Genomic DNA, 57,671 nt, shown 5'->3' on the forward strand with positions numbered 1-57,671 from the left:
TGAGCGTTGATCCGAGCTACCGCGCCGATGAGTCTAATGATGGGGAGCTGCGCTACGTCTTTAGTTATACCGTCACGGTGCATAACCAAAGCCCTCACAGCGTTCAGCTTATGGCGCGCTACTGGAAGATTACTCAGGGCGGCGGAGACTGCCAAGAAGTGCGCGGCAAAGGCGTGGTTGGCCAGCAGCCGTTAATAGGTCCTGGGCAGAGTTTTCGCTATACCAGTCGCGCTATTCTGCAAACCCCGGTAGGGGTGATGGAAGGTGCTTACACATTGTTAGACACCTCCACACAGCGAGTCTTTGAAGTGCCTATTACACCTTTTAGGCTGGCAGCTCCCCTTCAGCTGCATTAATCGTGGCTCGCTGCTGCGAGCGCTTTAGGCGCTCGTCAATCGGCTGTCTAGATGATCGCAAAGGCGGAGTGCCAGTTGAACCAGCGTCAGCGTAGGGTTGGCGTGCCCGACACTGGCAAACACGCTGGACCCCGCGACATAGACGTTATCCTGAGCAAACAGGCGGCAATCAGGGTTGACGATGCCTTGCTCTGCATCCAGGCTCATGCGCGTGCCGCCCATGTGGTGGCGCCCGGCGAGCTCTCCGTCTGAGGGGAGTTGTACTGGCGTCTCTGCTAGCCAATCTGCCAATTGCAGCCGGCCGAGATCATTCTCTCGCAGATATTCCCCCAGCATCAGCATACTTTCGCGAATCGTGTGGCGATCAAGGTCAGACTGCTGCCATACCAACCGGCTGCGCGGTACGCCCAGGCTATCAACATCATCACTCAGCTCAATATGATTGTCATAGCGAGGCTCTTGTTCCCAGGCGGCTCTTAACACTGCGCCGTGCATCACGCGCCCTTGGGCTTGCCAGGTATGTAGTCGCCCCGCTAGCGTCGGTGCTTGCTCAGCAAGCTCATCCACTAATGTTTGGGTGGCCTCAGTGTTCATGCGGTGCAAGCGCAGCCCGCAGTTTAGTATCTGGCGTGAGGCGATGGCCTGTGCATCCGGAGAAAGAAACACATTGTACTCGTCTTCCAAGCCCAGAGCCGCAGGCTCGAACATGAGTGCCTTGCCCACCGTGGCATGCGGGTGCTCCATCCAGTAGCGGCCTAGCGTAGCATCTTGAGGGATTAGCTGACCGTTTGCCTGTTGATTGCACCACAGCAGTAGGCGAGAATTTTCTATGCCACCGCAGGCCATTACAAAGTAGCGCGCCCGCACTTGGCGAGAGTCGCCGGCGTAGTTTTTAAACGTTGCGCTAGTGACTGCGCCGTCAAGCGTTTCCAGCGCTACCAAGTTGGCCGTTAGGTGGCTGATTCGCTAAGCGTGGCGGCATATTTTTCTTTTAGGCGCGTTGGATTGCCGAGCGAAAAGTAGATGCGTTTAAATCCTGACCCAGCGATGGGCTGGTCGGCAGGCAGCGGTGCTAAATCCAGTATGCTGGCAGCGGTGCTGTAATAAGGCGAGATTGCGTCGCGCGCAATTGGCCAAGCTGTCTCGCTGGAAGCCGACTTAGCGGTAAAGTCGTAGCGATCAAGCGGGCGACAAACGCCGCCCCAGTGGTTGGTTGACCCGCCTAAATAGCGTAAGCGCGCGCCATAAAGAGGAATATAAGCGTCGCAGACCGTTTCGCCTCGATAGCTGTCCTGGGAGCGCTCGCTGTAGTCGGCATCGCCACCCTCGCAGAGCAGAACGCGGTGCCCGCGTTCTGCCAGCGTGACTGCCATTGCAATGCCCGCTGCGCCAGCGCCAATAATGCACACGTCGATTGCGTCACCGTGCTCGCTAATGTCCTCAAAATCAATATACATTAGCGATCACTGTCATTAAGAAGCCAGCCTTTCACCATCATCGGCGTGGGGCGCGCAGACGTTTTAGCGGCAGCGTTGGCGGCAGGCAGTAGTGTGGTGCCGGGTAGCAGTGCCGCACCAATGCCAGCCAAAGTGGCAGCGCGTAGTAGTCCGCGGCGAGTATAGTCCAGGGTCATTTGAGTATCGTTTTCCTTAACGGTCGCTGCGTGTAATGACGATAAGTTTACTATGACTATATAGTGGCGCAGGTGCCGCTTTTTCACCAGTTCATTTGATCAATGCTTAGCCAAAAGAGTGAGCGAGCGTCGCATGCAAGCAGCAGGTGAGATGGTAGTATTTAGGGTAGTATTTAGCCCACTTATTTCATAAAAGGCCTCCCGCATGAGCACCTATGCGATCGGCGATTTACACGGCTGCCACGTTGAATTCGTGACGCTACTAGAACGCATCAGCTTTAATCCCGCGCGCGATACACTTTGGTTAGTGGGTGATTTGATTAATCGTGGCCCCGGATCACTAGAATGCCTGCGCGAAGTACGGGCGCTGGGCAATGCCGCGCGAAGCGTATTGGGTAATCATGACTTTCATTTGCTCGTGCTAGCTCGCGGTGGCGGTAAGCTTAAAAAAAACGACACCTTTAGCCAATTACTGGACGCCCCTGATCGCGAGGCGCTGTTGGACTGGCTACAAAGCCTGCCGCTTAGCGTTTGTGAAAACAATACGCTGATGACGCACGCCGGCGTGCTGCCCCAGTGGAGCGTGGCACAAACCGAGTTGCGAGGGCTAGAGATCCAGGCCGCGCTGGCGAGTGAAACATCTGGCCAGTTCTTGGCGGCGCTATTTGGCAATCAGCCGGATACGTGGCAAGACGACATCGATGGCATCGATCGACTTCGTTTGATTGTTAATGTGTTAACAAGAATGCGCTTTATCGATGCTCAGGGGCGCTTGGACTTCGCCGCTAAAGAAGGGCTAGACAGCGCTCCGCCAGGGTTTTTGCCCTGGTTTCAGTACCCGAGAGACGATGATGCGCAGCTACTTTTTGGCCACTGGGCAGCGCTAGAAGGTAAAACGCCACAGGCGAAAATTTCCGTTGAGGCGCTTGATACCGGTTGCGTATGGGGAGGACGCTTGACCGCGCTTAATCTAGACAGCGGCGAGCGAACTAGCGTGGCGTGCGCTGAAGCCCTCGCATGCTCAGACCGTGCACAGAGCAAGCCGAGGTGGTGATGAAAGAGCAGCATGCCGACCCGCGCTTGGCGGGCCTAAACGTATATCGCGTCGGTGGCGCGGTGCGTGATGCACTGCTGGGTTGGCCGGTGGTTGATAATGACTGGGTGGTTGTCGGTGCAACGCCCGATGACATGCGCAAACGCGGTTTTAAGCCGGTGGGGCGAGACTTTCCAGTGTTCTTACACCCGGAGAGCGCTGAGGAGTACGCCCTGGCGCGCACCGAGCGTAAGTCTGGTCATGGCTATGCTGGCTTTGAAGTGCATGCAAGCCCCGATGTTACGCTGGAAGAAGATCTATTGCGGCGCGATTTAACCATTAATGCCATCGCGCAAAGTCGCCAAGGTGAATTGACCGATCCGTTTAATGGTCAGGGCGATATTGAGCAACGGCTACTGCGGCATGTTTCGCCAGCGTTTAGCGAAGACCCGCTGAGAGTGCTGCGCACGGCGCGCTTTTTGGCCCGCTATTGCTTGCTTGGCTTCACTATTGCTCGCGATACGCTGGCTCTGATGCGTCAAGTGAGCCTAAGTGGCGAGCTTGAGCACCTTGCCGCTGAGCGTGTATGGGTGGAAACCGAAAAAGCGCTGGGTGAGCCAAGCCCTGATATTTATTTCACAGCGCTTGAGCGCTGTGCAGCGCTAGCTGTTTGGTGGCCCGAGCTATCCGGCCAAGCGTTAGAGAAGGGCCTTGCGGCACTGGCTCATACTCCCGCAGGGAGTGCATTAGCCGTGGCCCACTGGCGCTATGCCCAGCTGGTGTCGCCCCTTAGCGTTAATGATCGTGAGGCTCTGGCCGTACGGCTAAAGCTGCCTAACGCGGTGGCCCAGCTGGCCCGCCATACGGCGCTTACCCATGGAATGCTTGGCGATAGATTGGATGGCCCGGGCGTGCTGCACTGGCTGGAGCGCTTGGACGCCTGGCGCAAGCCTTCTCAGGTTGAAGAACAGCTGGCGCTGGTTGCTTTGCTAGCGCCAGAGCACCAGGCGCAGCTTGAGCGCGCTTGGCAAGCCGCTTGCAAGGTAAGCCCGCAGTCGCTCATCGCCCAAGGCTATCAGGGGGCGGCGCTTGGTGGCGCCTTGCGAGAGCACCGCGGCCAGGCTGTGTCGCTAGCCATCACTGCGTGATATGACCCGGCCTCGCCAGGTGAAGTTGATCGGCCACAGGCGCTGCTCACCTAGCTCAAAGGCTTTCCATAGCGCTGCATAAGGGGTGCCGCAGAGAGGGTGGCATTCATTCGGAAGTAGCTCAGCAAGCGGCTGCAAAACAAAGGCGCTATTGGTGATCTCGCTTCGTGGGAGCGATACGCTATCGACAATGCCGCAGGCGTCACCAACGGTTAGCAGATCAATATCGAGCGTTCGAGGGCTCAGTTTAACGGTGCTAGGCAGACGGCCATGCTCAGTTTCAAGCTGTTTGCCCCACGCCTGTAATTTGCCTGGTGCCCAGTCGCTGTAAAAGGCCACTACCGCGTTATAGAAATGGCGGCTGTCGGCAAAGCCGATCGGCTCACTCTCAAATACACGTGAGATGGTAAGTGGGCCGAAGGTGTCAGTCAGTGCATCAAGGCAGCAGCGAATATGCCGAGTTGGGCTAATGTTGCTGCCTAAGCTGACGGTCACCAAGTTCATGCGCGTGGCTCCTGCGTTACCTCTGGCAGGCTGCCACGAGTAATTTCCAAGCCGACGCTGGCAGCGTTGGGAACGGCGCCGGGTTTACGTACCCTTAAACGTAGCCAGGTGATCGAAAACTCCGTTCGCAGGCACTCTGACAAGCGTTCGGCGAACGTTTCGACCAGGGCGAACTGATGCGCATCGGCAAACTGCTGAATACGCTGACAGATAGCCGCGTAATCTAGCGTGAGCTGCAGATCATCGGTGGCGGCTGCCGCGCGAATATCGGTCGCCAGCGTAAGATCTAGGCTCAGCGTTTGCTGAATAGAGCGCTCCCAGTCGTAGGCGCCAATGACGGTATCGACTGTTAACGCTTCAATTAAAATGCGGTCCATCTCACGATCCCCTGCTGCAACAAGCGAGCGATTGTACGTTAGGATGGGGTTTAACGACAGCGAGCCAGGCCACAAAGCGAGCACAGAGCGATGGGGTGGATTGTGGTGGGCTACTTAAGCGGTAGTTGGTTGGCAGCGCTAAGCGTTTGCCGCTGGGCGGGCGTGGGCGATCCCCGCCGACACGGCTCGTTTAACCCTGGATTCTCCAACGTACTGCGTCTGTACGGCCCCCGCTTAGCAACCGCTACATTGTTGCTGGATGCCCTGAAAAGCATGCCGGCGGTGCTGGGCGCGAAGCTGATGAGCTGCCCGGTGTGGCTGCAAGGATTAGTCGGGCTGGCGGTGCTGCTGGGCCACAGCTTTCCATTATGGCATGGTTTTCGCGGCGGAAAGGCCGTGGCGAGTGCGTTTGGCGTGCTGCTGGTATTGGTGCCCAGCGTTGCGTTATTGAGCGCCGTGCTGTGGTCATTATTAGCATGGCGGCTAAGAGCAGCCGCGCTGGCGTCACTCATGAGCGCGCTCATCGCGCCGCTCGCCTGCGGCTGGCTGGCGCCTGACTATGTGATGGTAGTGGGCGGTTTTAGCCTACTGGTGCTGGCCCGTCATGGCCTTAATATTCGACGCCTGAGGCGGGGCGAAGAGCCGCCTTTACGCGGCTCCTAACGCTATGGCTGACTAGCGGATGTCGTCGGTGGTGTCAGCTTATCCAGTGGCCAGCGGGGGGTTGCTTGCATCATTCCTTGGATATCATGCTCGCCTGCCGCCAGCCGCTGAGCACCGACGTAGGCAATCATGGCGCCATTGTCAGTACAGAATCGTCCACGTGGATAGTAGGCGCGCGCCTGGCGTTTTTCACACTCGGCTTGAAGCCGTTCACGCAGCCGCTGATTAGCACTCACACCGCCCGCCACTACTAGGCGCTTAAGGCCCGTTTGATCCAGCGCGCGGCGGCATTTAATGACCAGCGTATCAACAACGGCTTCTTCAAAGGCCCGGGCTACGTCGGCGCGCGCTTGATCATCGAGCTCGCTGGCGTCGTTTAACTGGCGAATGGCCGTCATGGTATGCGTTTTTAAGCCTGAAAAACTGAAGTCTAGCCCTGGGCGATCCGTCATTGGGCGCGGAAAGCGAAAGCGTTTGGGATTGCCCTTTTCCGCTAACTTGGCTACCTCGGGACCGCCAGGGTAGGTGAGGCCAAGCATTTTGGCCGCTTTGTCAAAGGCTTCACCGGCCGCATCATCTACTGACTCGCCAAGCAGTTGATAGCAACCTAGCCCCTGCACTTCGACCAGCTGGGTATGGCCGCCAGATACCAAGAGAGCGACGAATGGAAACTTGGGCGGGTGCTCCTCCAGCATCGGTGCCAGCAGGTGCCCCTCCATATGATGCACGCCAAGCACCGGAATATTTAAGGCGCGCGCCATGCCGTGAGCCGTGCTGGCACCGACCATCAGTGCGCCGACAAGGCCCGGGCCTGCGGTATAGGTGATACCGTCCAAATCATTGCGCGTCAGTTTGGCATCGCTCAGCACTTGCTCAATCAGCGGCAGCAGTTTGCGCGTGTGGTCTCTCGACGCGAGTTCGGGCACGACGCCACCAAACTCAGCGTGCATGGCGATCTGGCTATACAGCGCATCGGCGAGCAGCCCCTGGCCACCTGTTTTCGACGTGTCATATAGTGCGACGCCAGTTTCGTCGCAGGACGTTTCAATGCCCAGTACGCGCATAAAAAGGGACTCTTTGTCGGTATGAAGGTAAAAAATGATGAGAGCGCTAGTTTAGCATTGTCGCTGCGGACGGGCGTAAGCATTTGCAAAGATAGCCAGCGGCGACTAGACTACTGTGCGCTGTAAAACTGGGTCGTGCACTGTGTTCTTGATTGCGATGTAAATCGCTATTTTCGCTGTGTACGTACTATCCGAACTCAAAATTTTAAGGTAGGTGAGTGCTTAATGCCTTCTGTAAAAGTACGTGATAACGAGCCGTTTGACGTCGCCCTGCGTCGCTTCAAGCGTTCTTGCGAAAAAGCTGGCGTTCTTTCTGAAGTACGTCGTCGCGAGCAATATGAGAAGCCGACTGCTGAGCGTAAACGTAAAGCGGCAGCTGCCGTGAAGCGTCACGCTAAGAAAGTCCAGCGTGAAACTAAGCGTTTCGAACGGCTCTATTGATCCGTACCCGAGGGGGCCGGAGCAGTTAGCTGGTCGTCTCAAGAGGGATGCCAAGCGGCCGCCACTAGGTGGCCGTTTGTTTTTCGGCATATTTAATGCCGTTCAAGTCCAACGCTGTTTAAGGTGATCTGGCAGTGGGTCTGATGACCCTAAGCAGTGTCTTAAAAGCTCTGTCTGAAATGCTCTGTCTCTAATGTCAGCGAATCAGCGCGATGCGCGAGGATGCCCGTAGTTCATGGCAGGCCAAATTCCACAGCGTTTTATTGATGACCTGTTAGGCCGCGTCGATGTGGTCGAGGTGGTCGGTGAGCGTGTGCAGCTTAAAAAGGCCGGCCGTAACTATTCTGGGCTCTGTCCCTTCCATCAAGAGAAAACGCCATCATTTACGGTCAGTGCGGATAAGCAGTTTTATCACTGCTTTGGCTGCGGAGCCAATGGTAATGCACTACGCTTCTTGATGGAGTACGACAAGTTACCGTTTCCCGAGGCCATAGAGCAGCTAGCGGGGCGTTTGGGTATTGAGGTGCCCCGCGAGGGGGCTGATGATCCGCATGCTCAGCAGCGTGAAAAAAAGCGTAAAGAGGGCGTTAACCTGCTTGAACTCGCCGCGAGTTTTTATCGCGAGCGATTGAAAATGCAGGAAGGTAAGTCGGCCCAGCGTTACTTGTTGGATCGTGGGCTCTCGGACGATGTAATCAAGACTTATGGTATTGGCTATGCCCCGGCGGGATGGGAGGCGCTCAAGCAGCACCTCAGCGAGCGTGGAATTGGTGAGCCTGTTCAGGTGGAATACGGCCTGCTGATTCATCGTGAAGATACTGGGCGTACCTACGATCGTTTCCGCGACCGGGTGATGTTCCCGATTAGGGATTTGCGCGGGCGAACCATTGCTTTCGGCGGCAGGGTCATGGGCGATGATCAGCCCAAGTACCTCAACTCGCCTGAAACGCCGGTGTTCCATAAAGGCCGCGAGCTGTACGGTTTGTTTGAGGCGCGTCAGGCATCGAACAAGCTCGAGCAGCTGGTGATCGTCGAGGGCTACATGGACGTGGTGGCGCTGGCGCAGTACGACATCCATAACGCCGTGGCAACGTTGGGCACTGCTACCACCGAAGATCATTTGACTCGCCTGTTTCGGCTGGTGAGCCGCGTGGTGTTTTGTTTCGATGGTGATCGCGCCGGCCGCCAGGCAGCTAGCCGGGCGTTGGAAACGGCGCTGCCGCAAATGCTCGATGGCCGTGAAGCGCGCTTTTTGTTTTTGCCAGAAGGTGATGACCCGGACTCGTTAGTACGTCGCGAAGGCACGCAGGCATTCCAAGATCGCGTGACCTGTGCCATGCCGCTGTCGGAGTTTTTGTTCGAACAGGCGGCTCAGGGGCGTGACTTAAATACGGTCGAAGGGCGCGAGCGATTTGCCAGTCAAGTGCTGGAAGCATTGAACAAAGTGCCCGAAGGGATGCTCAAATCGTTACTGCTTGAGTCGTTGGCCCAGCGCAGCGGGTTGGCCCAAGAGCAGCTGAAAGTGTTGCTCGAAAAGCGCGCTCAAGCGGCCCAGCAGCATGCGTTGCAGAAAGCACCGCCTGTTGATCCGTCGGAAGCCGAATCAGTGTCATCAGCTGTGCCGAATGTTTCACATGCTGCGCCTGATCGATCATCGCGCTCACGCTCTCAGGCGCTTTCGCCCGTGGGGCGTGTGGTGCAGCTGTTGCTGCACGAGCCTAGTTTGGTAGGCGCGTTACCGGATCATTTGGATTGGCTGCCTGACGACGATGATGATGCGCCGCTATGCCAAGAGCTGATTACGCTGCTCAAGGCGGGGCGCTATCGCAGTCCGCAGGTGGTATTGGCACATTTTCAGGGTAGTCAGCAGGGGCAGGCGTTGGCTGCCTTCGCTAAGCGAGATTTGTTAATCGCAAAAGCGGATCGAGAGGCCGAGCTGAATGGCTTGGTAGAGCACTTGCAGTACGTTCATCGCCAGCGTTCTCCGCAGGAGGAGTACGAGGCGTTGCTGGCGCAGGAGCGCGCCGGGCAAAAGCTAGATAAGGAGCAGCGCCAGCGTTTGGCAAGCTTGATAATGGAGCTTGCGCAGCGCCAATAAGGCGGTGTTTTAAGCGATAGGGGTTGAATTCTTACCGTTTCAGCACCAGATATGAGGTCAGCCACTTAGCGCTGGCCTAACCAAACAACCTAACACACCTGAATGGTTGCGCAAATACGTTTTGCTGGAAAAAAACCGGCTATTTACGCTATACTACGTCGCTTGTTGAGTTTAATCGATTCAGCGCTCCAGGTGTTTCATTCTTCTTCGTCGAGATAGGGTTTCTATGGCTGGAAATGCGCAGCAGCAGACACGTCTGAAGGAGTTGATCGCACGCGGCAAGGAACAGGGTTACCTGACCTATGCCGAGGTCAACGACCATCTACCCGAGGATATTGCCGACCCGGATCAAGTGGAAGAAATCATTGGCATGATCAACGACATGGGTATAAGTGTCGCTGAAGAAGCGCCTGATGAAGACACCTTGATGATGTCGGATCATTCCGCGGACGAGTCCGCTGCGGAAGAAGCCGTAGCCGCGCTCGCCGCGGTGGATAGCGACGTGGGCCGCACCACTGACCCAGTGCGCATGTATATGCGCGAGATGGGTACGGTTGAGCTTTTGACCCGCGAGGGCGAAATTGCAATCGCCAAGCGGATCGAAGAGGGTACCCGTGAAGTGATGTCGTCCCTGGCATATTTGCCGGGTGCCGTCGCCTCTATTCTGAATGCCTACGATGCTACCCAGGATGAAGAAGCGCCTGGGCGACTTTCGGACCTGTTTTCTGGCTTCATCGACCCTGATGAAGGTATTCCTGGCGTTGCCGAAGCCGAAGTGCCTGAGCCTGAGCCCGAGCCCGAAATTGAAGAGGGTGCCGAAGGCGAGGATGAGGACGACGATTCTACGGCCAGCGAAGGCGGTCCGGACCCTGAAGAAGCGCGTGCGCGTTTTGAGCAGATCCGTGAGCAGAATGCCCTCGTTGAAGCCGCTTTTACTAAGCATGGCCGCGGTAGCGCCGAGCTGAAATCAGAGCAGACGCGTTTGGCAGTACTGTTTTCACCGATCAAGCTGGTACCTAAGCACTTTGAGCGCCTAGTGGGCCAAGTGCGTATCAGCGTTGAGCAGGTGCGCGCCCAAGAAAAAGCGGTGATGCAGCTGTGTGTGAAAAAAGCCAAGGTGCCGCGTAAAACGTTTATCAAGTCGTTTCCTGGTAACGAGTCGCGTAAGGCGTGGCTAGATGACTTTCAGGCAGCGCAGAGCAAGTACGCTGATCGCCTTGAGCCACTGCGCGCCGATATTGCACGTGCTCAGCGCAAAATCGCCTTTGAAGAGGACATGGTGCAACTTTCCGTTGCCGACCTTAAAGAGGTGAACCGCAAGCTCTCTATTGGTGAGGCAAAAGCTCGTCGCGCTAAGAAAGAGATGGTTGAGGCCAACCTGCGCTTGGTGATCTCGATTGCTAAGAAGTATACCAACCGTGGTTTGCAGTTCTTGGATTTGATCCAAGAAGGCAATATCGGCTTGATGAAAGCGGTCGATAAGTTCGAATATCGCCGCGGTTATAAGTTCTCGACCTACGCCACGTGGTGGATTCGTCAGGCGATTACTCGTTCAATTGCCGACCAGGCACGCACTATTCGTATTCCGGTGCATATGATTGAAACGATTAACAAGCTTAATCGCGTGTCGCGTCAGATGCTGCAGGAAATGGGCCGTGAACCGACGCCGGAAGAGCTTGGCGAACGCTTAGAAATGCCGGAAGAGAAGGTGCGCAAGGTCCTGAAAATCGCTAAAGAGCCGATCTCCATGGAGACGCCGATTGGTGACGATGATGACTCGCATCTGGGCGACTTTATCGAAGACGGCACTATGCTGCTGCCTATCGATATGGCAACCGGTGAAGGCTTGATCGAAGCGACCCGCAACGTGCTAGGTGGCTTGACCGCCCGCGAAGCAAAAGTGCTGCGCATGCGTTTTGGTATTGATATGAATACCGATCATACGCTTGAAGAGGTTGGCAAACAGTTTGATGTAACGCGTGAGCGAATTCGTCAGATTGAGGCCAAGGCGCTGCGCAAGCTGCGCCATCCTAGCCGCTCTGAGCCGCTGCGTTCATTCCTCGATGAGTGAAGGTCAATAAGCGCTAAGTAGCCGTTAAGATAAAAAAGCCCGGCGTTCAATGAACGCCGGGCTTTTTGCGTTCTATCGTCTAAGCGCTTACAGCGTGTAATAGGTGGCTGAGCCGGGGCCAACGGGCAGGCCTAACAAGAACACCCAGACAAAGAACAGCAGACTCCAGCCAATCAGCATAAAGAGCGTATAGGGCAGCATGATGGCGATCAGTGTTCCGATACCTGAGTCTTTACGATAGCGTGCCGCAAATGGCTTTTTGCATGACGAGATTTGAAAAATGAAACGCCGCCTTGGAAAGCCCAAGGCGGCGTTTAGAAGCCTAGGAAGGAAGCTGTTAGTTGGACACGTGGCGCGCTTTATAAATGCGGCGAGCAAGCAGAAGTAGCTCAAGCGTGGCAAATAAAATTAAGCTGTAACCTAGCAGCTCCACTACTTCTTCTGCTATGTCTTTGATGTCACGAAGATAATTATCTTCGAGTACGGCGCGCCAAAAAATTTGCCGCCCATAGAGGCGTGAAAAAACGTAAGTGGTGAGTAACCCAGCGGCAAACAGCCCGAAGGAAAACGTGTTGCTGTAGTAAATGAACTCTTCCATAAAGCGGCGGCGTTGAATGACCACCCACGCAATAGCAGGGATGGCGATGAGCGATACCAGAACTTTCCACGCATCGTGTCCAACGTATTTATCAAAAAAATAATCTTGCTCGCGCACCAGCGAAGCCGCAATAAATGCGAACAAAAGCAGCGTCACCGTTGGCCATACTTTTAGCACCTGGCGTACGTAAAGCAACATCAGGCAGCAGGCCACCAGAATAATCGTTTGCGTAAACTCGGTGAATCCCAGCTCGGTAAAACGCACCGACGGTAGATATATGGCTTCTAGATAAGCGCCTTGAGCGATGGCGCCAATAAACAACACATAAAGGGTCGCACGTAGCAGGGTCGTACGAAAACAGATGGGCAAAGCGGGAAGGGAAGACATACGACATCCTTATCTAGAAGAAGCGCCTTTGCAAAACAAACATGCATAGTTGAATGTTCATTATATCGTCACACTTATTTGCTTGCACGTCGGTATTGCGGTTAATCACTCGACGTTTTGTGGTTTGCCCTGCACAGTACCTCACAGGTAAGCAATAACACCCTTGCGAGGCGTATCAGCTATGGCTATCAGTGTATTTGATCTTTTCCGAATTGGTATTGGTCCTTCAAGCTCACATACCGTAGGCCCTATGCGTGCAGCGCGAGATTTTGCCTTAACACTGAGTAAACAAACCGTCGTGACTCGGCTCGCTGTTAGGCTGCACGGATCGTTGGCTGCTACCGGAATAGGCCATGGTACAGATCGCGCCGTTATTATGGGGTTGATGGGAGAAGTGCCTGAAAGCATTGATCCTGACAGCATTGATGTGCGGCTTAACGCTATCGATGAAGGGGCCCTTCTGATACTTGCGAACGGGCAGCAGGTCACTTTCTCGCGCGCCGATGATGTGCAATGGGATGAGGCCTGCCTGCCATTTCATCCTAACGCCATGGTCTTAAGCGCTTACTGCGATGACGCGCTGGTAGCGACTAATACGTTTTATTCCCTAGGCGGCGGCTTTTATGTCGATCAGGCGAAAGCGGATCAAGGTGAGGTCGGCGAAGACAGCACAGCGCTGACTTATCCTTTTAATACGGCCGCTGAGTTGCTTGGCCTGTGTCAGCAGCACCAGCTGCGCATTAGCCAGCTAATGCTCGCGAACGAAAAAGCCTGGCGTAGCGAAGCGGCTATTCGTGAGGAGCTGCTCAGTATTTGGCATGCTATGAGTGACAGCATCGAGAATGGCTTGCGTGCGACAGGGCATTTGCCGGGTGGCCTAAATGTGCGCCGGCGTGCGCAGCTACTGCATCAGCAGTTGCTGCATCCGCCTGAAAACCAGCGTCTGATTGTATCGAGCTTTACGGTGATGGATTGGGTCAACGTCTTTGCGCTGGCGGTGAACGAAGAGAACGCTGCCGGGCGGCGTATGGTCACCGCGCCCACCAACGGTGCGGCAGGCATTGTACCCGCTGTGTTGGCGTACTATTTGAAATTTGAGCCCGAGGCCAGTGAGGCTGACGTAGTGGACTTCCTGCTCACCGCCGGCGCCGTGGGTATTTTGTGCAAAAAGAACGCCTCAATTTCCGGTGCTGAGGTTGGCTGCCAAGGCGAAGTAGGCTCAGCCTGCACCATGGCCGCTGCCGGGCTTGCTGAAGTGCTGGGTGGCTCCCCTGGGCAGGTGGAAAATGCCGCAGAGATCGGCTTGGAGCATAATCTTGGCTTAACCTGCGACCCGGTGGGTGGGTTGGTGCAAGTGCCCTGCATTGAGCGCAATGCGATAGCGTCCGTCAAGGCGATCAACGCTGCGCGTATGGCGATGCACGGCGATGGTGAGCACTTTATATCGCTCGATAAAGTGATCCGCACGATGCGCGATACGGGCCGTGATATGCAGGACAAATATAAAGAAACGTCTAAAGGCGGGCTCGCGGTTAACGCGATTGAGTGTTAAATAGCTGCATGGCGTTGCAGCGTAGTGTCGATATTGGCCACCAGATAATCAACCATTTGGCGGATCTTCGGCGATAGGTGACGATGGCGGGGATACACCGCCCATACCGCGGTATCGTGGTGTTGAAAAGGCTCAAGCACCGCTATCAGTTCGCCGCTGGCAAGGTAAGGTGTAACGTAATAGTCGGGTAGCTGGGCAAGCCCCAGTCCCTTGCGGGCAGCATCAAGTAGGGCGGGGCCGGAGTTGCCTGTCCAGCAGCCTTCTATGCGCACTTCGCGGCGCTGGCCGTTCATATCAAATAGCCAGTTAGGCCGCGAGCCAATCAGACAGCGGTGCTGACTTAGCTCCCCCAGTGTGTGAGGGCGAGGTGCTTGGCGAAAATATCCCTTAGAGCCGACGATATATTCGCGCCGGTCGCACAGGCGCCTAGCGATCAAGCTAGAGTCCTTTAATACCCCCATCCGAATCGCAATATCGTACCCCTCATCAATTAGCTCGACCGGGCGGTTAGTAAAGTGCATGTGAATGTCGAGCTGTGGATGTAGGCGTTGAAAATCATTGACGAGTGGGGCGATAAAGCGCTCGCCGAAGGTAGTGGCTGAGGTGAGTTTAAGTAGCCCGTTAGGCGTGGCCTGGAGTTCGCTAATCGCTTGCTCGGCATCGCGTAGCCCATCAAACAGATGACGACAGTGGTCAACGTAGATAGCCCCCGCATCGGTCAAGCGAATTTGCCGCGTGGTGCGATACAGTAGCTGTACGCCCAGCTGGTTTTCTAGCTGGCTGACTAAGCGGCTGATGTGTGAGGTCGACACGTTTAGATACCGAGCAGCGGCAGAAAATGTGCCCAATCGCACTACTTCCACAAATGCTTCGATGCGATTCCAGTGCTGCATGCTATTTCCTTGCCGTAACGACGATTGTTGCTGTGTGGCAATAATCTTATGAGTATATCCCGGTTTATCAAGACCTCCCAGCTGATCTACACTGCAATCACACCAATTACGTCAAGCAGGCGGGCTTTGTCTGCTGTTGGCGATGCATTAGGAGTTAGTCAATGAAGTCACGCGCAGCTGTTGCATTGGAAGCGGGCAAGCCGCTTGAGCTGGTTGAAATTGATGTACAAGGCCCGAAAGCGGGCGAAGTACTGGTGAAAATGGCTGCGACAAGCGTTTGCCACACCGATGCTTACACGCTTTCGGGTGCTGATCCGGAAGGTAATTTCCCCGCCGTGCTTGGCCACGAAGGTGCCGGCGTGGTTCAAGAAGTTGGCGAGGGCGTTACGAGCCTTAAGCCGGGCGATCATGTTATTCCGCTTTACACCGCCGAGTGCGGCAAGTGTAAATTCTGTTTGTCGGGTAAAACTAACCTGTGTGGCAGCGTACGCGCCACCCAAGGTAAAGGCGTAATGCCTGACGGCACCTCGCGTTTTTCGCTAGATGGCAAGATGCTTCATCACTACATGGGCACCTCCACCTTTAGTGAATACACGGTGTTACCCGAGGTCTCTCTGGCGGTGGTATCTAAAGAAGCCCCCATGGATAAAATCTGCCTGCTGGGCTGTGGTGTGACTACTGGCATCGGTGCGGTACTGAATACCGCCAAGGTAGAACCGGGCGCTACGGTGGCGGTCTTTGGCTTGGGTGCTATCGGTTTAGCCGTTATTCAAGGTGCGGTGATGGCTAAAGCCGGGCGTATCATTGCTATTGACGTTAACGCTGACAAGTTTGAGCTGGCCAAGCAGTTTGGCGCCACCGACTGTGTGAATCCTAAAGATTACGCCGATTCTATTCAGCAGGTGATTGTCGATTTGACCGACGGTGGGGTCGACTACTCCTTTGAGTGTATCGGCAACGTCAATGTGATGCGTTCAGCGCTTGAATGCTGCCATAAAGGATGGGGTGAATCGATTGTGATTGGTGTTGCTGGGGCCGGTGAAGAGATCTCCACACGGCCGTTCCAGCTGGTGACGGGGCGTGTCTGGAAAGGTTCTGCCTTTGGTGGCGTTAAAGGTCGTAGTGAGCTGCCCGGTTATGTTGAGCGCTATATGAACGGCGAGATCAATATCGACGACTTTATTACCCACGATATGCCGTTCGAGAAAATCAACGAAGCATTTGATTTACTGCATGCGGGTAAGAGCATTCGTACCGTGTTGCATTACTGAGTATCATTACTGACACTATCGCTAGCATGTCTAAAACGCGGTGGGGGAGACCTCCCGCGTTTGCTGCATTTAGAGGAACCTGCCCATGAGCATGAGTGAAACTTTAGAACTGGTGTCCGCCAACCGTAGTTTCGGTGGCTGGCATAAGCGCTACCGCCACTACTCCCGCGCGCTGGACTGCGACATGATTTTTGCGGTTTACCTACCGCCTCAGGCCGAAAATGATCGTGTGCCTATGCTTTGGTGGCTCTCTGGGCTGACGTGCAATGATGAAAATTTCATGCAGAAGTCGGGCGCTCATCGCGTGGCAGCCGAATTAGGTATTGCTATTGTTTGCCCCGATACCAGCCCACGAGGCACTGATTTGCCCGGCGAACATGAAAGCTACGATTTAGGTTCAGGAGCGGGCTTTTACGTGAATGCAACCGAAGCGCCGTGGAAGCCTCACTATCGTATGTACGATTATTTAGTGGAAGAGCTGCCTTCTGTTGTACGCCAACATTTTCCGGTCAACGGGCGCGAATCGATTAGCGGCCATTCTATGGGTGGGCACGGGGCGCTAATTCTTGCGTTACGTCATCCTGGGCGCTTCCGTTCAGTCTCGGCGTTTTCTCCGATCGTTAATCCGATGAACTGCCCGTGGGGCCAGCAAGCGTTTACCGCCTATTTGGGCGAGGATCAGTCACGCTGGCGTCAGTATGATGCTTGCGAACTTGTGGCTAATGGCGCATCGCGCCAGCGTCTGTTTATCGACCAAGGTGAAGCGGATCAATTCCTGGAAGAGCAGCTGCAGCCAGAGCGTTTAGAGGCCGTTTGCGAGGAGCACGATCATCCTCTAACGCTGCGCCGTCAACCTGGCTATGATCACAGCTACTTCTTCATTGCCTCGTTTATTGAGGACCATCTGCGCTATCATGCAGACCACCTCATGAAGCGTTAAGGATACCTGGATGCTCAATCGCTCGCTGCGTCGTTTCATGCGTCTGCTATGGCGTTTTGTATGGCGCGGCCTGCTAGCGTTTGCGCTCTTATCAGTGGCGATTGTGCTGCTTTTTAGCGTGGTTCCCCCGCCGGGATCAATGGTCATGGTCGAACGCAAAGTGCAGAGTTGGATTAACAGCGAGCCAATTCGCATACAGCGGCAGTGGCGCAGCTGGGGTTCGCTTTCTGCGAATGCCAAGCTGGCCGTTATTGCCGCAGAAGATCAGCGTTTCCCTCATCACGGTGGGTTTGATTTAGTGGAGCTGCGGCGGGCATTGCAGGCTAGCCAAGACGGTGGGCGGCTGCGTGGCGCTAGTACGCTTAGCCAACAAACGGCCAAGAATGTTTTTCTATGGACGGGACGAAGCTGGGCGCGAAAAGGCTTAGAGGCGTGGTTTACGCTGCTGATTGAAACGCTATGGAGCAAGCAGCGTATTCTGGAGGTATATCTTAACGTGGCCGAATGGGATAGCGGTGTGTTTGGCTTAGAGGCGGCTTCTCAGCATTATTTTGGCGTTTCTGGCAACAGCCTTACTGAGCGCCAAGCAAGCCTGCTTGCCGCTATTTTACCCAGTCCTCGTACGCGTAGCGCTGCCCGCCCAGACGCCCAGGTTGAACGGCGCAGCCAGTGGATACGCCAGCAAATGCGTAATTTAGGTGGCCCAGGCTATCTAAATAATCTGTAAATGTTTTGCCGCTATGCCGTCTTGTCTCTGGGCTTTCGAACTACCATGACCACACCGACCAAAGCAATCAGCATGCCTCCCAGCCCTAGCAGTGGGAGGCGTTCGTCAAATAGCCACCACGCTTGAAGCGCCGTGACCGGTGGCACCAGGTAAAAAAGGCTCGCTACCCGCGAGGCTTCGCCCTTTTTTATCAATGCCATGAGCAGCAAAATAGCGGCGACTGAGAGAATCAGCACCAGCCATCCAAGCGTCAGTGCAAAGGTGATGGTCCATTCAACCTCGCGTGTTTCAAACAACAGTGCTCCACATCCCAGCAAAACCCCTGCTGCCAAATATTGAATAACAGCTCCTGACAGCAGCGGCATACTGGTGCAGTAGCGTTTTTGATACAGCGTGCCCACTGAAATACCTATTAAAGCGGTCGTCACACACAGCAGCGCGTTTATGCCGAAGCCATCGAAAAGCGATTCGCCAATCTCAAGCTTACTGCCCAGTACAAAGACGATGCCGATTAACCCCAGCATTAACCCTAGCCATTGGCGTCGAGTAAGCCGTTCGCCTAAGAGCGGCCCCGCAAACGCTGCGGTCAGTAGCGGCTGAAGGCCGACAAGAAGAGCCGCAAGGCCCGCAGGCATGCCTAGACTAATGCCATAAAAAACGCCGCCTAAATAGGCCCCGTGGACCAAGCAACCGGCTATCGCGATATGCACCCATAGCATCGGTGATGATGGCCAGGAAATACGCATCGCCACGACGAGGGGCGTTAGCAGCAACAGCGTTAGGACAAAACGAATAAACAAAAACGTAAAAGGTTCTGCATAGGGAAGGCCGAATTTCGCACCAATGAAGCCAGTACTCCATAGCAGCACAAAAAGAATAGGCATTGCCGCAAGCCCTAACGAGGTTCGGTATTTTTTGTGCAAGCTATTGAAATTAATCACTATAGTTTTCCTGAAAAGAAGGGCGTAAGCGCGCATCAGTTACTTATTGTTCTTTTTGTTACTAACTTTTACATCATAAATTGAACCTGCTTGGATACGGCGCGTCACAGTTGGCACATCCATAACGTGTGAATGAGGTTTCTTATTATGCAACGTATAACTGCTCTGTTCTCTGCTGCCCTACTTGCCACTGGTCTGATGACGGCTACTGCCCACGCCCAGCAAGAGCAAGATCCAGCGCAAGATCCGATGGCTACACAGCAAGCAGCGCCAGCCCAGGATTTCTCTGATGATCAGCTCCAGCAGTTTGCCGATGCTTCTCAAGAAATTGCGGTAGTTTCGCAAGAGTACACTCAGCGTCTGCAGGAAGCGGAAGATGAATCATCGCAGCAGGAAGTGCGCACTGAAGCCAACGACCGAATGATTGAAGTGGTCGAAGACAGCGGCCTAGATGTTGATACCTTCAACGCTATCGGTCAATCCATTCAGCAAGATCCAGAGATGATGCAGCGCGTTCAAGAAATGGCCGGTCAATCATAAGGTCGATGAGCAAGATCCGCTGACATTATTTGACTTGATTCGCAAAAATTAATGCCAGTGTGGCCTTTGCCACTTAAAGCCCGGTGCTCTCAGCACCGGGCTTTTTGCTGTTAACTGCTTTTATTATGCGCACAGGGTTTACGTCCAGGGGCCATCCCTACACAATTCACCTTAACTTTTGAACGTTACGCTCTAGGAGATTCCATGGACGTTGAGCTGTTAGAAATACGCCAGCATATGGGGCGGTTCCCGCCTTTCGACGGCCTATCGGATGATCTTCTTGATACCATTGCCGAGCAGGTGGAAGTCAGCTACTTCAAAAATGGCAGCGCTATTTTAGTGCTTAACGAGACGCTCAATGATTTGTGCTATATCCGTAGCGGCGCTGTAGAAGTTTACCGTAGCAAAGGAGAGTTACATAACCGCCTGGGTGAAGGCGATATTTTTGGTCACTTTAGCCTGCTGCGTAATCACAAGGTGCGTTTCCCCGCAGAGGCTATAGAAGATACGTTAATCTATTTTATTCCTGATGTAGTGTTCCAGCGGCTGTGTGAAGAAGACGATCATTTTGCCGACTTTGTAGAGCTTGAGCGACCACGGTTAGAAACGATCGCTGAGCAGCAAAAAAAATCCAACGATATGATGGTCACGCGGATACGCAAGCTGCTTACCCGGAATCCGGTAATGGTTGAAACCTCGACCAGCGTTCAGCTTGCCGCACAGCAGATGAGTGAAGCACAGGCCTCTGCGCTACTCGTCATCAAAGAGGGCATTGGTGATAACCCACGCTTCAGCTTTCAAGATAGCGAAGGTCGAACCTGGCAAATGTGTGGCATTCTGACCGATAGCGATTTTCGTACCCGCGTGGTGGCTGAAGGCCTACCGCCGCAAACGCCAGTAGGCGAGGTGATTTCCTCACGGCTCATCACCGTTCAATCCGACGTTTCTGTCAATGAAGCGATGCTGACGATGCTGCGTAATAACGTGCACCACTTGCCTGTGCTGTATCGTCAGCGCCCCGTAGGCGTCGTACATTTATCCGATATTATCCGCTATGAAACACACAGTGGCCTCTATTTGGTTAGCAATATCTTTAACCAATCAAGCGTGCAGGGGCTTGCCCGTTTAGCGTCGGATGTCAGGGCCTCGTTTGTGCGTATGGTGCAAGAGGGTGCTAACTCTCAGATGGTCGGTAGCGCACTCTCAACGGTTGGGCGTAGTTTTACAAGACGACTGTTGGAAATGGCTGAAGCCGAGCTTGGACCTCCGCCCGTGCCCTATTGCTTTATGGTCAATGGCTCTATGGCGCGCAATGAACAGAGCATTGTCACGGATCAGGATAATGCGCTGATCCTTTCAGATGAGTTTAACCCTGAGCAGCATGATGCATATTTTCTCGCTATGGCAAACATTGTCAGCGATGGCCTAGATGCCTGTGGCTATACCTATTGCAAAGGCGATGTTATGGCCACCAATACGCAATGGCGTCAGCCGCTAAGTGTTTGGAAACGTTACTTCCAAGATTGGATGGCTAATCCAACGCCGGAAAGACTGCTACATAGCTCGATTTTCTTCGATCTGGATAGCTGCTATGGCGAGGATCACTATGTGGAAGCACTGCAAGATCAGATTGCTCTGACGGCGCCCAAATCGCCTCTCTTCTTAGCGGCTATGGCGCGTAATGCGTTAAACCGCACGCCGCCGTTGGGATTTTTTCGCACCTTTGTGATGGAGCAAGACGGTAAGCACAATAACTCCATCAATCTTAAGCGGCGAGGCACGGCGCCGATGGTAGATTTGGTGCGGATACACGCCTTGGCCTGTGGTTCTAAGGCACAAAACTCGTTTCAGCGTTTGAATGACATCAGTCACACGCAGCTATTGGCGACCGGCATGAGCGAAAAGCTGAGCTACGCATTTGAGTTTTTATGCATGTCGCGAATACGCCATCAGATGATTGATCTTCAAGAGGATCGTCTGCCTGATAACAATATCGAGCCAGAAAATGTTGAAGATAGCGAACGTCACACGTTGAAGGATGCTTTCCAAGTGCTCAGTAACGCACAGAAGTTTTTAAAATTCCGCTATCCGATGCCCGCCCAGCGGCAGGGGCGCTAGGATGCATGGAATACGCCCACGCCAAAAAATAACGCAGGCCGACTGGGCAGGTTATATGGCTCAGCGGCTGGAGAAAGCACGTAATCCAGCCATTCAAAATTTTTTTGGTACGTTACTTCCAGATCCTGAAACGCCTATTTCGCAGGTGCCTATGGTGGCGCTGGATATGGAAACCACTGGGCTTGATGAGCGGCGGCACGCGATCGTAAGTGTCGGCATTGTGCCGTTTACGCTAGACCGTATAAAACTCGCCGAACGGCGCTATTGGGTCGTTAACCCTTCGCGCCCATTGGCAGAAGCGTCCATTGCCTATCATCATATTACCCACTCCGAAATTGCGCAGGCACCGGACTTAGAGGCAATACTCGACGAGCTATTGATGCAGCTAGCCGGGCGCTTAGTCGTGGTGCATTTTCGCAATATTGAGCGACCCTTCTTAGATGCGGCCGTTAATGCGCGGCGAGGGGAAGGGGTGCTGTTTCCAATGATTGATACGATGTCTCTGGAAGCTAGGCTACACCGTCAAACGCTATGGGCCCGTTTTCGTCGCTGGCTGGGCCGCCCACCGGTTTCGATACGCCTGAATGCTAGCCGTGAGCGCTATGGGCTGCCTGTTTATCAAGGGCACCATGCGCTGGTGGATGCCTTGGCGACGGCAGAGTTGCTGCAGGCACAGATTGCTACTCACTATCGACCGGAAACGCCATTGAAAGATCTATGGTGCTGAGCGCATAAGATTGAAAGGCTAGAAAGCAAAACGGGCAACCCAGAGGGTTGCCCGTTTGCATTGCAGCGATAGTACTTAAGACAGTTCTTAGACCGCTTTAGGTTCGCTCATTAATCCTTTGATGATGGCATAACACGCCACCAGCAGGATAATAGTGAACGGGAAGCCGGTAGATACTGCCATGGTTTGCAGAGCGGTTAAGCCACCGCCTAGCAGCAGAGCAATCGCAATAGCGCCCTCAATGATCGCCCAGAACACGCGCTGAGGCGTGGGTGCATCTACTTTGCCGCCCGCTGTGATTGAGTCAATCACAAGAGAGCCTGAGTCGGATGAGGTCACAAAGAAGATAATCACCAGCAAAATAGCGATGAAAGAGGTGATTTGCGACAGCGGCAGCTGCTCCAACATGATAAAGAGCTGTAGATCGACACCTGCATCCCGCACGGCCGTAATACCCTGGCTCACAAATTGGTCAATAGCCGTGCCGCCAAAGGTGGTCATCCAGAGTACCGATACCAGCGAAGGTATTAGCAGCACTGAAATCAAAAACTCACGCACTGTACGGCCGCGTGATACCCGCGCGATAAACATGCCGACGTAAGGGGACCAGGAAATCCACCATGCCCAGTAGAAGGCCGTCCAGCCTTGGCTGAAGTTAGCGTCTTCGCGGCCAAACGGGTTTGACAGCGCTGGTAAGTGAACCGCATAGCTCCACAGGTTCTCAAAGAAGCCAGTTAAAATCAGCAGCGTCGGGCCGACAGCGATGACGAAGACAAGCAGCAGCGCCGCCATGGCGATGTTGATCTTGGAGAGCAGCTGCACACCCTTGTCGACGCCCGCCACAATTGAGCCAATGGCGATAATCGTAATCCCGATAATCAGCAGGATCATCGTGACATCGCTTTCAGGCGCGCCGAACAGGTAGCTTAGGCCCGCGGCTGCTTGGCTAGCACCAAGGCCGAGCGAGGTAGCCAAACCAAACAGCGACGCAAATACCGCTAAAATATCGATGACATGACCTGGCCAGCCCCAAACGCGCTCACCCAAAATTGGGTAAAACACTGAGCGCATAGAAAGCGGCAGGCCCTTGTTAAAGGCGAACAGCGCTAGCGACAGTGCCACAATCGCGTAAATCGCCCAGGGGTGTAAGCCCCAGTGATAGATAGTCGCTGCCATGGCGAGCGATGCAGCGGCGGCAGGATCACCTTCGGCACCGCCTAATGGCGCCCAGTCACTGCCACTGAGTGAGGTGCCAAAATGTGTCAGCGGCTCATTGACGCCGAAGAACATCAGGCCAATGCCCATGCCTGCGGCAAACAGCATTGAGAACCAGCCCATGTAGGTGTAATCAGGCTTGGCATCAGCACCGCCAATACGGATTTTACCCAACGGTGAGAAAATCAGGCCAATACAGAGAATGACGAATATATTCGCCGCTGACATAAAGAACCACGCTAAATTACCGGTCAGAAAGCCGAAAATAGCGTCATAAATAGGCGCGATAGTGTCTTGTAGCGCCAGTGTTAGTACCACAAACAGCAGGACGACGATCGCCGAAATGCTGAACACCTTTCCATGTAGGTCAAGATTAAGACCCATGGTAGTGGTGGTAATGTTGTCCTGACCGATCACGTAATCCGTGTCGATTAGATTAGCCGCGCCATCTGGAGAGCGTATGCCCTCAGAGCTCGGCTCTTCAGGGGAGCGTTTATCGTCGTGGTTATCCACAGGAGCCTCTCTATGGCGATCAAAAAATAGGGTGTACAGAAACCAAAATGTGGTCGTCAACCAACATCGAATAGCGCATGGTTAGTCGCCCACAATAGCAAATCTGTTAGCAGAGCATTCAACGTATTATGCGTCGCCTTGCATAATAAATAGATTTACAACGACGGCAGAGGGCAAACGTCCTTTGCCGTCGTATCGACAAGCTTGTTTAGCTGTTTAGTCTTAGCTACCTAGCCACTGTTCGACTATGTCTTGGTTGTCTTCAATCCACTGTTTAGCATTTTCGTAAGGATCGCTTCCATCTTCCTGATTTAGCAGCATGACTTCGCCCATCTGCTCTGGTGTCCACTCGAAGGCATCGAGAATTGCATAGGCTTCGGGCATGTCGTCCTTCAGGCCTTGACGAACGACCGTGTGAATCTGCTCCGCACCACCGTAAACGTTTTTCGGATCATCTAGGTATTTAAGGTCAAAGCGCGCGAACATCCAGTGAGGGGTCCAGCCGGTGACAACGATATTTTCTTCGTTGTTGATGGCGCTAGAAAGTGCCGCTGTCATGGTGGCACCACTGCCACTACGCAGGTTCAGCCCAAGGTCATAGGTATCCACAACCTTTTCGGACAGCGCCATCAAGCCTGCACCGGGGTCAATACCGATGATCTCGCCATTAAAACTGTCGGCGTTATCGTTAAGATCAGCAATGGAGTCGATATCGGCGTACTCGGGCACGACGAGGCCCAGCTTAGTGCCGTCGAGATTAGCGCCTAGATCTTCAGTGCTGTCGCCTACGCGTTCCATGTATTCAGCGTGGGTGGTCGGCAGCCAAGCGGCAACGATAGCGTCCGCGTCACCCGTAGAAAGCGCCTGGAACATGGCCGCTGCTGAGAGAGAGGTAAGGTCAACCTCATAGCCCGCTTGTTCAAGCACGGCGGCGATAACGTTGGTGGAAGCAACTTCAGATGACCACTCCACGTAGGCCAGGTTAATCGAGCCTTTGTCTTCTTCGGCTTGCGCCGCGCTGCTAACCGCGATACCGGTTCCGGCTAATAGCGCCAGCGAGGCCATACGGATGCGGAGGTTCAATGTGCGATATTTCATTCACGTTCTCCCTTGGGTATAGATTTATTAATGTGTCGTTCTACTGCTATTTGCACTATTGCCGTGTTTTCCTGAGCGACTGTGTTAAGCGATCAAGCAACATCGCCAGAATCACGACCGCAATACCTGCTTCAAAACCATCACCAGGGCGCAGACGCTGAATGGCCCGCCACACCTCGCTGCCTAGCCCATCTGCACCAATCATCGCGGCAATCACCACCATGGAAAGGGCGAGCATAATGGTCTGGTTAATACCTGCCATCACCGTCGGTAACGAGAGTGGCAGCTGTACTTTGAATAGTTTCTGGCTCCGCGTTGCGCCATAGGCGTCGGCGGCTTCAATCAGCTCTACCGGGACTTGGCGAATACCTAGCGTTGTAAAACGTATCGCTGGCGGCATTGAAAAAATAACGGTCGCGAAAATAGCCGATACCGAGCCAATGCCGAAAAATGGAATCGCGGGAATCAAATACACGAAAGCCGGCATGGTCTGCATAAAATCTAGCGTCGGCATGATGAACCGATAAAGACGGTCCGATAAGGCCGCTGTGATGCCCACCGGTAGCGCAATAATCACGGCAACGAAGGTAGCAAAGACGACCAGAGTGAGCGTCTCAATCATGGGGTTCCATAGCCCCAGATTCCAAATCAACGCTAGGCCAGCAATAGCGCCAATGGCTAAGCGAGGGCCGGCCAGTTTCCAGCATAAGAGCGCAATCAGCGCCAGCAGCGCCCATTCAGGCAGCCACATTAAGCTATCGTTTAAGACATCAATGCCGGTTTGAGTGAAGCGCGAGATGCCCCGGGTTACCGATGAGTATTCGCTGGTCAACCAGGTCAGGCCCGTTTCGATCCAATTACCAAGCGGAATGCGAGGGATATCCATTATTGCTCTCCTGCTCGTGCCAGTTCATCGAGTACCGCGCCTTTTACCACCACGCCCAGCAGCTGCTGTTGCTGGTCAGTAACGGCGATGGGGAAGCTTTTTTCACTGAACATGGCAAACAGGTTATGCAGCGGTTCGTCCATGGGAACTTTGCGGAAATCTTGGGTTAAGTAGGGGATGATGGAGCTGGCACCTTCGTCAATTGCGCGGCTAGCCGCATCAGCCTCTAATAAACCGAGCAAGCGACGGTCACGGTCGACAACATAGATAGAGTCGATGCTATGGTCACGCATACGGTGTAGCGCAGTGCGGGGGCCATCGCTATCGCGAGCAGTCGAGCGCAACGGTCGCATAGCACTTTCAGCGGTTAATATGCGTGCGCGATCAACGCCTTGGATAAAGCGCCGTACGTAGTCATCTGCCGGCTGGGTGAGGATCTCTTCGGGCGTGCCAATTTGCACGACTTCGCCATCTTTCAGCAGCACGATCCGGTCGCCAATGTTGAGCGCCTCATCGAGATCGTGAGTAATGAATACCGTGGTCTTTTGCATTTTAGACTGCAGCTGCAAAAGCTCTTGCTGCATGTCTTTACGAATCAGCGGGTCGAGTGCCGAGAAGGCTTCGTCCATCAATAGCACCGTCGCATCGTTGGCCAGCGCGCGCGCTAAGCCAACGCGCTGCTGCATGCCGCCAGAAAGCTGATTAGGATAAGCATTTTCCCAGCCTTCAAGGCCAACCTGCTTGAGCGAACGGTGGGCAATTTCATGCCGTTCTGCCTTCTCAACGCCGCGGATCTCTAGGCCAAATTCAGCATTCTGTTGAACGGTACGATGAGGAAAGAGCGCAAAGTTCTGAAACACCATTGAAAAGTGGCGGCGACGGCACTCTAAAAGCGCCTTTTCTTTTAAGGTTGGAATGTTCTCACCGTCGATGATGATCTCACCTTCGGTGGTTTCAATAAGACGGTTGAGACAGCGAATCAGCGTTGATTTGCCAGATCCTGACAGCCCCATGATGACTAGCAGCTCTCCTTCATAGACATCAAAGGAGATATTGGAAAGCCCGAGTGTCTGGCCTGTTTTTTCCAAAATCTCTGGGCGCTTCATGCCTTGGTTGCGAAGCTCAATGGCTTTTTGGGGATGCTTGCCAAAGACTTTACTTAAACCGCGCACTTGAATTTTGACGGGTCGTGTTTGATCCATCGACGATGCCTTTTTGTTGAGCAGAGTAGCCGTGCAGCGTCACTCCGTTTAGACCACATGAATGAGAGGGATCATTGCAATGGAGGCAGCGATACACGCTATTCATAAAAAAAATAAGAGATTCAGCTGAGTGATTTATTATTAATTATTATACATGGGCGGGCTCAATGTGTCACAACGGCCCGTTCAACGCGGCAACTAACGCCACATGTGTCATTTTTTACCCATTTAAATATGAGTGGTAAATAATATAAGCAATGTTTTTTATTTATTAAGGTATTGTTTTTAAAGCTATATTTTTTTTACAAAGATAAATGGCACGCGAAGTGTATGGAAGGCATATCAGTAATGTTTCAAGTTAAAGCTGTCTACCGGATAGCGAGCTTCATTAGTTTCAAGATTAGAGGTGGTAATTATGGACAAGCAATGTGACCGCGTTAATAACGATCTGGCTATGACCGATAACCAAACCACTTTAGATCAGCAGTCATCCAAGCGACCTCACTGGATGACCCTATGCATGATGGCAACGGCCGCCAGCGTTATCGTATTGGCTGGCTGTGGAGATAGCGGCGACGACGCGGCTGTACCGCCGCCTGCTGAAGAGTCTGCTCCACTTGAGCAAGATACGACGGCTGAGCCCGCCGCTGGAATGAACGAAGAGCCTGCTATGGATATGGAACAGGACCCTGGGTTAAATGACGATCCTGCTGCTCAAGGTTCAATGAATCAGAGTACAGGGGCCGGGGCTGAAGGTTCTATGTCCTCTGAAGATCCTATGTCTACCGACGACACCATGCCCGGAGACACAATGGATGAGCCTGCTGAAGGCACCATGAACCCTGATGAAGATGAGGCGGGGTTCGGTGAAGGCACAGATCCAATGCCTGGTGACAGCAATGCAGACGATGATGAAACATCAAGTAATACGTAAGCTCTGTTTTCAGCTCAGCCTCAAGGATGAGGCCAGCACTTGAACAGAAAGTACCAGTCCCTACGATGATAAGTCGACTCAGCTGTCTGTTCCCTGCGGCTGCTCCACACGATTTATCATCTTTTTCGCCCCCGCGCCCGCGGGGGTTTTTTTTTATGTCTCTTTTGTGGTTTTTAGTTTTGTATAGCGATTAACGTTCTGGCTGGCGCCATGCCTGCTATTCTTCGTTGTCTTCTAAGCGTCGGTACAGCGTTCTGCGAGCAATGCCCAGTACTTCGGCCGTGCGACGTTTATTGCCGCCAGTAGCTTCCAATACTTTGTTTATATAGCGTTTTTCAACTTCTTCTAAGCTGGGCCAGCGGGCGGTTGCGGGTGTTGATACCTGGCTTGCCGCGAGCACTTCGCCGCTAAGTGTTGCCACTAGCGGAGCGCTCGCATCAGAAACGGAGTTGACGCGCAGCCGCTCGGGTAGATCTTTATGGCTGAGTGAGCCGTCTTCACTCAGCGTCACTGCGCGCATAATGGCGTTTTCTAACTCGCGGACGTTGCCTGGATAGGGGTAGTTAAGAAGGCTGTTGAGTGCTTCCGGCTCAAATTTTTCTATATGCTTACCCTGAGCTTCGGCATGCTTATCGATCAGTGTAAAAATGAGATGCTCAATATCAGTGCCGCGTTCGCGCAGCGGCGGGATGCGTAGCGAGAAAGTCTCTAGGCGGTAAAACAAGTCACTGCGGAAGTTTTCTTGCTCTATTTCTTTGCTTAAGTTGCGGTGCGTCGCTGCAATAATGCGAACATCGACCGGCTCTTCTCGCTCACCACCCACCGGGCGTACGGTTTTTTCTTGCAGTGCGCGCAGTAGCTTGGCTTGAAGGTTAATCGGCATTTCACCAATTTCGTCTAGAAATAGGCTACCACCTTGGGCGCTATGAAATAGGCCTTTACGCGCTTCGTTAGCACCGGTAAACGCGCCCTTAACATGCCCAAAAAATTCGCTTTCCATCAAGTCAGCCGGGATGCTTGCGCAGTTGACCGGTACAAACGGTTGGTCCTTGCGAGGGCTTTCCTGGTGAATAGCGCGGGCCAAAAGCTCTTTACCGGTACCGCTTTCGCCTAAAATCAGAATCGGAGCAGCGCTTTTTGCAAGGCGTGATGCATCGTGAAACAGCGCCTGCATCACCGAGCTCTTGCCCACTATGCCGTGGAAATGACTGATGTTGGTATCGGGGGAGACGGCCAAACGCTGCCTTTCCAATACGCGGAATACCGCATCGCGAATGGCATCAAGGTCCAGCGGCTTGGTCAAAAAATCGTCGGCGCCCAGTTTTAGCGCTTCGACGGCTTGGTCAATGGTGCCGAATGCAGTAATGACAATAATACCCAGCTCACTGCCTGCTTGGCGTAGCTGTTGAAGCAGTTGAATGCCGGTCATGCCAGGTAGCCGCACGTCCGTGATGACTAGCGAAACCGTGGTATGGCTCAGTAAGGCAACTGCCTCTTCTGCGCTAGGGACACCCAGCGTTGTGTAGCCGGCATCCTGCAGCTCTTCTTCTAATAACTCACGTATCGCGGTGTCGTCTTCCACCACTAGCAAAGGTAAAAGGTGTTCCTGATGGGTCACAAATGTTGTCCTCACGCGGATGCGGTTTCACCAAGGGGTAGCGTAATTTCAAATCCAGCGCCGCCAAGAGCACTATCAAATACGCCAATCGTACCGCCGTGGTCGTTAATAATGCGATGTACCATGGAAAGCCCCAAACCGCTGCCTTGGCCAACGGGCTTGGTGGTAAAAAATGGATCGAACACTTTAAGATGATGGGGAGTGGGGATGCCTGGGCCATCATCTTCTACCCATATGATTAGCTCGTGATCGTTCTGTTGGGCGTGTAGGCGAATGCAGCTGACGTCGGGTGCTTGTGCCGCATTGCGCAGTAAATTGGTAAGTACCTGAATAATTTGTTGGCCGTCCGCTAATAAGTTGGGTGTCGGCGATGGTAATTCAATGACCAGACGAATATTGCGTGGCTCTAGTTCATCCTCCACCAAGTCGCTGGCGCTCTTAATAAGTTTATCGAGCGCCTGTCTGCCTTTCTCAACATTATGCTGGCGGCCTAGTTCCATTAGCTGGCGCACGATCTCAACAATACGCTCCACCTCACCGCGAATTCGGCCCAGCCGGGCGCGCTCGTCATCGCCAATCACATCGCGTCGAGCAAGGCGCTGTGCCTGGCCATTAATGACCGTCAGCGGGGCGCCTATCTCATGGGCAACGCCCGCGGCCAGTACGCCTAATTCAGCGAGTTTTTTCGATTTTCGTAAGCGTTTCTCAAGCTCAATTTCGCGCCGCTGACGGTCTTCGATATCGTGATCCTTCCCAGCCATCGCATCCAGCATGCCGTTTAACCCCGATGCAAGGCGGCGATATTCGGTGGGGCCATCTTCGACCGCGCGCTGACTACGATCTCCGCCTTCTACCAGTAGCATAACGTGGAGTAATCGATTAAGGGGGCGCTCTATATAGCGGCGGAACCCCCACCAAATACTGAATACGATTCCCCCTGCACCCACCACAAATACCAACACGGCGACGATGCTAATAAAGCCCGTGTAGGTTTCGATGCCAGTATTAAGCCGGTTGACCTGGAGCACGCCGTACACGGTACCATTTTGGGCGCGTAATGGCGTTAAGGCAGAGTAATAGTTCCAGCCATCGTGCTCACGATAATTGCTATAAAGATCGTCGCGTTCAATGACCTGCTGGATTTCTTCACGGCTAAAAATGTCTTTGCCGAGACCCAGTCCATAAATATCGCGTCCATCGGTATCAAACACATAGGCACCGTAAATGCGGTGGAAAGAGAACGCTGACTGTAGGGCTTCTTCAAGTGATGTATCGCTGCCCGGCGTGATGGAATAGCTAAGTGAGGTGCTTAACGCCCGGGTAATAATTTCGACTTCGGTCTGTAGTTTGGAGCGTACGTTGTCTTCAAGCGACTTAATGGCGACTAAGCTAAAGACCACCAGGATCACAAACAGCGGCACAATCACCGTCAGAATAATTAAATTGCGTAGTCGCATGCGATATCCATGGTGGCCTTAATACTGCGTAGTGACGGGCAGCGTTGCTGGTTCGGCCCGCAAGTGAATGGGATGACTATTGATCGGTTGGCCGCAGGCGATATAAGCCACCCTGCGGGTCATCCGTCAGCACATAGATAGCGTCGTCCGGGCCTTGGCGCACATCTCGGATACGCCCTATCTGGCCTTCTAAAATCAGCTCCTCTTCGATGACGCTGCCGTTCTCTAAGCGCAGGCGCAGCAGTTTTTCGCTGCCTAATCCGCCAGCCAGTAAGCTGCCTTCCCAGTCACCAAACGCAGCACTGGTCACTTCAGCAAGCCCCGCGGGTGCAAAACGTCCTTCAAACACGTAGGCAGGGTCGGTCATGCCGGGCAGTGAGGGTTCACCAATAGGCTCATTCGTGGCGTAGTCATTGCCTTGGCTGACGTTGGGCCAGCCGTAGTTAAGGCCTGCTTCGATATGGTTGAGCTCGTCGCCAGTGCTCGGGCCATGCTCTGAGACCCAGGCTTCGCCGTTGCGCATTACCGTCATGCCCTGAATATTACGATTACCCATAGAGTAGATTTCATCTAGGGTTGCATCATCATCAACAAAGGGGTTGTCATCAGGAACGCCGCCTGTGTCGGTAAGGCGCAAGGTAGAGCCCGCATGGTCATCGCTTGTCTGGGCGCGAGAAGGGTCACTGCCGCGATCGCCGATACTCATTAATAGCGTGCCATCAGGCAGCCATGCTAGACGGGAGCCGTAGTGACGCCCAGGCCCTGAGGCACGATCTTGTGCAAACAAATGTTCAACCTCACCCAGTTCATTGCCCTGCCATTTGACACGGGAAAGTGCGGCCCGGCTGTTGCTGCCGTCGGCCTTGCTCCAGGTAAAGTAAATCCAGTCGTGGGTGCCATCGCCACTAGCCTTTCCAAAATCGGGATGCAGCACGATATCCAATAAGCCACCTTGACCTTGGTTATTCACCTCGGGCATGCCTTCCAGCGTGCTGATGTCACCACTTTCAGGGTCGACTAGCTTCAACTGCCCGCTCCGTTCGCTAACCAAGTAACGGCCATCGGGTAAAAATGCCACGGCCCAAGGGTGTTCAAAACCCTCGGCGATAAGCTCAATCGAAATATTGAGAGGATCGGTTTCCGATGAGCCTTGAATAGCTTCTGCATTCGCTGTGCTAATCATGCTCGCCAGCACTAGTCCACTAACGGCAGGGATTCGTAAGCGGGAGGTTAGACTCGTCTGGCTCACATCATGCATAGCGTGTCCTCTGGTGATGGTGTCAACGCAAATCAACATAATCAGTATGTCTAGCAGTGACTCTTCTTCAGTGCGGGGGTTCCGCTAAGCAGGCTTAAATGACCAGCTTACATGAGCAAGGCGAGTAGTACCGGCAGATAAATCAGCGCGAGTAGCGTAGAGCAAAAGACGAGGCTTGCCACATAAGCGGGTTCACGCTGGGCGCGCTGAGCAAATAGATAGTTGAACACCGCCACGGGCATGCACATCTGCACCACTAAAATGCTTTGTGCCAGCGGTGGTAGACCGACCCAGCCGGCGATAAACCAAGCGGCTGCAGCGGCGAGCGGCACGCGCACCAGGCTAAAGCCCAAACCTGAACGTAGGTTTTTAACCTGAATGCTGGCCAGTGACACGCCCAGCGTAATCAGCATAAGCGGTACCGTGAACCCTGACATTAAGTCCACCGTGTTTGCCAGCCATGGCGGCAGTGAGGTGCCGGTCAGTAGCAGCGCCATAGAAATGATAATGGCGTAGACAGTGGGTGTCTTGATAAGGGTTTTGAACGGATTGCCCTGGCTATTAAGCGCAGCGCCTAGGGTAAACTGAAACAGTGACACGGTGACCATGACCGTGATGCCGTAAGCAAACCCTGCACTACCAAAGGCGTAAAGCACCACGGGTAAACCCATATTGCCGGTATTGGGGTACATCATGGGAGAAAGCAATACACGCCAGTTCCGGCGCAATAGTTTTGCTACCAGAAAGGTGGCCGCTCCCATGGTGATGATCACCAGCGCTGAGGCCAGCATTGTTTGGCCAAACGTAGCAGCATCAATGTCAGCACCCGCCAGCGAGGCTAGTACCAGCGATGGTGTGCCGATGTTAAACACTAGCCGGGTGATGAAGTCGACCGGGTAGGGCTGGCCTAAACGTATCCATAGAAAGCCAAGTCCTGCACCGGCTAGTACGGGCGCCATAACGGCAAAAAGTTCGGCAAGCATTTACGGTCCTTGGCAGTCGTCAGCTAGCTATTGTCGTTAATCAATGGACTAGCTGGCAAGGCAAACACGCCAATGACACTAAATCGCGGCGGCGGAGGCTTTCCATTGTAGCGGTATCTGGCTACGCAAAAATGCTAGCAGTGCGTGGGTACGTCGCGTTTGATGACCGTACGCGTAAAGCAACGTAATGGGCAGCGGCACTGGTTCCCAGCCCGGCAGACAGTTAATCAGCTCGCCAGGATGATGCTGTTCACGCTTTTCGGTTAACCAGTGAGATAAAAGACCAATGCCCTGGCTACGCGCGATGGCATCAATGTGAAGACTCGTGAGGTCTACCTTTAGTCGCGAGCGAGGCGGGTGAAATGTATATTCGCCATGTTCAGGGTGAGCAAGCATTAACCCATCTGAGGTCGACCCTAGCAAATCTATCCATGCATGCTGGTTAAGTTCATCGGGACGTTGGGGTATGCCAGCGTTAGCTAAATACTGAGGGCTGGCATAAAGGCCTCGGCTTAAGTGCCCCAAATGCTCCTGATTTAGCCCGCACTCATGGGTTGGCCCGAGCCAGACATGCACGCGATTGCTGTCCATTTTCGTGGGTGGCGTCTCGCGGGTATGCAGCGTCAATTTTACTTTTGGATGACGATTTAAAAAGGTATGCATGGCGCTTGCCAGCCAGCTGCGGGCCAGCGCCCCGTGCACTTCTAGGGTCACTTCGCCGCTAATTTCCTCACGCAGCTCCGCAAGCGCTTCCTGACTGTGGGCAGCCATGGCCAGAAGCTCGGTGCAGTAGGTATGAAACAGCAGCCCGGCCTCTGTTGGAATTAGGCGGTTCGCTTGGCGCCTCAACAGCGGTTGATTGAGCCGCGCTTCTAGCTGGCTAATTCTACGACTTAAGGTCGACTTGGCTAACCCGAGCTTTTGAGCGCTGCGTGTCAAGCTGCCCGTCGTCATCACATCGGCAAAAGCAGACAGTTCGTGGAAGTCATACATTGTCAGGCCCGCAGCGATTAAGGGTTGTCTATTGTGCCATTTAAAAGATTGAATGCAAATAATTAGCATTCATTATTTGATGAAAGTGCTGCTTGTTATCGCTCTTAAATAAATACACAGCCGCTAATAAAAAGCCCCACCATGAGGTGGGGCGAAGGATCAAATCAGGGTAGTTCGTTAAGCAGGCACTAGAAGTTGAACGTTAAGCCCAGATTGTACTGGCGGCCATCTAATACGACGCCATAATCATCATTCGTCACCTCTTTGTTGGCGATATTATAGAGGCCTGCTTTCACCTGTGCGCGGTCAGTTAAATCATAAACGACACCGGCATCGACGAAGCCATACCCTGGCGTGCCATCACCCATGCTCGTCCGAGCTAAATAATCACTTGTGGAGCCACGGTAATTGCCTTGTGTCCACAGGCTTAACTCAGGAGTTGCCTGCCAGTTAACGGCAAGATTGAACATATGCTCAGGAATTTTATTCAGTGGCTCGCCAGCAAATTCGCCGGATTTTTGTTCTGAGTCGGTATAGGTATAGCTAGAGCTTAGGCGCACATCTTGGGTAAAGTCGTAGTCTAGTGTGAGCTCTACGCCCTGCATCTCGGCTTCGTCGATATTCCGATAAGTACTAAGGAAAACATAATCATTGCCGGCGTATGGGCATTCCCATGTGGAAGGATCGTTGCGATCCGCGTTTGGTGTGTTGCAGTAGCGATCCTCTGCAATTTTATCGTCAAACTGCGTATGGAATAGCATCATGCTGGAGCTAAGGCGTCGGTCTGGGCTATTAAAGATAAAGCCGGCTTCATAGTTTGTGCTGGTTTCAGGCTTCAGCTCTTCGTTCCCAATAATGAGTGCGCGTGAATGGGGAGCGGGAGAGCCACCGCCGCCGGTGCCGCGGCCGAAGCCTTCTGAGGCGGCGGCAAGCCCAGGCTGGGAATAGCCGGTAGATACGCCGCCCTTCAACGTCCATTCAGGCGTTAGGTGATAATTGGCATAAACGCGCGGCGAAAGGTGGCCACCGAATAGTTCGTCGTCGTCGTAACGCATACCTGTGGTAACGCTAAAGGCATCCGTAAGGCTCCATTCCATTTCGATGAACAACGCGGCAATCCAACGTTCTACGTTACGCATAGCATTGGGGCTATTGCCAATAAGCCCATTGGTATCATCAACAAGCTCTTCCTCTCGGTACTGACCACCAAAGGTCAGCATATGATCGCCCCAGAAGTAAGTTGATTGGTTATTAAGGGTTGTGACTTCTTCACGCTTTTCATCAGGTGATGGGCTGACGCGCTCCGAAATATCGTGTTGCAGGTAGGTGTCCGTCATAAAGGCACCATAAGTGCCTTTATGACCAAGGGTGAATACATCCTTATCGTAGCGATAAGTACTCGAAGTTGCGGGGTTGCCACGGCTATCTATCGTGGCAATGCTTCGGCCAGGGTTGTGTGTGAATTCTTTAACCGATGATGTGTAGCCGAAACTGTACTCGTTCAGCTCGTCTGGTGTGAGTATTAACTCAGCACCGATCTGGCGTGTATCGCTGTCAGGGGTGCTTTCGGCGTTATCGCTACCGCCTAAGTAATCACTCTCTTCTGTTCCTTGCCAGCTACCATGAACGCGTAAACCCAGCAGTCCTTCTATTAGCGGGCCGCCTGTATAGAAGCTAACTTGCTGCGAGTCGTTGTTGATATCGTTGAGAGAGTGGGTGTACTCGGTGACAACTTGGCCTGACCATTCTTCTGGCACGCTTTTGGTAATAATGTTGATAACGCCGCCCATTGCTTGAGAGCCATATAGCGAGGACATAGGGCCGCGGATGACTTCAACACGCTCAATCATTGCAATGGGGGGAAGGCCGATTTGTTTGCCGCTATCCTGGCCGTTCGTATTGACAGACCGACCGGCGGAAATGGGGCGGCCATCAATCAAATACAAGGTATAGCTATCATCCATACCTCTGATGCTGATGTCTTGAGCTCCACCTCCACCAGTAACATAAACGCCTGGGATGTTTCTGACCGCATCCGTAATATCACTATAGGATTGGCGATTCAGCTCCTCCCCGCTAATCACCGAGATGCTGGCGGGAGCATCGGCAACGGACTGCTCGTACCCAGAGGCGGTAACAACCATCGGGTCGAGAGTGGCGTTTTCTTGTGCGACAGCAGCAGCTATGGCCATAGAAGACAGGCCGATGGCATTTGCTAATGCACGACGAGAGAAGTGAGGCATTTGAGTTCCTTGGTATGATATTGCTTACAGATGCTCATGGTTTTTTTTATCATATGAGATGTATTGTCATATGAGATATTTATTCTATTGCCAGTAGTTCCACTTTTCGAGGCAAAAAAAATGAACATCCTGTTCTGCTTTGGGCAACTGAGCGCAGCGATAGAGTTTTGATGCTGCGCTGTCTCCTGGCGATGGGTTTATAGGCATAAAAAAGCCCCGGCGAAGGCCGGGGCATCAATTCAGCATTGAAACAGGAGCGAGTAGGAACGGGTTAGAACTCGTAGGTAGCCGAGACCCAGAAGCTGCGGCCATCTAGGGCAACGCCATCGGTAGAGCGGCCCGTTTGGGTGAAGTTGTAGGCCCGCAACGTTTCACCGTTATGCTCGAAGGTGTCGGAGCTGGTGAAATCTTTATCAAACAGATTATAAATAGTGCCGGTTAACCGCACGCTGTCAGACACACGATAAGAGCTACGTAGGTTGAATAGCTCATAGCCATTCAGTTTATTGCCTAGCTGCTCGTAGAGTGACAGCGTCTCGCCGGAGGTCGGAAGGCCTGCAGAGAAACGCTCACGGGAGGAGTAATACTCTCCTTCTAAGGTGGTGCTCCAGCGGTCATTAATGGCCCAAGTTAGGTCTGCGGTGAGTTTGTGGTCAGGCGTATTAGTGAGCACCATTCCTTCGTTGTCGCCGGAGATGATTTCAGAATCTGTAAAGGTATAGCCACCGCTAACACGCCAAGCCGGCGCAATTTGGTAGCTTGCGGTAAGCTCTACGCCACGCGTTTCAGCTTCGTCAATATTGGTTAATTGGCCAAAGCTTTCTTGCTGCGTAAAGTTACCCACGCTTAAGCAATTAGCAAGCCCTGCATTTGGGGTCTCGCCGTTACTCACGAACTGACAGTTGGGCAGGTCTGCCGCGCTGGCGATCCGGTCGGTAAAGCGGTTATAGAAAACGGTAGCACTGGTGGCAAAACCGCTTTGGTTATCGTAAATAGCACCGATTTCGTAATTGGTGCTTTTTTCCGGCTCTAGGTCAGGGGAGCCGAGGTTGACCGTGGTGCCTTGGCCGCCAAAGCCATTGATACCATCGTGAAGGTCGTTGAGTGATGGCGTCTTATAGCCGCGGCTCACACCGCCTTTCAGCGTCCAGTTGGGCGTTGTGCTCCATACAAGATAGCCGCGCGGGCTAAAGTGGCCGCCAAAGGCGTCGTGATGTTCATAGCGCCCGCCGACTGTCAGGGCAAGATCATCTCGCAGCAGCCACTCGTCTTCGGCAAACAGTGCCCAGCTGGTTTGTTCGAAGGTGATATCGCCTGCTGTTCCATCCTCTAGTTCGGCGTCAATATACTGCCCGCCAATGGTGGCCATATGATCGCCGATGGGGGCAACAAACTTGGTATCGACAATAATGTCGCGGTTTTCAAGGATGCGATCTTCGCCGCCTTGGGCCTCGTAACCAAAGTCTGGGGCGCTACCGGCGGGTAGGGTACGACCAAAGGTTTCGGTAGTGCTATGGGTAATGCTGCTTTCCCAAGTGCCCGGCGCATAGCGCCCCGTGTGGCCAATAGCAATCTGGTCACGGTTAAAACGCAGCTCATCCTTATAGCCATTAAAGGTGCCTGGAGAAGGGTTGCCTCTGCGGTCGGTGCCGTCCTGAGTGCCTAAGCGATTATCGTCGTTTGAATAGGTTTGGCGAGCGCGCTCGGCATCGACCCATAATTCGTTGTTTTCATCTGGCGTTAAGTTTAAGCGGCCGCCAATGGAGTAAATACGTGCTTCAGACGGGCGTGGGTCACGCCCGGCGCTGTTTTCAATCATGCGTTCTGAACGGTCGCGGTCAAACAAACGGCCGCGCAGTTGCAATCCAAGCGTGTCCTTAACCAATGGGCCTGACGTATAGAGATTGATCGCGGAGCTATTGCCGGCATCGCGGTCTTCTTGAAAGGTATTTTCGACCGTCACCGAGCCAGCCCAGTCCTCGCCTATGCGGCGAGTAATAATGTTGACTACCCCGCCCATGGCGTCGGAGCCGTAGAGTGTCGACATCGGCCCGCGAATTACCTCAATGCGCTCAATAGCCGAGAGCGGGGGCATAAAGCCGGTCGAGGTTTCACCGAACCCGTTTGGCGTGACGCTGCCCGATGTGTTCTGGCGGCGTCCATCAATCAAAATCAGCGTGTATTCGCTGGGCATGCCGCGAATGGAAATATTTAACCCGCCGGTTTTACCTGTTCCCGAGCGCACATCAACACCAGGAACATCAGCAATCGCTTCGGCAATGTTGGAAAACTGCTTAAGCTCCAGCTCTTCACGAGATATAACCGAAATACTGGCTGGCGCACTATCTACCGATTGCTCATAGCCAGCAGCCGTTACCACCATATTATTGAGCTGAGCGGTTTCTTGGCCATAAGCGGCTGAGGAGATAGCGGCAAGTGCGATGGCACTGGTTAATGTAAGGCGAGTAAATTGTTGCATGACGAACCCCGTGATAATACGATTTGCTTGCTAATGATATTTATTATCAAATAGGGTTTGGATTCTAAGAAGAAAGGTTCCCATTTGCGACGCAAAAGTATGGAACGATGCGTTGCGTAAATTGCAACTTTGGCGCGACTAACGCTGTTGCCAAATATGGAACATGGCATTCAGGGAGATAGTAGTGCAAGTGATTTTGAGAATCGTTACTATTCGCTATCTGGATTGTTATTTGCCAATCAATTTATAGCGATATTTAAAAGTAGGGGACCTCAATGCTGCGTTCGGTACTACGTCATGGTTTAACAGGTGTGCTATTCACGAGCCTTATCGCCAATGCCCAAGCGCGTGAGCTGGATACCGCCTTTGGTAAAGTGGAGGTGCCTGATTCACCGGCGCGCGTGGTGACACTTTACGAAGGTGCCTTGGACGCCTCGGTCGCGGTTGGAGTGACGCCGATTGGTGCGATCGCCACGCGGGGCGGCAATGAGGTGGCGACCTATATGAGTGAACATATTGATACTCGCCAGTTGGAAATGGTGGGCGTTGCGCGCGAAACCAATATTGAAGCGGTGCTTCGCTTACAGCCGGATCTCATTCTGGCTACCCCACAGCTTCCCGAAGAGCAGTATCGATTGCTTTCGCGCATTGCGCCCACCGTTGTGCCTGAATCAAACGGCCTGTCGCGTGAAAACTGGAAGGCCGAGTCACGCCTTTATGGGCAGGCCCTGGGTAAAGAGGCCGAGGTAGATGAAGCGCTTGAAAGCGTTGAGCAGCGCGCGGCTTCGCTTAACCAGCGCCTAAGCGAAGCCCAGGTGAGCGGTACTGCCTACTTGGCTCGCTGGATGCCCGCAGGGCCCATGGTGATGTCGTCTGAACTGTTTGCAACCGGTGTGCTTGCTTCGACCGGTATCAGCGTGGAAGGCGAAGGGCTAGTTAAAGAAGGCAGTGCGCATAGCGATATTCTGAGCCTTGAAAACCTGTCTATGATCGACGGCGACTGGCTTTTTCTCGCCACGCTTAACGACGAAGGCCAGCAGGCACTTGATGCCGCTGAGCAAAGCAGCGCCTTTACGCGTCTCAACGTTGTCCAGCAAGGTCACGTGGTGCCTGTTAATGGCCAGGTTTGGAGCAGCGCCTCTGGCCCGTTAGCCGCCCAAGCCATTTTGGACGATATCGAAGAGGCGTTGTTGCCTTAGGTCCTCTTGCTACCAGCGCTCTTGCTATTGAAGCGCTGGGTAACAATATGCGTGGCACAACAGTTTTCGGTGCAAAGATTCTTGTTATAAACGTCTTTGGTATACAGATACGCTCGTGAAGGAATGGCCATGAAAGTCTTCGCGCGTGCGAAACGCCTTAATCAGCGCACGCTATTGTTATGCCTACTCACCGCCCTTGTGGCGGTGAGTCTCGTTAGTTTACTGGTAGGGGCGGGCAACGTTTCGCCGTCTCAAGCACTCTCGATGCTGCTGGGCGGCGAGGACAGCGAGGCGTATTTCGTGGTCTGGGAGCTGCGTGCGCCGCGTACATTAATCGGTATTGCGGTGGGCATGGCGCTGGGCGTTTCGGGGGCACTTTTACAAGCGGTGGCCCGCAATCCCCTTGCCGAACCTGGCTTGCTGGGTGTCAGCGCTGGCGCCGCTTTTGCCGTGGCGCTAGCGTTGGTGCTGGGAGCCAGTGCGGCAACGCTGCGCATTTCAGTGGCGCAGCTGGGGGCGCTGATCGGTTGCATGTGCGTATTAGGCGTTGCTCGCTGGCGCGGGGTCGGCAATGATCCCATTCGCCTGGTACTTGCAGGGGCTGCTTTTTCAGCATTGCTCGGGGCCATGACCTCGTTAATGCTGCTATTTGATCAGCGCTCGGCCGATGAGGTGCGCTTTTGGGTGATTGGCAGCTTGGCAGGACGCCGTTTGGAAGACCTGTTGGCCGTGTTGCCATCGGCGGTGGTGTGTAGCGTATTGATAGCCCTCATTGCGCGTCCGCTTTCGGCGCTGGCGCTTGGTGAGCGTATGGCGTCGGGGCTTGGACATCATCCTCAGCTCATCCGCGCTTTGGTGGTACTTTGCGTGGCGCTGCTGGTGGGGGCGGCAACGGCGATTGCCGGACCCATTATCTTCGTTGGATTGGTGGTACCTTTTATCGCCCGTGCTTTTGCCGGGCCTGATATTCGCCGCACGCTGTGGTTTTGCTTGCCGATTGGCCCTTTGATTATTCTAGCGGCTGATATTATTTCGCGTGTGGTCGTAGCGCCTTCTGAGCTTCCGCTGGGGGTTCTTACGGCACTCTGCGGCGCGCCGGTGCTGATCGCCGCCGTGCGTGCCCGCCGCCTGCCTACGTTATGAGCTTTTTTATGAGTTTTTTTATGAGGTCACGCTGGTTGAAATCTGATCTCAGAAAACTCAGGAAAAATAGCGCCGCTGCGCTGGTGTCTATCGCGCCCACGATGAAAATAGCATCGAATGACGATGAATCCGTTAAGCCGCCAACCGGCTACTGGCGGTGGGGCGAGCGCCGAGCTAATGGTGCCAGTGTTCTGATTGAACGCCGCGCCGTTTGGGTCAACAGTGCACTGATGGTCGCGTTAGTATTCGCCGCTATTGCCTACCTGTCCCTTGGCAGCCTGACGCTTATGCCTCGTGAGGTGATCATGGCGCTGGCGGGGCAGGGCGACATGATGACTGGATTTATGGTTCAGGAGTTGCGCCTGCCGCGCTTGGTCGCGGCTTGCCTGACCGGCGGGGCATTCGCCCTGGCCGGTATTCTTATGCAGACACTGGCCCGTAATCGCCTGGCGACGCCGGGCATTATTGGCATTGATAACGGTGCCACGGCGTTTGCGGTTGCCTCGGTTGTGGGTATGAGTGTCTCTATAGCACCTTCGACCATGGCCTTGACCGGTGCGGTGACCGCCGCGGTGCTGACATTTGGACTCGCGGCGGGGAGCGGTACTCAGGGTTATCGCTTTATCGTCGCCGGTATCGGTGTTGGCGCTGTTTTCGGGGCGATCACGCAGCTGCTGCTGGCGCGGGTCGCGATTGATACCGCCAATGCCGCTTACCCGTGGACGGTCGGGTCACTGAATGCGCGTTCAGGTGGTTCCGTTCACCTATTGGGCGTCGGCCTAGCGGTGGGTTTTGTGACGGCACTGGCGTTAGCCCGCTCGCTGACGATCCTACGTTTTTCCGAAGCGACGGCTAACGGGCTTGGGGTGAACGCCAAAGTAAGACGTATCCAAATACTGCTGTTATCGGTGGTATTAACGGCGCTTGCCGTTGCCGTTGCCGGGCCAGTAGGCATGGTGGGGTTGATCGGGCCTGAAATTGCGCGCGCGCTTTCTACCCCACGCCATGTGCCGGTGGTCGCGGCAACGCTTGCCGGTGCCCTGGTGATGGTGCTGGCCGATTTAATGGGGCGCACCCTGCTGGCGCCGATTGAGCTTCCGGTGGGTATTGTCACCGCTATTATTGGCGGCCCCTGGCTTTTATGGATTTTGATGCGGCCGCAACGGAGTCACGCATGAACGATTTTGAAGCTCCGCCGACGCTGGCTACCGATGCGCTGAGCATGGGCTACGGCGCGCGGCGGGTCATTGATGGTCTGGATATACACTTGCCTAGTGCAAAGGTAACGGCCATTGTCGGGCCGAACGGCTGTGGTAAATCAACATTGCTGGCGGGACTGGCTCGCCTGCATAAGCCCGATGGCGGTTGCGTATTGTTGAACGGTGAGGATATTCAGCGATTGCCTTCTCGCCAGCTGGCCACTCAGCTGGCGCTGCTGCCTCAGGAAGCCGTCGCGCCGGAAGGCTTAACCGTGACCGAGCTAATACGCTTTGGCCGCCAGCCGCATCAAGGCTGGCTGCGCCAGTGGTCGGCAGAAGACCAGCGTGTTGTTCAGCATGCGCTTGAAGCGGCAGGGCTAGAAGATCTGGCTGATCGGCCCATTGAAGCGCTTTCCGGTGGCCAGCGTCAGCGTGCCTGGATCGCCATGACCATCGCTCAGCAAACGCCGCTATTGCTGTTAGATGAGCCCACGTCTGCATTGGATCTTGGTCATCAAATCGAAGTCTTCGAACTGGTAAAAGAGCTCGCCCATCACGGCCGCACCGTCGTGATGGTGCTGCATGATCTTGCCAGCGCGTGCCGCTATGCTGATCATCTAGTGGCCATGCGGGAAGGGCAGATAATCGCGCAAGGGCCGCCCGCTTCAGTGGTGACACCAGAGCTGGTTCGCACGCTTTATCAAGTAGAATGCACGCTAATAACCGACCCCGCGACCGGAAGCCCCCTGTTGGCCAATGTGCGGCGCTCGCCTGCGACAGCTTAATCGGCTGTCAGTTAAGTGGTTGTCTCGTCGCTTTAGCCGCACGCTAACAATCTCAAATAAGGAACACTTGTGTCCTCTCCTGCACACAGTTTTCAAGCTTTAGTTCGGCTGCTGCGCTACGCCAAAGGCTATCGGCGACGCATTATTGCCGCGACCACCTGTTCAGTTATCAACAAGCTGTTTGATATTGCGCCAGAGATTTTGATTGGTGTCGCCATTGATGTGGTAGTGAACCAAGAGCAAAGCTTTGTGGCGAGCCTGGGCTTTGAGACGCCTCACCAGCAGATCACCATGCTGGCGATACTTACTTTTGTTATTTGGGCAGGGGAGTCGCTGTTTGAGTATTTGTTTCAAATCCTCTGGCGCAACTTAGCCCAGCGCCTGCAGGCGGATATGCGCCAAGACACCTACGAGCATGCCCAGCGGCTCGATATGGCGTTCTTCGAATCGAAAAACTCAGGCCAGCTTGTGGCCACCATGAACGACGACGTTAACCAGCTTGAGCGTTTTCTAGATGGCGGTGCCAATGCGCTTATTCAGGTGGTCGTCACCGTGGTGGCGGTGGGCGCGGTGTTCTTTGTGCTTTCGCCGCTGATCGCGCTGTTAGCCTTTACGCCTATTCCGCTAATTATCTGGGGCGCGTTCTTCTTCCAGCGTAAAGCCGGGCCGCTTTATAGCGATGTGCGTGAGAAGGTGGGCGACCTAGCCAGCCGGCTGTCTAACAACCTTAGCGGCATTGCGACGATCAAAAGCTTTACCAGCGAAGACCGCGAAGCGGAACGTCTGCGCCAAGCCAGCGAAGCGTATGTCGAGGCTAACCGCCGGGCGATTAAGGTCAGCTCAGCGTTTATTCCGGTGATTCGTATGGCGATTCTAGCGGGCTTTCTGGCCACCTTTACCGTGGGTGGCATGATGGCGCTCAACGGCTCTCTGAATGTCGGTGCGTATGGCGTGCTGGTATTTCTGACCCAGCGGCTGCTTTGGCCGCTAACCGGCCTGGCCCAGGTGATCGACCTGTTTGAGCGCGCCATGGCCAGCACGCGCCGGATTCTTGACCTGCTCGAAGTCCCAATCACGGTTAAAGATGCCAGCACCACTCCGCTCACCCAGCCGGTGCGTGGCGACGTCACGATTGAAAATGTGAGCTTTCATTACGCGACCAGCCGCGTGGGCGTTGATGGAATTGATCTGCATGTGCCCGCCGGCAATACCCTGGCGCTGGTGGGGGCCACTGGGCCGGGTAAATCGACGCTGATCAAGCTGCTGCTACGTTTTTACGACCCAGAAGCCGGGCGCGTACTGATCGACGGCCAACCTATTATTGACGTGAGTATGAAGTCACTGCGCCAGTCCATTGGCTTAGTCAGCCAGGACGTGTATCTCTTTGAAGGCAGTATTCGAGACAATATCACCTATGGAAAGCCGCAGGCCGATGAAGCCGAGATTATCGACGCTGCCAAAACCGCTGAGGCTTGGAGTTTTATTGAAACATTGCCTCTGGGGCTAGATACACCCGTTGGGGAGCGCGGAGTGCTGCTTTCTGGCGGCCAGCGCCAACGGCTTTCACTCGCGCGAGCACTGCTTAAAGACCCGCCGATCTTGGTGTTGGATGAAGCCACTAGTGCAGTGGACAACGAAACCGAAGCGGCCATCCAGCGTTCCCTAAAGCGCATTGCTCATGGGCGTACGGTGATTATGATTGCCCACCGGCTTTCTACCATCGTTCACGCTGATGAAATCGTGGTAATCGAGAAAGGCCGTGTCGCTGAGCGGGGCAGCCACGCCAGTTTGCTTGCCACCAACGGGCACTATGCCGTCCAGTGGCGCGTACAAACCGGCGAGGCTCTAGCAGGAGATATAGAAGTGCTAAGGTCTTAAACGCTTTGTGTCATCGTTATCGATTCACTAACAGCGCGTTAAGCGTCACCGGCACGTTCTCATCAATTTCTTGATAACCCAGCATCGACAGCACGGTACGCACCGTGCTGTTTTCCATTAGAACCTTACCATCTATGGCCATCGGTTCAGCGTGAGTAACGCGTATTTCATTCAGGCCTTCGCGGGTAAAGCGCAGCGGCACCGACTCCTGCTGATTAACCATATCGGATTCAACCCTAAACTCCAGGGTCTCGACCAGGGATTCGCCAATGTCCAAATTGTCTAGCTGCTCAGGGGGCATTTGCGCCACTAGCGTGACCAACGTGGTGTTTGCCAGCAAGCCAATCCAAGGCGGCAGTTCGCTAAAGCGCTCAAGTACATCCGTTTGGCTGAGCTTTAATGGCAGCCGCAGCGTACCGTCGCTGGATACAGTGCCCTGTAGGTCGCGTATTTGGTGGTGATGCGTTTGCGGTGCTGCGCCGTTTAGCTGGGTAATCGACGCCTGTACCTGAGACTGAGCAGGATCAAGCTGCCAATCAGCGTGTACCGGCAGGGCTAACAATAAAGGAAATAGAGCAATCAATGCTTTCACAGCGCGCCTCCGCATAAAAACTGTCCACAATACGATGAGCTACTCACAAAACTAAGAGCCGCTCAAATGATTAAACACTACCCACAAGACCCCCCAAACCGTATAAAGTGCCACAGCAGCATGAAGATAGCGCAATGGGGCTAGCCTCAACCCGTCACATTCGCTATGATATGCACGCTTTTCGGGCCTATAGCTCAGTTGGTTAGAGCAGGGGACTCATAATCCCTTGGTCGTCCGTTCAAGTCGGACTGGGCCCACCAATTTTCAATGACTTATCCTCGCGTTATTCCTTCCTAGCTGTACTTTTCCTCAAAGTGTCAACCAAGTGTCAACCGAATATCCTCGGGCCGTAAGTGATCGCTTCTTTTAAATGATCCGGCGCTAGGTGTGCATAACGCATGGTCATTTGTATGCTTTGATGCCCCATTATTTTTTGCAGTGTTAGTAAGTTACCGCCGTTTATCACAAAGTGGCTAGCGAACGTGTGTCGTAAAACGTGTGTGCGTTGCCCTCTAGGCAGTTCGATATCTCGGTGATTTTCAACCCAGTTGTCCAAATGGCTGCACTTAAGCAGCCTTTTTATTACGCTCGATTTCCTGCACTTTCCCTGGGTTAAGCGACACTGAACCAGTGACCTCCCAGTTTCGGGTGCTGCCCGACCAGCGTTTCGGATAGCGACGCTTAGCGCTTTCATAAACCGCTTTACGACGTTCAAGGCGTTTTCGATCAACGCCACGATGCCGGTCAGCTGGCGTGACATATTGGATGCCACTGTGAAGGTGCTGTTCGTTGTAAGCCCGCTCGAACACCAACATCCATTCTCGTACCGCGCTCAGCGATGTAAAGCCCTTGGTGGGCCATGCTGGGCAGTATTTGACGGTACGGAACAGCGATTCCGAGTAAGGGTTGTCGTTGCTTACTCTCGGGCGACTGTAAGACATCAACATCCCCAGTTCGGTTAACCTCGCTTTGAGCGTATAGGACGTCATCGGCGCCCCGTTATCTGAGTGCAGTACCGGTGGTTGATGCCAGCAACCTTCTCGCAGCAAAGCGCGTTCCAGTAATTGTTTAGCCAGCTCGCCCGATTCGGTGTCGTGAACTTCCCAGGCGATGATTTTGCGGCTGTAGATATCCATGATCAGGTAGAGATACCAGTGCTGGCCTCGCACAACGGAGGCGCAGAAGCTAATGTCCCAACTCCAGACCTGGTTTGGCCCTGTTGCCGTAAAACTGGTCGGCGCGGGCACTGGACGGCGTGGTTTCATACGGCCACGAGGGTGCTGCTGGTGATGCTTTTTCAAAACCCGGTAAAACGACGATTCGGAGGCCAGATAGACGCCGTTGTCTGCCAGCAAAGGCACGATTTGAGACGGCGGCAAGCTCTGATACTCGGGACGATGACACGTGTTCAAAATGGCTTGCTCTTCCTCATGCGTTAGCTGATGCGGCTGCCTGCCTTGCACCACGTGATGACGCTGATCCTCAACAACAGCGCCACACTCAGATCGCCAACGTTTCAGTGTGCGTTCATTCACGTTGATAATCTCAGCGGCTTTATAACGAGACGCGCCATCCACAACCGCTTCGTCAAATAGCGCGATGAGCCTTGCACGTTCGTCGAGCGGCGTTAGTCGTCCTCGCCGCTGTCGGGATCTTCGCTGTACAAGGCTTCGAGCTTTTTTGAGAGCACCAGTAACGACGTCGTCTCAGCCACTACCTTGTCTTTGCGCCGCACTTCCGCTTTGAGTTGCTTGATGGTCTTACGGTCTTCTTTACGCTGCTTTTGCGCCGCTTTTTCCTGGTCTTCTTGCCGACCAGCGCCTTCGAGGCAAGCCGCTTTCCACTGCTGAATTTGCTCGGGATAAAGGCCTTTTTCGCGACAGTAAGCGCCAAGCTCTGCCTCTGACAGGGTGGCGGTTTCGATGACCACGGCTAGCTTGGCGTCGGGCGACCATTCACTGTCGCCTGGGGTGTAACCCGGCACAGGCACTCCTTTTACTCGACACTGTTTTAACCAACTATACAGCGTCGCGTCAGAGATGCCTTCCTCTGTCGCTACCGATGCCACACTGTGATTATGGGGTGGTAACAACTTCTTCAGGACGGCTGATTTACGCTCTGCGGAATAACGTGGCACAAGGACTCCATGCCGCTCCCTCTGGATTAGATTTAGGCGATATCGCCAACCGGACAACTAGGCTGACAGAGGGGGATCTGAGGCTTTTAGCGCGTTAGTGAAGGCTTGGTAAGCATCCTGGGGGAAGAGTCGACCCATGGGTGCACCATGGGCCTTTAACTGCTGATAAAGCATGTCGGGAATGGGCAAGGAGCGGGCTCGGCCATTTTTAGTGTCCACGTAGGTGACTTGGCCATTTCTGACCAGCTCAGCTCGTAAGTATTGGGCTTCGCCCCAGCGGGCACCCGTGGCGAGGCACAAGGTGGCCATCATTTTAACGTGATGGTTGCGGGACTGGTCGAGGTGGTGGAAAAGGGTGTTGATCTGTTCAATGGTGAGATAAGACAGCTCCCGTTCAGGCAGGCGAATGAACTGGATCGACGCAAATGGGTTTTCGCCGTGCCACTCTTCCATTCTGATCAAGAGGTTAAATACAGCGCGAAAATAACCGATGTCATGATTAACCGTGTTTGCTGTTAAACCTTCGGCAAGACGTTTTTGACGATATTCAGCAACGTGAATAGGGCGTATCAATGAAGCACGCGGATTTCCCATATAGTCGGCTATAAAGCGTAATTTATTGAGCCGAGATTTACCGTCTTTCAGTGTGGCGCCGTGTAAGTTGTGCCACGTTTGGGCGAGATCCATTAGGCTACGACTATCTCTACGCTTAGGCGCGTAATCTTCGCCGCTAGCAGCCTGTGAACGTATTTTCGCTTCAAAGCGTTTCGCCTCTGCCTGGGTGCGAAAGGTTTTCCGGACACGCTTACCCATGCGACCCTCAGGCTTAACGTCAACCTGCCAGCCGGTTTTGACTCTATTAATGGCCATGGCTATGCGGCTTTCCCTACCAATCGTCGTTCTATTAATTTCTGTTCTACGATCTGTCTAAATTGGCCGGAGTCGACCCCTCGACGGCGGTAGTATTCGGCTAGGTCTTCCCACATGCCGGAGCGTTGGAGAAAGCGAACGGCTTCATGGGTGCGGAAGCCTTGACGGGCGTAAATGCTGATGAGGTTGCCAAACGCTAGGGTGACGTTCTTTTCATTGCCTAAACCAGGTGCTTTGCGGGCGCGTTTGTAGAGAAAGCCAGGTTCATGGCAGTAGAAACGGGCGTCTTCCTGCATGACTTGCCACGCGGGATCAATCAGGTTGCGGCGGGTATCCAGCCGGTAAGACTGCATCGCGGTACGCCAGAGGCCGGAGAGATGCGGTACTACGTCAGTGAAGCGATTGAAGCCGTGGGAGGCGTCCAGTACCTCGCCGGTATCGACGTTGCAGGGGATGCCCTGAGCGTACTCACGCAGCACCGATTGATGAAAGCGCAGTTCGATACGCCACACCGTTTCCTCAGGGTTATAGGCGGGGCTGAGATCGTCTTTTACGGCGTGCTGCCAGATGTTTTCCCAAAAGTGCATTTTGTCGCGGTGCTTGGCTTCGAGCGTCTTGTTATATATTGAGCATTGGAGCGCCCCAGCGGTACCAAACATATAGGTTTCACCACGGCCATAGGTGGTGGCAATGGTGCTGTGAGCAAACTCCAACTCTTCAATGCCATCAATGCGCATAATCTTCTTTGAGCGGGTCACGAAGCGCGGCATGAAGTCTTTCGGAGGCTCCCAGCCCTGTACATCTAATGCTAGGTGAATGGCACAGCCGACAGGCTCCACATAGGCGAGCATGTGCGCTGCGATGTTGTACATGAAGTCTTGGCACTGCTGAGGGCTTCGCGCTTGAATGAAGTGTGGGGAGAGCTCGATTTTTAGATGGGTACCGATGTTCTCCACCTTGGTATGCCGTGCCTGAAAGAACACGATAACGCCCAGCTCATTGTTTTGGAGACGGTAGCGGAAGCCTGAACCGGCTGCGCCGGCACCGACTGACCATGTGACGTCGAATAGCGTCATCGTGGCACCATGGCCTTCGTTATAGACCCTGATGATCTCATCAAACTGGTACAGGCAGGGCTTGCCCTGGTAAAGCTGCCGTACCGTGTCCACGCCTGCGTTCAGTATGCGGATATCGTCAAGCTCACGCTGACCAGCCGAGCTGATCAAGAGCTTTCCAAACGGGTCTTGCTCGCCTTTCTCCAATGAGGCAATCGAATAACGGTTCCAACGCTCCATGACCTGTTCCCTTAAATTTTTAAAATGTTGGTACGTGCTGCAATGAGCTGCTTTAACGGGTTTCGTTGTTACTCTGCGAGACGTGTTACAGGGATGGTCTCGACCGCTTGCCGCCAGTTCATGGCCACGTAATCCGCTGTGATTGAGCCGGTTTGATCGTGGGTGTTGGCGAGTTGGGTAGCGTCGTAACGGGGCAGAACGGTGGCCTGGAGCAGGACGTTAAGGCTAGTGCGCTGGGTGGAGGTGGATTCGTTTTGAAATAAGCGACCGGCAACGGGGATGCTGGCGAGACCTGGAACGCCGGAGACCTGTGAGCGGTCATCCTGGGACGATAGGCCGCCTAAGAGCAGCGTTTGGCCGGAGCGGATTTGTACGGTGGTGTTTATTTGGCGCTGGTTGGTAATGATATCGGAGGCCAAGAGAGAGTCCGTGAGCGAGTCGGCGGACGTGGTGATATCCATGATGACTAAGCCGGACGCCGTGACCACCGGTAGCACGTTTAGACGAATGCCTACATCACGGCGCTCAATGGTCTGAAAGGGGCTGTTAACGTCCGCTGATTCGCCAGTGACGCGACCCGTGACGAACGGGACATTCTGGCCGATGGAGATAATGCCGCGCTTGCCGGAGAGGGTAAGAATTTGCGGTGTGGATAACACGTTGGAGCTTGAGTCGCGCTGTAACGCGTTGATGGCAAACGCGAGTACATCGCCGTCGAAGATCCCGAAGGTGCCGCCGGACGAGGCTAGCGAGGTGCCTAGATTCGCGGTATTAAAGCCACCGGCCACACGGCTACCGGTAGCGCGACCGAGCGACACACCAAGATCAAAGGTATCGCCGTCCGTGGTTTCAAAGATAACGGCCTGAATGAGCAACTGAGGGTGAGCAACGTCCACTTGAGGGATGAAGCCTTGGAGCTGCTCAAGCTGCTTTTCTGGGCCTTTGGCTAAGATGGCATTAGAGGCATGGAGTATCTGCACACGCGGCAAGGTGGTGCCGTCTTGGGCGTTCTGGGTTAGAAAGCTTGTCACCAGCGGGGCAATGTCGTCAGCGCGCACGTTGTCGAACGAAAACAGGTGCGTGGCCTGGGGGACGGGCGGTGGCGTGAGTGTGGGCGCATTGGCGATAGCGGCGCGGGGATCGTGGCTTGGCGTCGGTGATAAAACGCCTGGTGTTTTGTGGCTGGCCGGGGCAACGGTCGGCGGATTGCCGGGCAAAATGGTGTAGCCGTGTGAACTCAATACGCCTTGAAAGAATTCATCCAGCTGATGATCAGGCACATCGGGGGCGTACACCGTGAGCGTGCCGGTCGCGGTGGGATGAATCGCCAGCGGGGTATCGGTTTGCTCGACGTACCAGCGCACAAAGTCGCGTATGTCGGTGTCTTGCATTTGGATCGGGGTAGCATGGGCGCTGGTGGCGATGAAGGTGGCCAGGGCGAACGAAGCGGCGGTTTTAGCAGCGAATTTCAGCATGGGTAACTCCATTTTCTATGCGGACAAGACAGGCGCTCACAGGGACGATGCCAAAGCCTTGGCGGGCGAGATCGTCGGTGGTGAGGGACTGGCGGCCGCTATCAATGAGGCGGTAAGTGGTGTGTTCGCCAAACTGGCTAAAGCTGGCGATACGGGTAGTGCTGAGGTCGGGCAGTTCAAGCGGTGCAGCGGGGGGCATGTCATCTGGCGATCGAGCGTTAACACGGTCGGCCACCAGGACGGAAAGGGTGATAAAGCAGCCGAGCGCAAACGCGGCCAGAGAAAGAAACGGACGGTTAAAGCGTTTCCAGTAGATACGGGTCATCTTCATATAAAAGCTCGCGTCATGAGGCACCCGGAGCCTGCCGTGGGTGAGCCAAGGCGGCAGCACGGAATACGTCCCGTGGGCGTAGTGGTCAGAGAAGGCTTGCTTGGTGTCGTAAGCGGGGTAGAGCGCGCGACCGGTGTAGGTCCAGCGTTCAACGGTGAGGCTTTGCGGAGAGTCGCCGTATTTGACGATGCCTAGATGGACTTTTGGCATGGGCATCTTGGCACCCATGAACATCGAATAAAGCGCACCCACGAAGGGCACGGAAACGCGATCCAGGCGACGGCAATACACCACATGCTCAGCGAGAGCGACGCGGGCCTGCTTATCCATGATCGATAAGTCTTGAATCAGAAAAATGATATCCCAGCCCAATTTACGGGCATGGAGAAACCAGTTGATCACGTCTTGGCGGCTCTTATCATTCCAGGAGCGGGCGTTAAACCAGGTGCCGCATTCGTCCAGCACCAGTAAGCCGTTTTTGTTTTCGTCGTAATCGTCGGTACCGGTGCCGATAGATTCCAGGTCTTCAAGGACGGGTTTATCAGGAATGCGGTAGCAGCGGGTCAGCTTGGCTTTTTCGCCAATTAACTGATCCAGATTTAAATCCAGATTGGTGGCGACGCTGCAGCCCTGAATCAGCTTATCCTTGATCTTGCCCACGGCAACCAAGGTTTTACCGGCGCCCAATTTGCCGGTGACGACGTAAACGGCCATTAGAGAACGGGCCTCCCTTGCTCCCAATCGATCAACTGCTTTTTCTGCTGGAAGACCCACATGGCGACTTTGCTGCTATAGATGGCAGCAACACAGGCTTCCAGGTTATCCGGCTTCACAGCGCCCATGCCGTTAGCCAGTTCAGACGGGAGCGAGGCGTTAATGCCGTTGATGATCAACGCAAAGGTCGAGGCTAGAGCTACAAGCAAAGTGATATAGAGCGTTGTCCATACCAGCATGCCCGCTAAGCGGTTGGTAAAGCGCGAGGCAATACGGGTAACGAACCATTCAGCAATGCGTGTAAAAAAGCCGATAATCGCGCCCATGCCGAGCAGTGCAGGCAGTGCCATCTATGCCGTCCTCTGTTCAGAGCGAAAAAAGGTGTCGACGATGCTGACGACCGTCCAGAAGTAGATGATCCAGGTCAGCCACAGCTTGATGGTGTTAAACGCCTGGCAGGAGATTTCCATGGGGCCGAACGAGAGTGGAATGCAGCCACCGGACGGCAATGAAGGCAGGCGGGAAGTGATTTGATCGGTAATGCCGGAGGTAGCCCCGTCGCCAATCTCATCCATGAGGCTGTTTACATCGTCGGCGTGCTGTTGCTCTTGGACGGCAATCCCGTCAAGCGTGTCGTCCATGCCGGAGGAGTCAAATAGGTCGTCACCCTCACCGAGGTCTTCGGTAAAGGTGGAAACCAGGTTGTCGACCATGCCATTAAGTAAGTCAGAGATACCGCCTAACAGGCCATCGCCTTCACCGTCTCCACCTTCACCTTCGCTATCACCACCAGCACCTAAGCCAAAACCGTTAATCGCCTCGACAATCGACGTGCCGAGGGTGTCGAGAGAGCCGGTTAGAGTGGAGGTCTGGTCGTTAATAGTGCTGGTGAGATTGTCGGTTTGATCGTCGAGAGAGTTGGAAAGGCTGTCAGTTTGGCTGTTTAAGGTGCTGTTTAGATCGTTGGTTTGGTCGTTAATAGTGCCGCTAACATCATTAGAGAGCGCATTGATCGCGTTACGATTGGAGCGGCCAGCGGAGCCGATAGCCTCAATGATGCCAGATTCATCAAACTCAAAATCCGGTACGGTAGAACCGCCACCAGAGCTACCACCGCCTGAATTGCCGCCGCTGTCGTCATCAGAATCACTGCCCCCGGTATCGCCATCATCTGGGGCAGTAGGATTATCGCCAGTATCACCACCATCATTGGGGTCAGTGGGATCTATATCTTCTTCATCTTCGCAGAAACCTAGAAGGAGATCAGGGCGAGTAGCGCATGAAACAGGATCAGAACCAGAAGTATTAGAGGGTCCCAAAGCTTGCCACATTGAACTGACTGTAAGGATCCCAGTGTCAGGATTAACAAGCTCGACTGCTACACCACCACGTGAGGTTGTCCAAGCACAATCATCATAATTGGCTTCCCACTCTTGGCGTGCGTCAATAAAGTAAACAGGAGAAAGTGTTAATTCCAGCTCGGAGCGTTCAGAGCACTCAAGAACGGGCTCATTAGGCTCTTCGGGCTCAAGACAAAGTGCTGGATCATCCGCATTAACTATAGGGTAAAAGGCAGAGCGCCCGTTATAAGCTAAGAAAGTGTCGCATTGATAAACTTCTATATTGCCAGAATAATAATAAGTGCCATTGCGACTTGCGCCAGAAGGATCACCATTTAACCACTCACAATCCCAATCCTTAATCCTAATTTTAGCAGTTGGAGGGTTATATTGACCTGGAACATAACGAGAGAAATGAGATTCATAAAGTTCAGAATGTTGAGATGAGCAAATGTTATTAATGTCAGGAACTATATATCTTGTTTCTTTTTCTGAATTATTATTGAAATTAGGATTTAATTCGAGGCTTGTTGTTGAAGTCGTAAATTTCTGAGTGAATGCATGTACAAAGCTACCAGAGGCATGTGCAGATGACGACACAAAAAGGAGAAAGAGTAGGGCTGTGGATTTATCGGTGATTTTCAACCCAGTTGTCCAAATGGCTGCACTTAAGCAGCCTTTTTATTACGCTCGATTTCCTGCACTTTCCCTGGGTTAAGCGACACTGAACCAGTGACCTCCCAGTTTCGGGTGCTGCCCGACCAGCGTTTCGGATAGCGACGCTTAGCGCTTTCATAAACCGCTTTACGACGTTCAAGGCGTTTTCGATCAACGCCACGATGCCGGTCAGCTGGCGTGACATATTGGATGCCACTGTGAAGGTGCTGTTCGTTGTAAGCCCGCTCGAACACCAACATCCATTCTCGTACCGCGCTCAGCGATGTAAAGCCCTTGGTGGGCCATGCTGGGCAGTATTTGACGGTACGGAACAGCGATTCCGAGTAAGGGTTGTCGTTGCTTACTCTCGGGCGACTGTAAGACATCAACATCCCCAGTTCGGTTAACCTCGCTTTGAGCGTATAGGACGTCATCGGCGCCCCGTTATCTGAGTGCAGTACCGGTGGTTGATGCCAGCAACCTTCTCGCAGCAAAGCGCGTTCCAGTAATTGTTTAGCCAGCTCGCCCGATTCGGTGTCGTGAACTTCCCAGGCGATGATTTTGCGGCTGTAGATATCCATGATCAGGTAGAGATACCAGTGCTGGCCTCGCACAACGGAGGCGCAGAAGCTAATGTCCCAACTCCAGACCTGGTTTGGCCCTGTTGCCGTAAAACTGGTCGGCGCGGGCACTGGACGGCGTGGTTTCATACGGCCACGAGGGTGCTGCTGGTGATGCTTTTTCAAAACCCGGTAAAACGACGATTCGGAGGCCAGATAGACGCCGTTGTCTGCCAGCAAAGGCACGATTTGAGACGGCGGCAAGCTCTGATACTCGGGACGATGACACGTGTTCAAAATGGCTTGCTCTTCCTCATGCGTTAGCTGATGCGGCTGCCTGCCTTGCACCACGTGATGACGCTGATCCTCAACAACAGCGCCACACTCAGATCGCCAACGTTTCAGTGTGCGTTCATTCACGTTGATAATCTCAGCGGCTTTATAACGAGACGCGCCATCCACAACCGCTTCGTCAAATAGCGCGATGAGCCTTGCACGTTCGTCGAGCGGCGTTAGTCGTCCTCGCCGCTGTCGGGATCTTCGCTGTACAAGGCTTCGAGCTTTTTTGAGAGCACCAGTAACGACGTCGTCTCAGCCACTACCTTGTCTTTGCGCCGCACTTCCGCTTTGAGTTGCTTGATGGTCTTACGGTCTTCTTTACGCTGCTTTTGCGCCGCTTTTTCCTGGTCTTCTTGCCGACCAGCGCCTTCGAGGCAAGCCGCTTTCCACTGCTGAATTTGCTCGGGATAAAGGCCTTTTTCGCGACAGTAAGCGCCAAGCTCTGCCTCTGACAGGGTGGCGGTTTCGATGACCACGGCTAGCTTGGCGTCGGGCGACCATTCACTGTCGCCTGGGGTGTAACCCGGCACAGGCACTCCTTTTACTCGACACTGTTTTAACCAACTATACAGCGTCGCGTCAGAGATGCCTTCCTCTGTCGCTACCGATGCCACACTGTGATTATGGGGTGGTAACAACTTCTTCAGGACGGCTGATTTACGCTCTGCGGAATAACGTGGCACAAGGACTCCATGCCGCTCCCTCTGGATTAGATTTAGGCGATATCGCCAACCGGACAACTAGGCTGACAGAGGGGGTTATTCACAAGTAATGCCTTTGGAATTAAGTCCATAAGAAATTTAGAAGGGGCGTTTCCGCCCCGAAATGATCCCTGGTAAAGCGGTATTAAGAGGCGCGGTTAGCAAACTTCTTAAAGAGTTTGATGCCGATTAGCGCGGCGGTGATGGATGCAACGACAGGCCAGGCATACCCCGCCATTTCAGCACCTGAGGCGGAGACCTCATCGAATGCCGCAGCGGCACCGGAGGCTTCCTGTGCGTGGACGGCTGCCGATCCCATGAGTAGGGCAGTACCGCCCGCTACTTTGGCTTGCGTGGACTGAACGGCGGTTTTTGCGTTTTGAAAAAGTGTTTTCATGGTCATTAGACTGACTCCATAAATTTCTTAGTGATAACGACGATGTGTCCGAAGGCCCAACCAAGGGCGTAGGTCGTGAAAAGGGAACCAACCACAAACGTTAGGCTTACTTCGTTCATCGTTGGCCCCCACTTATTGCACCGATCCCGAAGGCGAGGACGAGACCGACGCAATAAACCAGGAGCCACAGACCGGAAAGCTCAGTTGTGTCCATGGCTCAGAATCCTATTTTTTATCGCTTTGGGGAGCCGGTTGTTGCGGGCTGCCGGTGGCGTTGGGTTTACGGGCGGCGAGGACGTGAAGCACGGTTTTGCCACCGGCCGCAGCGGAAGAGGTGCGGAGTTCAATTTCCAGCTCCATGGCGCATGGCATGTGCGGGGCAGCGGCGTGGAGTTGGTCAAAAATTTCATAAGGCGCCGTCATGACGCTGACTTGATTGCCGAGAGCGTTCTCGTTCTCGGCAGAAGCTGCCTGCATGATAGAAATTTTGGCGCCCTGGACGCCGTTATCCATTTTGTAACGTGATGCGCCGATAACGTGGGCTTGAATGGTGTTGATCATGGTTATGTTTCCTTTTCGTTAGCGTTGAGTTCTGGCGGTGTGGGTTAAGCAGTAGTCCGCGAGAATGGCTAGCTCAGTGGTTTCAGGTGTAATGCCGTTCATTACTAGCGCCAGGTATTCAGCCTGGGCGTAGTAGGTCGCGGCCCGTGCATAATCCCTGCCGTGGAGGCACCGCTGGCCCCGCTCCCTCAGAGCTCGGGAATCGAGGCAGGGGGTGTCCCCGGCCCGCCCTCCGTGGCCCTTCTGTCTTGTCGCACGGCAGCCCACCCCGGCACGGCTGTCAACCGCTCGTGCCTCGGGTGTGACAGCCGTGCCGGTGCAGGCTAAGGTCGCCGCACGACCGAAGGGCGACGGATGACGGGCAGGGGACATTGATCAGACCTCTGTGGTGGTGGGAGCGGCAGACACATCACCATCAGGGGCTTTCAGCGGTGCTTTATCGCCGCGTTCAAGCTGGGTAATGCCGTACTGAATCAGGTGTTCGCCTAAAGCGGAGGGGGTCAGGCCGTTGGTGCCTGCCTGGATTAAGTACCGGCT

The 57,671-nt window shown here is 54.0% G+C and carries 50 protein-coding genes, 1 tRNA gene and 4 pseudogenes (2 of these 55 cut by a window edge); 21 read left to right on the plus strand and 34 right to left on the minus strand.

Features of this window, described 5'->3' with window-relative positions:
* On the plus strand, positions 1-356 hold the 3' portion of the coding sequence (gene apaG, locus CIK78_RS06940; RefSeq protein ID WP_096278512.1) for a Co2+/Mg2+ efflux protein ApaG. Its footprint begins 22 nt before the window's first position; only the last 356 of its 378 coding nucleotides appear in the window; the start codon falls outside the window, past its left edge; its stop codon occupies positions 354-356.
* Positions 357-380: 24 nt separating this feature from the next.
* Here apaG and CIK78_RS18035 read toward each other — a convergent pair whose 3' ends face one another.
* The 3 genes from CIK78_RS18035 to CIK78_RS17860 are packed head-to-tail and all read right to left on the minus strand — an operon-like array spanning position 381 to position 1,989.
* Positions 381-1,298 (minus strand): GMC oxidoreductase, encoded by a 918-nt coding sequence (locus tag CIK78_RS18035; protein WP_225734290.1) that lies wholly within the window; start codon positions 1,296-1,298, stop codon positions 381-383.
* A gap of 8 nt (positions 1,299-1,306) precedes the next feature.
* Entirely contained in the window at positions 1,307-1,813 is a 507-nt protein-coding gene (locus tag CIK78_RS18040; RefSeq protein ID WP_225734291.1) for an FAD-dependent oxidoreductase, read from the minus strand.
* Positions 1,813-1,989, minus strand: a complete 177-nt coding sequence (locus tag CIK78_RS17860; RefSeq protein WP_176483375.1) for a hypothetical protein — start codon at positions 1,987-1,989, stop codon at positions 1,813-1,815. The genes CIK78_RS18040 and CIK78_RS17860 overlap by 1 nt, the downstream gene beginning before the upstream one ends.
* A 205-nt stretch (positions 1,990-2,194) precedes the next feature.
* Here CIK78_RS17860 and CIK78_RS06950 point away from each other — a divergent pair, with 205 nt between their 5' ends.
* Positions 2,195-3,043, plus strand: a complete 849-nt coding sequence (locus CIK78_RS06950; RefSeq protein WP_096278514.1) for a symmetrical bis(5'-nucleosyl)-tetraphosphatase — start codon at positions 2,195-2,197, stop codon at positions 3,041-3,043.
* Positions 3,043-4,170 (plus strand): polynucleotide adenylyltransferase, encoded by a 1,128-nt coding sequence (locus tag CIK78_RS06955; RefSeq protein ID WP_096278516.1) that lies wholly within the window; start codon positions 3,043-3,045, stop codon positions 4,168-4,170. The genes CIK78_RS06950 and CIK78_RS06955 overlap by 1 nt, the downstream gene beginning before the upstream one ends.
* On the opposite strand, the gene folK is transcribed toward CIK78_RS06955, so the two are convergent.
* Together folK and folB are read right to left on the minus strand one after the other, a co-directional pair.
* Positions 4,153-4,674, minus strand: a complete 522-nt coding sequence (folK, locus tag CIK78_RS06960) for a 2-amino-4-hydroxy-6-hydroxymethyldihydropteridine diphosphokinase (protein WP_096278519.1) — start codon at positions 4,672-4,674, stop codon at positions 4,153-4,155. The genes CIK78_RS06955 and folK overlap by 18 nt on opposite strands.
* Positions 4,671-5,051 carry a dihydroneopterin aldolase gene (gene folB / locus CIK78_RS06965; RefSeq protein WP_096278521.1) on the minus strand — a complete coding sequence of 127 codons (381 nt, stop codon included), beginning with the start codon at positions 5,049-5,051 and terminating at the stop codon, positions 4,671-4,673. Before folB ends, folK begins: the two co-directional genes overlap by 4 nt.
* A 90-nt stretch (positions 5,052-5,141) precedes the next feature.
* Here folB and plsY point away from each other — a divergent pair, with 90 nt between their 5' ends.
* A complete protein-coding gene (gene plsY / locus CIK78_RS06970; RefSeq protein ID WP_096278523.1) occupies positions 5,142-5,714 on the plus strand; it encodes a glycerol-3-phosphate 1-O-acyltransferase PlsY in 573 nt (190 codons plus the stop codon).
* Positions 5,715-5,716: 2 nt separating this feature from the next.
* Here plsY and tsaD read toward each other — a convergent pair whose 3' ends face one another.
* Positions 5,717-6,778: a tRNA (adenosine(37)-N6)-threonylcarbamoyltransferase complex transferase subunit TsaD gene (gene tsaD, locus CIK78_RS06975; protein ID WP_096278525.1), complete on the minus strand. Its 1,062-nt coding sequence runs from the start codon at positions 6,776-6,778 to the stop codon at positions 5,717-5,719.
* A 225-nt stretch (positions 6,779-7,003) separates the two neighbouring features.
* On the opposite strand from tsaD, the gene rpsU reads away from it, so the two are divergent.
* From rpsU to rpoD, 3 genes are all read left to right on the plus strand, one after another.
* The gene (rpsU, locus tag CIK78_RS06980) at positions 7,004-7,219 is read left to right on the plus strand and encodes a 30S ribosomal protein S21 (protein ID WP_096278527.1); all 216 of its coding nucleotides are present in this window, start codon (positions 7,004-7,006) and stop codon (positions 7,217-7,219) included.
* Positions 7,220-7,454: 235 nt separating this feature from the next.
* Positions 7,455-9,317: a DNA primase gene (gene dnaG, locus CIK78_RS06985; protein ID WP_096278529.1), complete on the plus strand. Its 1,863-nt coding sequence runs from the start codon at positions 7,455-7,457 to the stop codon at positions 9,315-9,317.
* Positions 9,318-9,543: 226 nt separating this feature from the next.
* A complete protein-coding gene (rpoD, locus tag CIK78_RS06990) occupies positions 9,544-11,388 on the plus strand; it encodes an RNA polymerase sigma factor RpoD (protein WP_096278531.1) in 1,845 nt (614 codons plus the stop codon).
* A gap of 87 nt (positions 11,389-11,475) precedes the next feature.
* Here rpoD and CIK78_RS06995 read toward each other — a convergent pair.
* Positions 11,476-11,631: pseudogene (locus tag CIK78_RS06995) on the minus strand (AbgT family transporter); the annotation flags it as partial.
* A gap of 94 nt (positions 11,632-11,725) precedes the next feature.
* Positions 11,726-12,373 (minus strand): hypothetical protein, encoded by a 648-nt coding sequence (locus tag CIK78_RS07000; RefSeq protein ID WP_096278533.1) that lies wholly within the window; start codon positions 12,371-12,373, stop codon positions 11,726-11,728.
* Between the two features lie 181 nt (positions 12,374-12,554).
* On the opposite strand from CIK78_RS07000, the gene CIK78_RS07005 reads away from it, so the two are divergent.
* Positions 12,555-13,925: an L-serine ammonia-lyase gene (locus CIK78_RS07005; protein WP_096278535.1), complete on the plus strand. Its 1,371-nt coding sequence runs from the start codon at positions 12,555-12,557 to the stop codon at positions 13,923-13,925.
* On the opposite strand, the gene CIK78_RS07010 is transcribed toward CIK78_RS07005, so the two are convergent.
* Positions 13,922-14,818, minus strand: coding sequence for a LysR family transcriptional regulator (locus CIK78_RS07010; RefSeq protein WP_096278537.1), 897 nt, complete (start codon positions 14,816-14,818; stop codon positions 13,922-13,924). The genes CIK78_RS07005 and CIK78_RS07010 overlap by 4 nt on opposite strands.
* 161 nt (positions 14,819-14,979) lie before the next feature.
* Between CIK78_RS07010 and CIK78_RS07015 the strand changes: the two genes are divergently transcribed.
* The 3 genes from CIK78_RS07015 to mtgA all read left to right on the plus strand — a co-directional run bounded on the left by CIK78_RS07015 (position 14,980) and on the right by mtgA (position 17,756).
* Positions 14,980-16,089, plus strand: a complete 1,110-nt coding sequence (locus CIK78_RS07015) for an S-(hydroxymethyl)glutathione dehydrogenase/class III alcohol dehydrogenase (RefSeq protein ID WP_096278539.1) — start codon at positions 14,980-14,982, stop codon at positions 16,087-16,089.
* An 85-nt stretch (positions 16,090-16,174) separates the two neighbouring features.
* Positions 16,175-17,029 carry an S-formylglutathione hydrolase gene (gene fghA, locus CIK78_RS07020; RefSeq protein WP_096278541.1) on the plus strand — a complete coding sequence of 285 codons (855 nt, stop codon included), beginning with the start codon at positions 16,175-16,177 and terminating at the stop codon, positions 17,027-17,029.
* A 10-nt stretch (positions 17,030-17,039) separates the two neighbouring features.
* Complete coding sequence (gene mtgA / locus CIK78_RS07025; protein ID WP_096278543.1) at positions 17,040-17,756, plus strand: monofunctional biosynthetic peptidoglycan transglycosylase; 717 nt, start codon at positions 17,040-17,042, stop codon at positions 17,754-17,756.
* An 11-nt stretch (positions 17,757-17,767) separates the two neighbouring features.
* Here mtgA and CIK78_RS07030 read toward each other — a convergent pair whose 3' ends face one another.
* Positions 17,768-18,640: a DMT family transporter gene (locus tag CIK78_RS07030; protein ID WP_225734302.1), complete on the minus strand. Its 873-nt coding sequence runs from the start codon at positions 18,638-18,640 to the stop codon at positions 17,768-17,770.
* Positions 18,641-18,844: 204 nt separating this feature from the next.
* Here CIK78_RS07030 and CIK78_RS07035 point away from each other — a divergent pair, with 204 nt between their 5' ends.
* From CIK78_RS07035 to CIK78_RS07045, 3 genes are all read left to right on the plus strand, one after another.
* A complete protein-coding gene (locus tag CIK78_RS07035) occupies positions 18,845-19,237 on the plus strand; it encodes a DUF4168 domain-containing protein (RefSeq protein WP_096278547.1) in 393 nt (130 codons plus the stop codon).
* Between the two features lie 204 nt (positions 19,238-19,441).
* A complete protein-coding gene (locus CIK78_RS07040) occupies positions 19,442-21,355 on the plus strand; it encodes a DUF294 nucleotidyltransferase-like domain-containing protein (RefSeq protein ID WP_096278549.1) in 1,914 nt (637 codons plus the stop codon).
* Position 21,356: 1 nt separating this feature from the next.
* Complete coding sequence (locus CIK78_RS07045) at positions 21,357-22,082, plus strand: 3'-5' exonuclease (protein WP_096278551.1); 726 nt, start codon at positions 21,357-21,359, stop codon at positions 22,080-22,082.
* 87 nt (positions 22,083-22,169) lie between these two features.
* Here the strand turns inward: CIK78_RS07045 and CIK78_RS07050 are convergent, their stop codons facing one another.
* From CIK78_RS07050 to CIK78_RS07065, 4 genes are all read right to left on the minus strand, one after another.
* Positions 22,170-23,810 (minus strand): BCCT family transporter, encoded by a 1,641-nt coding sequence (locus tag CIK78_RS07050; RefSeq protein WP_096278553.1) that lies wholly within the window; start codon positions 23,808-23,810, stop codon positions 22,170-22,172.
* A gap of 222 nt (positions 23,811-24,032) precedes the next feature.
* Entirely contained in the window at positions 24,033-24,908 is an 876-nt protein-coding gene (locus CIK78_RS07055; protein ID WP_096278555.1) for a glycine betaine ABC transporter substrate-binding protein, read from the minus strand.
* A 55-nt stretch (positions 24,909-24,963) separates the two neighbouring features.
* The gene (locus CIK78_RS07060) at positions 24,964-25,794 is read right to left on the minus strand and encodes a proline/glycine betaine ABC transporter permease (protein ID WP_096278557.1); all 831 of its coding nucleotides are present in this window, start codon (positions 25,792-25,794) and stop codon (positions 24,964-24,966) included.
* Entirely contained in the window at positions 25,794-26,996 is a 1,203-nt protein-coding gene (locus CIK78_RS07065; protein WP_096278559.1) for a glycine betaine/L-proline ABC transporter ATP-binding protein, read from the minus strand. Before CIK78_RS07065 ends, CIK78_RS07060 begins: the two co-directional genes overlap by 1 nt.
* Positions 26,997-27,411: 415 nt before the next feature.
* Here CIK78_RS07065 and CIK78_RS07070 point away from each other — a divergent pair, with 415 nt between their 5' ends.
* Positions 27,412-27,930: a hypothetical protein gene (locus CIK78_RS07070; RefSeq protein WP_226938605.1), complete on the plus strand. Its 519-nt coding sequence runs from the start codon at positions 27,412-27,414 to the stop codon at positions 27,928-27,930.
* 217 nt (positions 27,931-28,147) lie between these two features.
* Here the strand turns inward: CIK78_RS07070 and CIK78_RS07075 are convergent, their stop codons facing one another.
* The 7 genes from CIK78_RS07075 to CIK78_RS07105 all read right to left on the minus strand — a co-directional run bounded on the left by CIK78_RS07075 (position 28,148) and on the right by CIK78_RS07105 (position 38,961).
* Entirely contained in the window at positions 28,148-29,548 is a 1,401-nt protein-coding gene (locus tag CIK78_RS07075) for a sigma-54 dependent transcriptional regulator (protein WP_096278560.1), read from the minus strand.
* A gap of 11 nt (positions 29,549-29,559) precedes the next feature.
* Entirely contained in the window at positions 29,560-31,005 is a 1,446-nt protein-coding gene (locus CIK78_RS07080; protein ID WP_096278563.1) for a HAMP domain-containing sensor histidine kinase, read from the minus strand.
* A 76-nt stretch (positions 31,006-31,081) separates the two neighbouring features.
* Positions 31,082-32,263, minus strand: a complete 1,182-nt coding sequence (locus CIK78_RS07085; RefSeq protein WP_096278565.1) for a PQQ-dependent sugar dehydrogenase — start codon at positions 32,261-32,263, stop codon at positions 31,082-31,084.
* Positions 32,264-32,370: 107 nt separating this feature from the next.
* Positions 32,371-33,246 (minus strand): AEC family transporter, encoded by an 876-nt coding sequence (locus CIK78_RS07090; RefSeq protein WP_096278567.1) that lies wholly within the window; start codon positions 33,244-33,246, stop codon positions 32,371-32,373.
* A gap of 78 nt (positions 33,247-33,324) precedes the next feature.
* Complete coding sequence (locus CIK78_RS07095) at positions 33,325-34,239, minus strand: LysR family transcriptional regulator (protein WP_096282304.1); 915 nt, start codon at positions 34,237-34,239, stop codon at positions 33,325-33,327.
* A 188-nt stretch (positions 34,240-34,427) separates the two neighbouring features.
* Positions 34,428-36,482, minus strand: coding sequence for a TonB-dependent receptor (locus tag CIK78_RS07100; protein ID WP_096278569.1), 2,055 nt, complete (start codon positions 36,480-36,482; stop codon positions 34,428-34,430).
* Positions 36,483-36,753: 271 nt separating this feature from the next.
* Complete coding sequence (locus CIK78_RS07105) at positions 36,754-38,961, minus strand: TonB-dependent receptor (RefSeq protein WP_096278571.1); 2,208 nt, start codon at positions 38,959-38,961, stop codon at positions 36,754-36,756.
* A gap of 275 nt (positions 38,962-39,236) precedes the next feature.
* On the opposite strand from CIK78_RS07105, the gene CIK78_RS07110 reads away from it, so the two are divergent.
* From CIK78_RS07110 to CIK78_RS07130, 5 genes are all read left to right on the plus strand, one after another.
* On the plus strand, positions 39,237-40,160 hold the full coding sequence (locus tag CIK78_RS07110; RefSeq protein WP_096278573.1) for an iron-siderophore ABC transporter substrate-binding protein: 924 nt from the start codon (positions 39,237-39,239) through the stop codon (positions 40,158-40,160).
* Between the two features lie 129 nt (positions 40,161-40,289).
* Entirely contained in the window at positions 40,290-41,303 is a 1,014-nt protein-coding gene (locus tag CIK78_RS07115) for an iron ABC transporter permease (RefSeq protein ID WP_096278575.1), read from the plus strand.
* Between the two features lie 101 nt (positions 41,304-41,404).
* On the plus strand, positions 41,405-42,481 hold the full coding sequence (locus tag CIK78_RS07120; protein WP_096282305.1) for an iron ABC transporter permease: 1,077 nt from the start codon (positions 41,405-41,407) through the stop codon (positions 42,479-42,481).
* Entirely contained in the window at positions 42,478-43,287 is an 810-nt protein-coding gene (locus tag CIK78_RS07125; RefSeq protein ID WP_096278577.1) for an ABC transporter ATP-binding protein, read from the plus strand. The genes CIK78_RS07120 and CIK78_RS07125 overlap by 4 nt, the downstream gene beginning before the upstream one ends.
* Before the next feature lie 69 nt (positions 43,288-43,356).
* On the plus strand, positions 43,357-45,165 hold the full coding sequence (locus CIK78_RS07130) for an ABC transporter ATP-binding protein (RefSeq protein WP_096278580.1): 1,809 nt from the start codon (positions 43,357-43,359) through the stop codon (positions 45,163-45,165).
* A gap of 16 nt (positions 45,166-45,181) precedes the next feature.
* Here CIK78_RS07130 and CIK78_RS07135 read toward each other — a convergent pair whose 3' ends face one another.
* Positions 45,182-45,757, minus strand: a complete 576-nt coding sequence (locus CIK78_RS07135) for a hypothetical protein (protein ID WP_255249092.1) — start codon at positions 45,755-45,757, stop codon at positions 45,182-45,184.
* A 183-nt stretch (positions 45,758-45,940) separates the two neighbouring features.
* Between CIK78_RS07135 and CIK78_RS07140 the strand changes: the two genes are divergently transcribed.
* Positions 45,941-46,017 (plus strand) — tRNA-Ile (locus tag CIK78_RS07140).
* A 68-nt stretch (positions 46,018-46,085) separates the two neighbouring features.
* Here the strand turns inward: CIK78_RS07140 and CIK78_RS18155 are convergent.
* The 12 genes and pseudogenes from CIK78_RS18155 to CIK78_RS07200 form a co-directional block, all read right to left on the minus strand.
* Positions 46,086-46,286 (minus strand): annotated as a pseudogene (locus tag CIK78_RS18155) (tyrosine-type recombinase/integrase); the annotation flags it as partial.
* A gap of 37 nt (positions 46,287-46,323) precedes the next feature.
* Positions 46,324-47,894, minus strand: a pseudogene (locus CIK78_RS07150) (IS3 family transposase).
* Between the two features lie 57 nt (positions 47,895-47,951).
* Positions 47,952-48,764, minus strand: coding sequence for a tyrosine-type recombinase/integrase (locus CIK78_RS07155; protein WP_096278584.1), 813 nt, complete (start codon positions 48,762-48,764; stop codon positions 47,952-47,954).
* Positions 48,765-48,766: 2 nt separating this feature from the next.
* Positions 48,767-50,059 (minus strand): hypothetical protein, encoded by a 1,293-nt coding sequence (locus tag CIK78_RS07160; protein WP_096278586.1) that lies wholly within the window; start codon positions 50,057-50,059, stop codon positions 48,767-48,769.
* 68 nt (positions 50,060-50,127) lie between these two features.
* A complete protein-coding gene (locus tag CIK78_RS07165; RefSeq protein WP_096278589.1) occupies positions 50,128-51,534 on the minus strand; it encodes a secretin N-terminal domain-containing protein in 1,407 nt (468 codons plus the stop codon).
* Complete coding sequence (locus CIK78_RS07170; RefSeq protein ID WP_096278591.1) at positions 51,515-52,579, minus strand: zonular occludens toxin domain-containing protein; 1,065 nt, start codon at positions 52,577-52,579, stop codon at positions 51,515-51,517. Before CIK78_RS07170 ends, CIK78_RS07165 begins: the two co-directional genes overlap by 20 nt.
* Complete coding sequence (locus CIK78_RS07175; RefSeq protein ID WP_096278593.1) at positions 52,579-52,929, minus strand: DUF5455 family protein; 351 nt, start codon at positions 52,927-52,929, stop codon at positions 52,579-52,581. Before CIK78_RS07175 ends, CIK78_RS07170 begins: the two co-directional genes overlap by 1 nt.
* Complete coding sequence (locus CIK78_RS07180; RefSeq protein ID WP_141393028.1) at positions 52,930-53,898, minus strand: hypothetical protein; 969 nt, start codon at positions 53,896-53,898, stop codon at positions 52,930-52,932.
* A gap of 689 nt (positions 53,899-54,587) precedes the next feature.
* Positions 54,588-56,158, minus strand: a pseudogene (locus CIK78_RS07185) (IS3 family transposase).
* A gap of 163 nt (positions 56,159-56,321) precedes the next feature.
* Positions 56,322-56,579, minus strand: a complete 258-nt coding sequence (locus tag CIK78_RS07190; protein ID WP_217990277.1) for a major coat protein — start codon at positions 56,577-56,579, stop codon at positions 56,322-56,324.
* 219 nt (positions 56,580-56,798) lie between these two features.
* A complete protein-coding gene (locus tag CIK78_RS07195) occupies positions 56,799-57,134 on the minus strand; it encodes a hypothetical protein (RefSeq protein ID WP_096278597.1) in 336 nt (111 codons plus the stop codon).
* A 375-nt stretch (positions 57,135-57,509) separates the two neighbouring features.
* Positions 57,510-57,671, minus strand: partial view of a hypothetical protein gene (locus CIK78_RS07200; protein ID WP_096278599.1) — the final stretch only. It continues 507 nt past the right edge of the window; 162 of the gene's 669 nt are visible here — the last part of the coding sequence; its start codon lies off the right edge, out of view — the gene reads right to left on this strand; its stop codon occupies positions 57,510-57,512.

It is taken from the genome of Halomonas sp. JB37, from assembly GCF_002332255.1.
Taxonomy (GTDB): domain Bacteria; phylum Pseudomonadota; class Gammaproteobacteria; order Pseudomonadales; family Halomonadaceae; genus Vreelandella; species Vreelandella casei.

What these genes read in the sequence shown, in the direction of transcription:
- CIK78_RS18040 (WP_225734291.1), bottom strand. Translation starts at nt 1,813, where the DNA reads ATGTATATTGATTTTGAGGACATTAGCGAGCACGGTGACGCAATCGAC.
- CIK78_RS17860 (WP_176483375.1), bottom strand. Translation starts at nt 1,989, where the DNA reads ATGACCCTGGACTATACTCGCCGCGGACTACTACGCGCTGCCACTTTG.
- CIK78_RS06950 (WP_096278514.1), top strand. Translation starts at nt 2,195, where the DNA reads ATGAGCACCTATGCGATCGGCGATTTACACGGCTGCCACGTTGAATTC.
- CIK78_RS06955 (WP_096278516.1), top strand. Translation starts at nt 3,043, where the DNA reads ATGAAAGAGCAGCATGCCGACCCGCGCTTGGCGGGCCTAAACGTATAT.
- folK (WP_096278519.1), bottom strand. Translation starts at nt 4,674, where the DNA reads ATGAACTTGGTGACCGTCAGCTTAGGCAGCAACATTAGCCCAACTCGG.
- folB (WP_096278521.1), bottom strand. Translation starts at nt 5,051, where the DNA reads ATGGACCGCATTTTAATTGAAGCGTTAACAGTCGATACCGTCATTGGC.
- plsY (WP_096278523.1), top strand. Translation starts at nt 5,142, where the DNA reads ATGGGGTGGATTGTGGTGGGCTACTTAAGCGGTAGTTGGTTGGCAGCG.
- tsaD (WP_096278525.1), bottom strand. Translation starts at nt 6,778, where the DNA reads ATGCGCGTACTGGGCATTGAAACGTCCTGCGACGAAACTGGCGTCGCA.
- rpsU (WP_096278527.1), top strand. Translation starts at nt 7,004, where the DNA reads ATGCCTTCTGTAAAAGTACGTGATAACGAGCCGTTTGACGTCGCCCTG.
- dnaG (WP_096278529.1), top strand. Translation starts at nt 7,455, where the DNA reads ATGGCAGGCCAAATTCCACAGCGTTTTATTGATGACCTGTTAGGCCGC.
- rpoD (WP_096278531.1), top strand. Translation starts at nt 9,544, where the DNA reads ATGGCTGGAAATGCGCAGCAGCAGACACGTCTGAAGGAGTTGATCGCA.
- CIK78_RS07000 (WP_096278533.1), bottom strand. Translation starts at nt 12,373, where the DNA reads ATGTCTTCCCTTCCCGCTTTGCCCATCTGTTTTCGTACGACCCTGCTA.
- CIK78_RS07005 (WP_096278535.1), top strand. Translation starts at nt 12,555, where the DNA reads ATGGCTATCAGTGTATTTGATCTTTTCCGAATTGGTATTGGTCCTTCA.
- CIK78_RS07010 (WP_096278537.1), bottom strand. Translation starts at nt 14,818, where the DNA reads ATGCAGCACTGGAATCGCATCGAAGCATTTGTGGAAGTAGTGCGATTG.
- CIK78_RS07015 (WP_096278539.1), top strand. Translation starts at nt 14,980, where the DNA reads ATGAAGTCACGCGCAGCTGTTGCATTGGAAGCGGGCAAGCCGCTTGAG.
- fghA (WP_096278541.1), top strand. Translation starts at nt 16,175, where the DNA reads ATGAGCATGAGTGAAACTTTAGAACTGGTGTCCGCCAACCGTAGTTTC.
- mtgA (WP_096278543.1), top strand. Translation starts at nt 17,040, where the DNA reads ATGCTCAATCGCTCGCTGCGTCGTTTCATGCGTCTGCTATGGCGTTTT.
- CIK78_RS07030 (WP_225734302.1), bottom strand. Translation starts at nt 18,640, where the DNA reads ATGCCTATTCTTTTTGTGCTGCTATGGAGTACTGGCTTCATTGGTGCG.
- CIK78_RS07035 (WP_096278547.1), top strand. Translation starts at nt 18,845, where the DNA reads ATGCAACGTATAACTGCTCTGTTCTCTGCTGCCCTACTTGCCACTGGT.
- CIK78_RS07040 (WP_096278549.1), top strand. Translation starts at nt 19,442, where the DNA reads ATGGACGTTGAGCTGTTAGAAATACGCCAGCATATGGGGCGGTTCCCG.
- CIK78_RS07045 (WP_096278551.1), top strand. Translation starts at nt 21,357, where the DNA reads ATGCATGGAATACGCCCACGCCAAAAAATAACGCAGGCCGACTGGGCA.
- CIK78_RS07055 (WP_096278555.1), bottom strand. Translation starts at nt 24,908, where the DNA reads ATGAAATATCGCACATTGAACCTCCGCATCCGTATGGCCTCGCTGGCG.
- CIK78_RS07060 (WP_096278557.1), bottom strand. Translation starts at nt 25,794, where the DNA reads ATGGATATCCCTCGCATTCCGCTTGGTAATTGGATCGAAACGGGCCTG.
- CIK78_RS07065 (WP_096278559.1), bottom strand. Translation starts at nt 26,996, where the DNA reads ATGGATCAAACACGACCCGTCAAAATTCAAGTGCGCGGTTTAAGTAAA.
- CIK78_RS07070 (WP_226938605.1), top strand. Translation starts at nt 27,412, where the DNA reads ATGGACAAGCAATGTGACCGCGTTAATAACGATCTGGCTATGACCGAT.
- CIK78_RS07080 (WP_096278563.1), bottom strand. Translation starts at nt 31,005, where the DNA reads ATGCGACTACGCAATTTAATTATTCTGACGGTGATTGTGCCGCTGTTT.
- CIK78_RS07085 (WP_096278565.1), bottom strand. Translation starts at nt 32,263, where the DNA reads ATGCATGATGTGAGCCAGACGAGTCTAACCTCCCGCTTACGAATCCCT.
- CIK78_RS07090 (WP_096278567.1), bottom strand. Translation starts at nt 33,246, where the DNA reads ATGCTTGCCGAACTTTTTGCCGTTATGGCGCCCGTACTAGCCGGTGCA.
- CIK78_RS07095 (WP_096282304.1), bottom strand. Translation starts at nt 34,239, where the DNA reads ATGTATGACTTCCACGAACTGTCTGCTTTTGCCGATGTGATGACGACG.
- CIK78_RS07100 (WP_096278569.1), bottom strand. Translation starts at nt 36,482, where the DNA reads ATGCCTCACTTCTCTCGTCGTGCATTAGCAAATGCCATCGGCCTGTCT.
- CIK78_RS07105 (WP_096278571.1), bottom strand. Translation starts at nt 38,961, where the DNA reads ATGCAACAATTTACTCGCCTTACATTAACCAGTGCCATCGCACTTGCC.
- CIK78_RS07110 (WP_096278573.1), top strand. Translation starts at nt 39,237, where the DNA reads ATGCTGCGTTCGGTACTACGTCATGGTTTAACAGGTGTGCTATTCACG.
- CIK78_RS07115 (WP_096278575.1), top strand. Translation starts at nt 40,290, where the DNA reads ATGAAAGTCTTCGCGCGTGCGAAACGCCTTAATCAGCGCACGCTATTG.
- CIK78_RS07120 (WP_096282305.1), top strand. Translation starts at nt 41,405, where the DNA reads ATGAAAATAGCATCGAATGACGATGAATCCGTTAAGCCGCCAACCGGC.
- CIK78_RS07125 (WP_096278577.1), top strand. Translation starts at nt 42,478, where the DNA reads ATGAACGATTTTGAAGCTCCGCCGACGCTGGCTACCGATGCGCTGAGC.
- CIK78_RS07155 (WP_096278584.1), bottom strand. Translation starts at nt 48,764, where the DNA reads ATGGCCATTAATAGAGTCAAAACCGGCTGGCAGGTTGACGTTAAGCCT.
- CIK78_RS07160 (WP_096278586.1), bottom strand. Translation starts at nt 50,059, where the DNA reads ATGGAGCGTTGGAACCGTTATTCGATTGCCTCATTGGAGAAAGGCGAG.
- CIK78_RS07165 (WP_096278589.1), bottom strand. Translation starts at nt 51,534, where the DNA reads ATGCTGAAATTCGCTGCTAAAACCGCCGCTTCGTTCGCCCTGGCCACC.
- CIK78_RS07170 (WP_096278591.1), bottom strand. Translation starts at nt 52,579, where the DNA reads ATGGCCGTTTACGTCGTCACCGGCAAATTGGGCGCCGGTAAAACCTTG.
- CIK78_RS07175 (WP_096278593.1), bottom strand. Translation starts at nt 52,929, where the DNA reads ATGGCACTGCCTGCACTGCTCGGCATGGGCGCGATTATCGGCTTTTTT.
- CIK78_RS07190 (WP_217990277.1), bottom strand. Translation starts at nt 56,579, where the DNA reads ATGACCATGAAAACACTTTTTCAAAACGCAAAAACCGCCGTTCAGTCC.
- CIK78_RS07195 (WP_096278597.1), bottom strand. Translation starts at nt 57,134, where the DNA reads ATGATCAACACCATTCAAGCCCACGTTATCGGCGCATCACGTTACAAA.